Source organism: Thermoanaerobacterium thermosulfurigenes (genome assembly GCF_051201035.1).
Taxonomy (GTDB): domain Bacteria; phylum Bacillota; class Thermoanaerobacteria; order Thermoanaerobacterales; family Thermoanaerobacteraceae; genus Thermoanaerobacterium; species Thermoanaerobacterium thermosulfurigenes.
Genome location: NZ_JBPODR010000007.1, coordinates 57,672 through 113,378, shown reverse-complemented (window position 1 = coordinate 113,378; position 55,707 = coordinate 57,672). Strand labels below are relative to the sequence as shown.

65 protein-coding genes (1 of these 65 cut by a window edge) are annotated in these 55,707 nt (G+C 31.3%); 1 reads left to right on the top strand and 64 read right to left on the bottom strand.

Annotation, left to right across the window (positions count from 1 at the left end):
* The 10 genes from HNR52_RS04380 to surE form a co-directional block, all read right to left on the bottom strand.
* Positions 1-1,151, bottom strand: a 1,151-nt coding sequence (locus tag HNR52_RS04380; RefSeq protein ID WP_435619788.1) for an ISLre2 family transposase, incomplete at its 3' end; no start/stop codon positions are given.
* Between the two features lie 142 nt (positions 1,152-1,293).
* Positions 1,294-2,391, bottom strand: coding sequence for a 30S ribosomal protein S1 (locus HNR52_RS04375; RefSeq protein ID WP_435619787.1), 1,098 nt, complete (start codon positions 2,389-2,391; stop codon positions 1,294-1,296).
* Positions 2,392-2,393: 2 nt separating this feature from the next.
* A complete protein-coding gene (locus HNR52_RS04370; protein WP_013788013.1) occupies positions 2,394-3,245 on the bottom strand; it encodes a 4-hydroxy-3-methylbut-2-enyl diphosphate reductase in 852 nt (283 codons plus the stop codon).
* A 9-nt stretch (positions 3,246-3,254) separates the two neighbouring features.
* Positions 3,255-3,833, bottom strand: coding sequence for a lysophospholipid acyltransferase family protein (locus tag HNR52_RS04365; RefSeq protein WP_013788012.1), 579 nt, complete (start codon positions 3,831-3,833; stop codon positions 3,255-3,257).
* 12 nt (positions 3,834-3,845) lie between these two features.
* Positions 3,846-4,829 carry a (d)CMP kinase gene (gene cmk, locus HNR52_RS04360; protein ID WP_268257781.1) on the bottom strand — a complete coding sequence of 328 codons (984 nt, stop codon included), beginning with the start codon at positions 4,827-4,829 and terminating at the stop codon, positions 3,846-3,848.
* Positions 4,830-4,907: 78 nt separating this feature from the next.
* Positions 4,908-5,372 carry a hypothetical protein gene (locus HNR52_RS04355; protein WP_013788010.1) on the bottom strand — a complete coding sequence of 155 codons (465 nt, stop codon included), beginning with the start codon at positions 5,370-5,372 and terminating at the stop codon, positions 4,908-4,910.
* Positions 5,373-5,442: 70 nt separating this feature from the next.
* Complete coding sequence (locus tag HNR52_RS04350) at positions 5,443-6,660, bottom strand: BaiN/RdsA family NAD(P)/FAD-dependent oxidoreductase (protein WP_435619786.1); 1,218 nt, start codon at positions 6,658-6,660, stop codon at positions 5,443-5,445.
* A gap of 3 nt (positions 6,661-6,663) precedes the next feature.
* Entirely contained in the window at positions 6,664-7,281 is a 618-nt protein-coding gene (locus tag HNR52_RS04345; protein WP_013788008.1) for a histidine phosphatase family protein, read from the bottom strand.
* A 49-nt stretch (positions 7,282-7,330) separates the two neighbouring features.
* Entirely contained in the window at positions 7,331-8,194 is an 864-nt protein-coding gene (locus HNR52_RS04340; protein WP_013788007.1) for a MurR/RpiR family transcriptional regulator, read from the bottom strand.
* Between the two features lie 133 nt (positions 8,195-8,327).
* Positions 8,328-9,080, bottom strand: coding sequence for a 5'/3'-nucleotidase SurE (surE, locus tag HNR52_RS04335; RefSeq protein WP_013788006.1), 753 nt, complete (start codon positions 9,078-9,080; stop codon positions 8,328-8,330).
* Positions 9,081-9,170: 90 nt separating this feature from the next.
* On the opposite strand from surE, the gene HNR52_RS04330 reads away from it, so the two are divergent.
* A complete protein-coding gene (locus HNR52_RS04330; protein ID WP_013788005.1) occupies positions 9,171-9,809 on the top strand; it encodes a hypothetical protein in 639 nt (212 codons plus the stop codon).
* 35 nt (positions 9,810-9,844) lie between these two features.
* Here the strand turns inward: HNR52_RS04330 and safA are convergent, their stop codons facing one another.
* From safA to HNR52_RS04060, 54 genes are all read right to left on the bottom strand, one after another.
* A complete protein-coding gene (gene safA, locus HNR52_RS04325) occupies positions 9,845-10,207 on the bottom strand; it encodes a SafA/ExsA family spore coat assembly protein (protein ID WP_013788004.1) in 363 nt (120 codons plus the stop codon).
* Positions 10,208-10,321: 114 nt separating this feature from the next.
* Positions 10,322-11,716 carry an oxaloacetate decarboxylase subunit alpha gene (locus HNR52_RS04320; RefSeq protein WP_435619785.1) on the bottom strand — a complete coding sequence of 465 codons (1,395 nt, stop codon included), beginning with the start codon at positions 11,714-11,716 and terminating at the stop codon, positions 10,322-10,324.
* 103 nt (positions 11,717-11,819) lie between these two features.
* Entirely contained in the window at positions 11,820-12,686 is an 867-nt protein-coding gene (gene speB, locus HNR52_RS04315; RefSeq protein ID WP_013788002.1) for an agmatinase, read from the bottom strand.
* Positions 12,687-12,689: 3 nt separating this feature from the next.
* Positions 12,690-13,523 (bottom strand): polyamine aminopropyltransferase, encoded by an 834-nt coding sequence (gene speE / locus HNR52_RS04310; protein WP_013788001.1) that lies wholly within the window; start codon positions 13,521-13,523, stop codon positions 12,690-12,692.
* Between the two features lie 17 nt (positions 13,524-13,540).
* Positions 13,541-13,918: a GNAT family N-acetyltransferase gene (locus HNR52_RS04305; RefSeq protein WP_435619784.1), complete on the bottom strand. Its 378-nt coding sequence runs from the start codon at positions 13,916-13,918 to the stop codon at positions 13,541-13,543.
* A 13-nt stretch (positions 13,919-13,931) separates the two neighbouring features.
* A complete protein-coding gene (locus HNR52_RS04300; protein ID WP_435619783.1) occupies positions 13,932-14,639 on the bottom strand; it encodes a pseudouridine synthase in 708 nt (235 codons plus the stop codon).
* A 99-nt stretch (positions 14,640-14,738) separates the two neighbouring features.
* A complete protein-coding gene (locus tag HNR52_RS04295) occupies positions 14,739-16,022 on the bottom strand; it encodes an FAD-dependent oxidoreductase (RefSeq protein ID WP_013787998.1) in 1,284 nt (427 codons plus the stop codon).
* Entirely contained in the window at positions 16,015-16,980 is a 966-nt protein-coding gene (locus HNR52_RS04290; RefSeq protein ID WP_195890952.1) for a sulfide/dihydroorotate dehydrogenase-like FAD/NAD-binding protein, read from the bottom strand. The genes HNR52_RS04295 and HNR52_RS04290 overlap by 8 nt, the downstream gene beginning before the upstream one ends.
* A gap of 91 nt (positions 16,981-17,071) precedes the next feature.
* Positions 17,072-18,217 (bottom strand): D-alanyl-D-alanine carboxypeptidase family protein, encoded by a 1,146-nt coding sequence (locus HNR52_RS04285; protein ID WP_013787996.1) that lies wholly within the window; start codon positions 18,215-18,217, stop codon positions 17,072-17,074.
* Between the two features lie 57 nt (positions 18,218-18,274).
* The gene (gene ytfJ, locus HNR52_RS04280; RefSeq protein ID WP_013787995.1) at positions 18,275-18,721 is read right to left on the bottom strand and encodes a GerW family sporulation protein; all 447 of its coding nucleotides are present in this window, start codon (positions 18,719-18,721) and stop codon (positions 18,275-18,277) included.
* Positions 18,722-18,727: 6 nt separating this feature from the next.
* Entirely contained in the window at positions 18,728-19,435 is a 708-nt protein-coding gene (locus tag HNR52_RS04275) for a DUF2953 domain-containing protein (protein ID WP_435619782.1), read from the bottom strand.
* Positions 19,436-19,482: 47 nt separating this feature from the next.
* A complete protein-coding gene (gene scpB / locus HNR52_RS04270; RefSeq protein WP_013787993.1) occupies positions 19,483-19,989 on the bottom strand; it encodes an SMC-Scp complex subunit ScpB in 507 nt (168 codons plus the stop codon).
* A gap of 4 nt (positions 19,990-19,993) precedes the next feature.
* Positions 19,994-20,704 carry a segregation and condensation protein A gene (locus tag HNR52_RS04265; RefSeq protein WP_013787992.1) on the bottom strand — a complete coding sequence of 237 codons (711 nt, stop codon included), beginning with the start codon at positions 20,702-20,704 and terminating at the stop codon, positions 19,994-19,996.
* Positions 20,704-21,267 carry a site-2 protease family protein gene (locus HNR52_RS04260; RefSeq protein WP_049781481.1) on the bottom strand — a complete coding sequence of 188 codons (564 nt, stop codon included), beginning with the start codon at positions 21,265-21,267 and terminating at the stop codon, positions 20,704-20,706. The genes HNR52_RS04265 and HNR52_RS04260 overlap by 1 nt, the downstream gene beginning before the upstream one ends.
* Positions 21,268-21,314: 47 nt before the next feature.
* A complete protein-coding gene (locus HNR52_RS04255) occupies positions 21,315-22,466 on the bottom strand; it encodes a CCA tRNA nucleotidyltransferase (protein WP_435619781.1) in 1,152 nt (383 codons plus the stop codon).
* A gap of 130 nt (positions 22,467-22,596) precedes the next feature.
* Entirely contained in the window at positions 22,597-22,953 is a 357-nt protein-coding gene (gene spoVAE / locus HNR52_RS04250; RefSeq protein WP_013787989.1) for a stage V sporulation protein AE, read from the bottom strand.
* Positions 22,954-22,968: 15 nt separating this feature from the next.
* Positions 22,969-23,982: a stage V sporulation protein AD gene (gene spoVAD, locus HNR52_RS04245; protein ID WP_435619780.1), complete on the bottom strand. Its 1,014-nt coding sequence runs from the start codon at positions 23,980-23,982 to the stop codon at positions 22,969-22,971.
* A gap of 5 nt (positions 23,983-23,987) precedes the next feature.
* Positions 23,988-24,437: a stage V sporulation protein AC gene (gene spoVAC / locus HNR52_RS04240; RefSeq protein WP_013787987.1), complete on the bottom strand. Its 450-nt coding sequence runs from the start codon at positions 24,435-24,437 to the stop codon at positions 23,988-23,990.
* Positions 24,438-24,493: 56 nt separating this feature from the next.
* On the bottom strand, positions 24,494-24,697 hold the full coding sequence (locus tag HNR52_RS04235; RefSeq protein WP_014758761.1) for a dodecin family protein: 204 nt from the start codon (positions 24,695-24,697) through the stop codon (positions 24,494-24,496).
* 196 nt (positions 24,698-24,893) lie between these two features.
* Positions 24,894-25,637 (bottom strand): RNA polymerase sporulation sigma factor SigF, encoded by a 744-nt coding sequence (gene sigF / locus HNR52_RS04230; RefSeq protein ID WP_013787984.1) that lies wholly within the window; start codon positions 25,635-25,637, stop codon positions 24,894-24,896.
* Between the two features lie 9 nt (positions 25,638-25,646).
* Positions 25,647-26,078 (bottom strand): anti-sigma F factor, encoded by a 432-nt coding sequence (spoIIAB, locus tag HNR52_RS04225; RefSeq protein ID WP_013787983.1) that lies wholly within the window; start codon positions 26,076-26,078, stop codon positions 25,647-25,649.
* A complete protein-coding gene (spoIIAA, locus tag HNR52_RS04220; RefSeq protein WP_013787982.1) occupies positions 26,079-26,423 on the bottom strand; it encodes an anti-sigma F factor antagonist in 345 nt (114 codons plus the stop codon).
* 97 nt (positions 26,424-26,520) lie between these two features.
* Positions 26,521-27,675: a D-alanyl-D-alanine carboxypeptidase family protein gene (locus HNR52_RS04215; RefSeq protein ID WP_013787981.1), complete on the bottom strand. Its 1,155-nt coding sequence runs from the start codon at positions 27,673-27,675 to the stop codon at positions 26,521-26,523.
* Positions 27,676-27,732: 57 nt separating this feature from the next.
* Positions 27,733-28,599: a site-specific tyrosine recombinase gene (locus HNR52_RS04210; protein WP_013787980.1), complete on the bottom strand. Its 867-nt coding sequence runs from the start codon at positions 28,597-28,599 to the stop codon at positions 27,733-27,735.
* A 66-nt stretch (positions 28,600-28,665) separates the two neighbouring features.
* Positions 28,666-29,292, bottom strand: a complete 627-nt coding sequence (gene spoIIM, locus HNR52_RS04205; protein ID WP_013787979.1) for a stage II sporulation protein M — start codon at positions 29,290-29,292, stop codon at positions 28,666-28,668.
* A gap of 68 nt (positions 29,293-29,360) precedes the next feature.
* Positions 29,361-30,527: an endonuclease Q family protein gene (locus tag HNR52_RS04200; RefSeq protein WP_013787978.1), complete on the bottom strand. Its 1,167-nt coding sequence runs from the start codon at positions 30,525-30,527 to the stop codon at positions 29,361-29,363.
* A 13-nt stretch (positions 30,528-30,540) separates the two neighbouring features.
* Positions 30,541-31,065 carry an NUDIX hydrolase gene (locus HNR52_RS04195; protein ID WP_013787977.1) on the bottom strand — a complete coding sequence of 175 codons (525 nt, stop codon included), beginning with the start codon at positions 31,063-31,065 and terminating at the stop codon, positions 30,541-30,543.
* Between the two features lie 172 nt (positions 31,066-31,237).
* On the bottom strand, positions 31,238-32,314 hold the full coding sequence (locus tag HNR52_RS04190) for a DUF3866 family protein (protein ID WP_013787976.1): 1,077 nt from the start codon (positions 32,312-32,314) through the stop codon (positions 31,238-31,240).
* A 2-nt stretch (positions 32,315-32,316) separates the two neighbouring features.
* A complete protein-coding gene (locus HNR52_RS04185; RefSeq protein WP_435619779.1) occupies positions 32,317-33,087 on the bottom strand; it encodes an MraY family glycosyltransferase in 771 nt (256 codons plus the stop codon).
* Between the two features lie 43 nt (positions 33,088-33,130).
* Positions 33,131-33,805: a glycosyltransferase family 2 protein gene (locus HNR52_RS04180; protein ID WP_013787974.1), complete on the bottom strand. Its 675-nt coding sequence runs from the start codon at positions 33,803-33,805 to the stop codon at positions 33,131-33,133.
* Complete coding sequence (locus HNR52_RS04175; protein WP_435619778.1) at positions 33,805-34,731, bottom strand: copper transporter; 927 nt, start codon at positions 34,729-34,731, stop codon at positions 33,805-33,807. Before HNR52_RS04175 ends, HNR52_RS04180 begins: the two co-directional genes overlap by 1 nt.
* A 10-nt stretch (positions 34,732-34,741) precedes the next feature.
* On the bottom strand, positions 34,742-35,863 hold the full coding sequence (steA, locus tag HNR52_RS04170; RefSeq protein WP_435619777.1) for a putative cytokinetic ring protein SteA: 1,122 nt from the start codon (positions 35,861-35,863) through the stop codon (positions 34,742-34,744).
* Positions 35,864-36,208: 345 nt separating this feature from the next.
* Positions 36,209-38,968: a phage tail tape measure protein gene (locus HNR52_RS04165; protein ID WP_435619776.1), complete on the bottom strand. Its 2,760-nt coding sequence runs from the start codon at positions 38,966-38,968 to the stop codon at positions 36,209-36,211.
* 264 nt (positions 38,969-39,232) lie between these two features.
* Entirely contained in the window at positions 39,233-39,520 is a 288-nt protein-coding gene (gene gpG / locus HNR52_RS04160; RefSeq protein WP_435619775.1) for a phage tail assembly chaperone G, read from the bottom strand.
* 63 nt (positions 39,521-39,583) lie between these two features.
* Positions 39,584-40,156: a major tail protein gene (locus HNR52_RS04155; RefSeq protein ID WP_435619774.1), complete on the bottom strand. Its 573-nt coding sequence runs from the start codon at positions 40,154-40,156 to the stop codon at positions 39,584-39,586.
* Between the two features lie 23 nt (positions 40,157-40,179).
* Complete coding sequence (locus HNR52_RS04150) at positions 40,180-40,530, bottom strand: hypothetical protein (protein ID WP_435619773.1); 351 nt, start codon at positions 40,528-40,530, stop codon at positions 40,180-40,182.
* The gene (locus tag HNR52_RS04145) at positions 40,527-40,910 is read right to left on the bottom strand and encodes an HK97-gp10 family putative phage morphogenesis protein (RefSeq protein WP_435619772.1); all 384 of its coding nucleotides are present in this window, start codon (positions 40,908-40,910) and stop codon (positions 40,527-40,529) included. The genes HNR52_RS04150 and HNR52_RS04145 overlap by 4 nt, the downstream gene beginning before the upstream one ends.
* The gene (locus tag HNR52_RS04140) at positions 40,903-41,226 is read right to left on the bottom strand and encodes a phage head closure protein (protein ID WP_435619771.1); all 324 of its coding nucleotides are present in this window, start codon (positions 41,224-41,226) and stop codon (positions 40,903-40,905) included. Before HNR52_RS04140 ends, HNR52_RS04145 begins: the two co-directional genes overlap by 8 nt.
* 11 nt (positions 41,227-41,237) lie before the next feature.
* Positions 41,238-41,525 carry a head-tail connector protein gene (locus HNR52_RS04135; RefSeq protein WP_435619770.1) on the bottom strand — a complete coding sequence of 96 codons (288 nt, stop codon included), beginning with the start codon at positions 41,523-41,525 and terminating at the stop codon, positions 41,238-41,240.
* Positions 41,526-41,580: 55 nt separating this feature from the next.
* On the bottom strand, positions 41,581-42,672 hold the full coding sequence (locus HNR52_RS04130; protein WP_435619769.1) for a phage major capsid protein: 1,092 nt from the start codon (positions 42,670-42,672) through the stop codon (positions 41,581-41,583).
* Positions 42,673-42,720: 48 nt separating this feature from the next.
* Positions 42,721-43,704 (bottom strand): HK97 family phage prohead protease, encoded by a 984-nt coding sequence (locus HNR52_RS04125; RefSeq protein ID WP_435619768.1) that lies wholly within the window; start codon positions 43,702-43,704, stop codon positions 42,721-42,723.
* Positions 43,705-43,706: 2 nt separating this feature from the next.
* The gene (locus HNR52_RS04120) at positions 43,707-44,963 is read right to left on the bottom strand and encodes a phage portal protein (protein ID WP_435619767.1); all 1,257 of its coding nucleotides are present in this window, start codon (positions 44,961-44,963) and stop codon (positions 43,707-43,709) included.
* Between the two features lie 223 nt (positions 44,964-45,186).
* Positions 45,187-46,905 carry a terminase large subunit gene (locus HNR52_RS04115; protein WP_435619766.1) on the bottom strand — a complete coding sequence of 573 codons (1,719 nt, stop codon included), beginning with the start codon at positions 46,903-46,905 and terminating at the stop codon, positions 45,187-45,189.
* A gap of 22 nt (positions 46,906-46,927) precedes the next feature.
* Positions 46,928-47,371 carry a phage terminase small subunit P27 family gene (locus HNR52_RS04110; protein WP_435619765.1) on the bottom strand — a complete coding sequence of 148 codons (444 nt, stop codon included), beginning with the start codon at positions 47,369-47,371 and terminating at the stop codon, positions 46,928-46,930.
* A 182-nt stretch (positions 47,372-47,553) separates the two neighbouring features.
* Complete coding sequence (locus HNR52_RS04105; protein WP_435619764.1) at positions 47,554-47,787, bottom strand: hypothetical protein; 234 nt, start codon at positions 47,785-47,787, stop codon at positions 47,554-47,556.
* Between the two features lie 18 nt (positions 47,788-47,805).
* Entirely contained in the window at positions 47,806-50,544 is a 2,739-nt protein-coding gene (locus HNR52_RS04100) for a phage tail spike protein (RefSeq protein ID WP_435619763.1), read from the bottom strand.
* 3 nt (positions 50,545-50,547) lie between these two features.
* The gene (locus tag HNR52_RS04095) at positions 50,548-50,973 is read right to left on the bottom strand and encodes a DUF8602 domain-containing protein (RefSeq protein ID WP_435619762.1); all 426 of its coding nucleotides are present in this window, start codon (positions 50,971-50,973) and stop codon (positions 50,548-50,550) included.
* Between the two features lie 6 nt (positions 50,974-50,979).
* Complete coding sequence (locus HNR52_RS04090; RefSeq protein WP_435619761.1) at positions 50,980-51,429, bottom strand: hypothetical protein; 450 nt, start codon at positions 51,427-51,429, stop codon at positions 50,980-50,982.
* Between the two features lie 119 nt (positions 51,430-51,548).
* Complete coding sequence (locus HNR52_RS04085; RefSeq protein ID WP_435619760.1) at positions 51,549-51,737, bottom strand: hypothetical protein; 189 nt, start codon at positions 51,735-51,737, stop codon at positions 51,549-51,551.
* Positions 51,738-51,757: 20 nt separating this feature from the next.
* Positions 51,758-51,985, bottom strand: a complete 228-nt coding sequence (locus HNR52_RS04080; RefSeq protein WP_435619759.1) for a hypothetical protein — start codon at positions 51,983-51,985, stop codon at positions 51,758-51,760.
* Between the two features lie 46 nt (positions 51,986-52,031).
* Positions 52,032-52,238 carry a hypothetical protein gene (locus tag HNR52_RS04075; RefSeq protein WP_435619758.1) on the bottom strand — a complete coding sequence of 69 codons (207 nt, stop codon included), beginning with the start codon at positions 52,236-52,238 and terminating at the stop codon, positions 52,032-52,034.
* 1,045 nt (positions 52,239-53,283) lie between these two features.
* Positions 53,284-54,657, bottom strand: a complete 1,374-nt coding sequence (locus HNR52_RS04070; protein ID WP_435619757.1) for a hypothetical protein — start codon at positions 54,655-54,657, stop codon at positions 53,284-53,286.
* The gene (locus HNR52_RS04065; RefSeq protein ID WP_435619756.1) at positions 54,626-55,177 is read right to left on the bottom strand and encodes a hypothetical protein; all 552 of its coding nucleotides are present in this window, start codon (positions 55,175-55,177) and stop codon (positions 54,626-54,628) included. The genes HNR52_RS04070 and HNR52_RS04065 overlap by 32 nt, the downstream gene beginning before the upstream one ends.
* Before the next feature lie 383 nt (positions 55,178-55,560).
* Positions 55,561-55,707, bottom strand: partial view of an RNA dependent RNA polymerase gene (locus tag HNR52_RS04060; protein WP_435619755.1) — the end only. Its footprint extends 2,649 nt past the window's final position; only the last 147 of its 2,796 coding nucleotides appear in the window; the start codon falls outside the window, past its right edge; it ends in the stop codon at positions 55,561-55,563.

The following is a 55,707-nucleotide window of genomic DNA, read 5'->3' as shown; positions in this document are numbered from 1 at the left end:
TCAAATATATTGTTTTCCATTGTTCCTAAATGTTTGTATTCTATTCCTTCTGGGGCTTCTGGTATTTTTATTTCTTCTCTCTTTTGATATGGTTTTATCCCTTCTTTATTGGCTACTAAATAGTTATATAGTTTTTCTAATTTCTTCATTTGCTTTTCATCATCTTTTTGCTCTATCATTAATTTTGCTATGTATTCTAGGCTTTCTTCTGTTTTCCCTTCATCTAGCATTTTTATTAATTTGCGGACATCTTTTTTGTTCTCTACATTCCTTATTACTGCTTGGCTTTTATGAAATGGATCTAATTGAAAATATACTCCTTCTTCTCCCAAGCTTTCTTTAATCCAACTTGCTCCATCCCCATTTATTATCTTTATTTCTATTTCGTCTATGTTGTATTCTTTTGCTATCGTTGCATCTACTAATTCTTTAAATTCTTTGCTGCTTGCAAATCCTGCACATGCTATTTTATTATGTGTTATATATTCATTACTTCCTGGGCTCCTTTTTACCCATCCGTCGTATGCTACTGCTAATTTTATTTCTTTCTTCCCTCTGCTTTTTTTGCCTTTTGGTCTGTCTTTGCCTTGCATTGATAACCATAATCCATCCATTTCTTGAAATAATATTTTTGTTTCTTTTTCTCCTCTTAATTTGTTTTCTTTGAATAGTTTTATATCTTGTTTTTCTAATTCCGCTATTTTCTCTCCAATCTTTTGTATTATATTCCATGCAGTTGCATGGCTTATGCTTTGATTCGTTAATGATTCTATATTTTTCGCTGCTTCTCTATATGACATTTCTGTTACATTTTCTACAACTTTTTCAATAAGATTTGTTGATATATGCCCTATTGTATCCATTTTTAAATACTCATCTAAAAGATAAACATATTCTTTTTTTCCTTCACTATTTATATGTTCATAAATTCTTTTATCAAATTCAACAGTGCCCATAATTGTCTTTATGTTTGTATGCTTTTTACCTTTACACCTATATTCTTTTTTGTCCCTTTTTTCTAGTAACATATCATCTATTTCCATAAGGATTTGAGCCATTATTTTGCAAGCTTCTTCGCAGACTAATTTGTAAATTTTTACTTCTAAATCCTTGAAATTTATTTCATTTTCGTTTAAACTTAATTTGAACATGTAATCACCTCTATAACGCTTTTTTGTTTTTTCTATTTAAACATTATAGCGGATGATTCATGTAAGTGGAAGGTATCTTTTGGATGCCTTCCTTTTTCTATTTTTTACCGCCTACTAAAATTATACACTAAGTACATAACACCTATGAATAATTATTTATGTTTTGTATTCTGTCTTTTATTGTTACATTTAATTCTTCTCTTTCTAAGTCATAAGATTCACTGTTTTTTTCAACTTCCTTCAAGCTTAACTTTTCCTTCTCTGAGTCAAAGCTAATTATTTCGACTGTAATTTCGTCCCCTATTTTATACTCTTTGACATTTTTTATTAAATCATTTTTGTGCGCTAATCCCTCTAACCCTTCGGAAATCTCTACAAAAGCACCAAATGTAGTCACATTTGTTATAATACCCAATATAATATCTCCAACTTTAAACTTCTCATTAATATTCACCCACGGATCTGGAAAAAGCTTTTTCAAACTTAGTGTTATTTTTTCTTGATCTATTTTATCAACATAAACATCTACTCTATCGCCAATATGCAATACATCATTTATATTCACATTTTTACTCCAAGAAATCTCTCTTAATGGAATCAAACCATCAATACCACCTAAATCAACAAAGACACCAAATTTTGTAATTGATTTTACTACACCTTTTATAACTTGGCCTTCCCGTATGTTTTTTAGCAATGTTTCTTTCTTTTTGTTTTTTTCTTCTTCTAAAACGATTCTCCTTGATGCAACTAATTTTTTGCTTGGAATATAATCAATAATTTTTACTTCAATTTTTTCTCCTAAATATGAGTTTAAATCATCCACATAATGCATATCAAGTTGTGATGCTGGTATAAATGCTTTAACTCCTAATACTTCGGCAACAACACCGCCTTTTACTACTTCAATTATTTTTCCATTTAATATATCTCCATTTTTAAATGATGTATTTAATCTTTCTTCAGCTAATTCGGTATCTGCTTTTACTTTTGAAGCTAAAACATCACCATTTTCATCTTCTCTTTTTATTATATATAGATCGATTTCATCTCCTACATTAAAATCATCACTTATTCTTATATTAGGATTAAGTGATAATTGCGATTTAGGTACAAATGCATCAGATTTATATCCGATATCTGCTATAATTCCATCGTTAAGTATTTTAATGATTTTACCTTTTACTATATCACCGGAATGGATCTCATTAAAAGTGTATTCATTCATAAAATCATCCATTTTTATTCTTCCTTTCTTCCACTTGTAATCTTATCAATGACTTCCTGTATTAAATAATCTGGAGTAGATGCACCAGCAGTAATGCCGACTGTTTCAACGTCTTTTAGAGTAATCAAATCAATTTCATCAGCACTCTCAACTTGTATAGTTTTATCACAATTCTTTTCACATATTTTTTTTAATTTTTGCGTATTAGAGCTATTCTTTCCACCTATGACGATCATCATATCTACTTCTTTAGATATTTTTTCAGCAGATGATTGCCTTTTATTAGTAGCGTCGCATATTGTATTATATGATATTAATTCTTTGACTTTAAGATGCAACAAATCCAAGATATCTTCCCACATTTTTTGCGTTATAGTTGTCTGCGCAACAACACAGGTTTTATCTAAAAAAGGCAATGAATTTACATCATCAGTTGATTGGATAACATAAGCTGAATTATTACACCATCCATTTACACCTATAACTTCCGGATGATTTCTATCCCCTATTATAACAATAGAATATCCTTTCTTATAGTATCCATTGACTATTTTTTGGACTCTTTTTACAAAAGGACAAGTCATATCGATTATTTCTACTTTTTTATTTTTTAATTCCTCATAAATTTTTTTCGGTATACCATGCGTCCTAATAAGTATCTTGCTATTTTCATCTAATTCATCGATGTGTTCTATAGTCTTAATTCCTTTGTCTTCAAGGTCTTTTACAACTTGCGGATTATGAATAAGCTCTCCATATGCATAGGTCTTAGAATCATCACTATTATTCACTTGATCATAGGCCATTCTGACTGCCCTTTTTACCCCAAAACAAAATCCTGCATTGTCAGCTATCAATATTTTCATTGTTTCCTCCTAAATTAACTTTGAAATTTCCAGCATAATCTTCTCACCTATGTTTGCCATATCTTGCGATGTTAAATGTACATTTTGATATTCTTCAAAATAAATAGGTTTACCGATCTTTATTGTTACTTTTGAAAAAAGTTTATAAGTTGACTTTATTCCGATCGGCAATACAGGTGCCTTTCCTTTTACTGACAGGAGCGATACACCAGGCTCAGCCTTTTGCAATTGGCCAGTTTTGCTCCTGGTTCCTTCTGGGAATATCCCAATAGCATGTCCTTTTTTTAAATGATTTAGAGCAATTTTTATAGCGGTTAAATCTGATGTGCCTCTTTTCACTGGAAAAGCACCTAAACCTTTATTTAAAATAAATCTAAATAAAGGATTTTTAAAAAGCTCGGCTTTTGCCATAAAAAAAATTCTTCTGGTAAAAACGGCACCAACAATAGGTGGATCTAAAAAGCTAATATGATTAGGACAAATAATTACAGGACCATAGGCAGGAATATTTTCGTAGCCATCTACTTCTATTCTAAAAATTATATTTATAATAAAAAGAACGATGTATTTGGCTATATAATAAAACATGAGATACCCCCTTTACCCATTAGCTATAATATTGTACATTTTGCTTACTACTTCATCAATACTCATGTTTGTAGTGTCAATAACAATAGAATCATCAGCCTTTTTTAATGGTGCAACATCTCTTTCAGTATCATTCTTATCTCTTTTTTTTATATCATTTAATATATCATCATACTTAACAGGTATTTTCTTACTTGTCAGTTCATTGTATCTACGCATTGCCCTAATTTCAGGACTGGCAGTCAAAAAGAATTTAAATTGTGCATCTGGCATCACAACTGTCGCTATATCTCTACCGTCCATTACGACACTACCCTTATCTGATAGCCTTTTTTGCAACTTTACCATTATTTCTCTTACCTCTGGTATCATTGAAATATATGATACTTTTTCAGAAATGGATGGTGTCCTAATCTCGCTTGTAACATCCATACCGTCTAACAGTACCTTATCGTTTTTCAAGTCAATATCAATCTTGGAAGCCAATTCTACTATTTTATTTTTATCTTCTAGGTTGATATTTTCAATTGCCACTTTATACGTCAAAGCTCTATACATAGCCCCTGTATCTATGTAAGTAAAGTTTAGTTTTTTTGCCAATTCCTTAGCAACTGTACTTTTTCCTGCACCAGCCGGGCCATCAATTGCAACCTTAATATTTAATAAGTCCAATCGCAATAATTTAGCATTTTTCATGTATATGTGCTTAACTTCTTTATCATCTTCACAATTAATAAACACTACGACTCTGATACATTTCTCAAGACTTTTCTTTACGTTCATTTCTTGAAAACACATCATTGGAATATTCGAAATTCCATTATGTCTTAATGCTTCTGCGGGGTAAGCTGCATCAATGTCCTTTGTCGCAGTAAAAAATATAGATATAACATCGCTGCTTTTTATTTTATTGATGCGAAAAATTTCATCAATTAAAGAAATTGTGTCATGAAAAATTGCTTCTTTAGTATTTTCAGTTGTTATTGCTCCTCTAATGGCTTTTATAAGACATCAATCTCCTTTCCGTTTTTCTCTCTTTATAAATTATATAGTAAAAATCGTGTTATAACAATATCATCTCAATCTCACTTTGCCAATGACTTCTATATCACCGTTGACTTTTATGACTGCTGTCTTCTGTGGCTCTATTACATTGTCGCTTGAATCAATTACTTTAACATATAATGTTTGATTGTAGTTTGTTCCATCCATTTCAATGAGATCGCCTTGTTTTATGTTGATTTTTAATTTTTTCTCCTTAAAGCTGTACTTTGGATCTCCATTTATCAATATAAAAGCCTTTGGTGCCTTATCCAAATTAATTAATTCCAATTCCAAAGTTCCATCATTTGATAGATATGTGTTTATGTTTATACCTTCTATTTTTTCGGTAGAATTTAAAAAAACCCTAATGTTATCATTTAACATTAATACTTGAGTCACTACCATAGTTAAAAATCCCAATATGACAAAAAAGGCTATCATATTGTCAAAGCTCAAATAATATACGTGCGCTGACTTTTTAACTCTTTTTCCCATAATAATCCTCCTTATGCATTCTTATATATTTTATGCAAAATATATAAAAAAATGCAAAGAAGGTTTATTTTCAGGAATTTATTCCTGCTAAATAACCAGTAGAAAAAGAAATTTGAAGGTTGAAACCGCCAGTCAATGCATCTACATCAATTATTTCACCGGCAAAAAAAAGTCCTTTAATAAGCCTTGATTCCATTGTCTTAGGATTTATTTCTTTAGTGCTTACTCCTCCAGAAGTGATTATGGCCTCATTTATAGATCGCTTAGATTTTATGCGAAACACGAGATCCTTTATAACATTCACTAAAGCACCTCGTTCCGCTTTTGATAATTCTGAAACTCTTTTATCAGGATTTAAAGAGCTTACCCTTATCACATAAGGTATCAATGAACGTGGAAGCAAATCATTCAAAGAATTCTTCAACTCTTTTTTAGAATATTTTTTAAAATCTCTTTGAAGCCTTTCATCCAGCTTCTCATGATTTAAAGCTGGCTTTAAATCAATTTTTATTACAACATCTCCATCTTCAACAGTTTTAAAAAAGCTGCTTAGTGTCAATATTACAGGACCTGATAATCCAAAATGTGTAAACAGCATTTCGCCAAATTCTTCTCTAACTAATTTTCCATTTATACACAATTTGGCATTAATATTTTTAAGTGTTAATCCCATCATTTCACTGACATCTTCAATGGTTATAAGAGGGACTAATGCTGGATGTGGTTCTACTATTTTGTGGCCCAATTTTTTTGCCATATCATACCCATCTCCAGTTGAGCCTGTAGAAGGATAAGATTTTCCACCAGATGCCAGTATTAAACTGTCACAAAATTCTTTTTTGCCATTAACAATTATTCCTTTGACGCATTTACCATCAATCAGTATATCAGTAACTTTGCTATTGAATCTAATTTCAATATGATTTTCTTTAATGAGTCTTAAAAGGACATCCAGTACATCAATTGCTTTATCTGAAACGGGAAATACTCTTCCTCCTCTTTCAACTTTAGTCATTAAACCATTCTTGTTAAAAAAATCAATTAAATCAGCATTAGAAAAGCTATTTAAAGCACTATAAAGGAATTTGCCATTTGTTGGCGTATTTTCAATAATTTCTTTTATTGAAGCTGAATTTGTTATATTACATCTGCCTTTTCCTGTTATCATGAGTTTCTTCCCTGGTCTATCATTTTTTTCAAAAATTACAACTTCATTGCCTTTTAGAGAACTCATTATGGCAGCCATCATTCCTGAAGGGCCACAGCCAATTACAAAGACTTTTTTCAATTATTATCGCTCCCTTAAATGACATGTATCGTTCAGCAGAACTAAAACGCAATTTCCATCATCTTTTACATCTATTATATTTAATGCTGTATTGTCTTGTCTTATTTTAGGATAAAAACTTAAATCCAAATTTAGCATACCTAAAATTAAAGCTTTGATTGTTGTTCCATGTGACACGATTAGTATATTTTTATTTTTATATTGTTCTATGATTTTATTCGTGGCATTCAATATCCTATCTTGCACAGCTTTTAACGTCTCAGCGCCTTCAATTGTAGCTTCTGGCGGATTAGTTTTCCACGTATGATACAATTCCTTATATGATTTTTCTATCTCATCTACCGTAAGCCCTTCCCAAACACCGAACGATATCTCTCTAAGCTCTGGCAATTTTATAACATCTAAGTTAAAGTTTTTTGCAATAAAAGTTGCTGTTTTATATGCTCTGTCTAAATCACTGGAAAAAATCACATCTATTATTTCATTTTTTAATCTTTGAGACAACAAGTAAGCTTGCTTCATTCCTTCATCAGAAAGTTGAGTATCACTTGCACCTTGAATTTTTTTTTGCCTATTCCATAACGTTTCACCATGCCGTACGATAAACAATCTAGTAGACATCAATAAACCTCCTGCAAATCAATTAAGGCCTTATTAGACTCTTATAGAATTAAATATTCTTCGACAAATATATTCCGTATTCATTCCAAATATTTTCTAATTTTTCAAATGTATCTGTTATCTTATCTTTCTCTCTAATACCGACAGAAACGATCAGTGCATTTATAAGACTCAATGGAGCAACTAATGAATCAACAAATGATGCCATATTACTCTTGGCCAAAAGTATTTCATCGGCAATTTCAGTAAGCGGTGATATAAGACTGTCTGTAATGGCAACTATTTTTGCATTTTGAGATTTAGCATATTTCATAACTTCCAATGTCCTTTTTGAATACCTTGGAAATCCTATACCAATTACTAAGTCCTCTGAATTTACTCTAAGCATTTGTTCAAAAACATCAGATATGCCGGGTTTTACTAATATTACATTCTCAAGTATCAAATTTAGATAAAAACCTAAATACTCGGCTATGGCAGTAGAACTTCTAAAACCGATTATGTATATTCTTTTTGCCTTGAAAATATTATCAACCACTTCTTTGAATGAATTTTTATCTATTTCTTCTTTTGTGGCTTTGATATTTTCTATATCAGATTTTAGCACATTGTTCAAAATAGAAACTTCATCTGTTTCATCTGTCATTTCAAGCCTTTGAACAGTAGTAAGTTTGTTTTTTATCAATTCTTGTAAAGCGCTTTGAAGCTCAGGATAGCCATCATAACCTAAAGTATTTGCAAATCTAACTACCGTAGATTCACTTATATTTATGCTATTGCCCAGTTTTGCTGCAGTCATAAAGGCAGCTTTATCATAGTGGTTTATTATATATTCTGCTATAATTTTTTGGCTTTTGCTTAACTGTGCATAATTATCTTGAATCCTTTTAATTATATCAGCATTTTTATCCATAGTTTATACCCTTTCTATGTTTGATTTTAAATTAGTACCACATATAAAATATTCTATACGTAAGCAAAAAATCCTGCAATCGATGAATAAAAAATGCCAATAAATTTAATAATAAATTTCTTGCTTCAAAAATTCAGATAGACATATCCCACTTTTTTAAATTACCAATGAAGCTATACATAGTTAAGTCGAGTTGTATTGGAGTTATAGAGATAAAACCGTTTTTAACAGCGATTATATCACTATCTTCGTCATTGGCATTTTCTAAAACTTTTCCTGCCAGCCAATAATAATCCATACCTCGTGGATCGATTCTTTTTGTAAAATTCTCAGTATAATTTCTATGGCCTAATTTTGTAATTTTTATACCCTTAAACCCACTACCTACATTCGGTATGTTTACATTTAATAAACAATTTTTTGGCAGACCATTTTGTACAACATTATCTATAAGTTTTTTGATATAAAGCATAGCTTTATTTGATAATTTAGCCTCAGCTTCCAGCGATAATGCAATCGAAGGATAACCATTAATAGCTCCTTCCATTGCAGCCGAAACTGTCCCAGAATATAAGACATCTGTACCTAAATTGAAGCCATTATTAATACCAGAAATTATGATATCTGGCTTTTTATCCATAACTACATCTATTCCCAGTTTCACACAGTCTGACGGAGTTCCATTTGCATAAAAAATTTTAATATTATCATCATCTTTGATTTTCTTAATCCTCAAAGGCTTATGCATTGTTATGGCATGTCCCACAGCACTTCTTTCTCTATCAGGTGCAACGACAACAACATTATAATAATCTTTTAAAAAACCAGCCAATTGGTTTATGCCATCAGAAAAGACGCCATCATCGTTTGTCAGCAAAACATTCATACGCATCCTCCTACTATATTATTACATTCATGTACTGAATAATTAATATGATTTTAATATAAAATTAATATATAAGCAAGGAGTGATAATGTGATACAGATTGATGACGCTGGAAGTGGAAGCTTAATCGGTGGGACATGTATTGGTGTTATGAGAGTCGAAACTAATGAATACCATTATGATATAATACCTCTTACATACTATACGGAGGATAACTTTAGCAAAAAATTGTATTTGCATAAAGCCGCTGAAATTTCAATCGGTTTTTTAGACCAAATGAAAGTAGACAAAAATGAGGAAATACATGTCTGCAGAGGTTATATGTTTGACTATTTGAGAGAATATCTAAAAACTAATGGTTATAATTACAAAAGCACAAAAATATTGAATCCACTTCAGGATCGAATAGAGAATACTTTTGAAAACTATGCATTATCTCTTGGTCTTTCAAAGAGATTTCTCAGTTATACAAAATATCCTTTTCATTTTCACAGATTATTAAAGTGGGTTTATGCTGACTATGATAATAGGCGTAAATTGTGTAAAACTGGCTGGAAAAGCTTTATAAAGTATGGATCATTACGGTTTGACGAATCATACTCAGAAATAACTAAAAATAAAAATATTTTTTGCCTTAAATGTGGTGAAAAAATTGATAATGGTCCAGTAAAGATAATCAAATTTAAAAGCAATTTTTTAAACGTTATTTATGTACATGTAAAATGTTGAGATACCATACTTTGGTACCTCAACATTTTTATATTTTACCAGCAGTGATGTGGTATACAAATTTGTTGACCTGGATATATTAAGTTTGGATTTGGTATCTGTGGATTAGCTCTTATTAAGCAGTCTAATGGTATGCCATACATATTAGCTATAGTCCACATTGAATCTCCAGGCCTTACTATATACATTTCTCTGCAATGTCTCTCTGGCGGGCAATATGCTGGTATACAAATTTGTTGTCCCGGATATATTAAATTTGGATTCGGTATCTGTGGATTAGCTCTTATTAAACAGTCTAATGGTATGCCAAACATATTCGCTATGGTCCACATTGAATCTCCAGGCCTTACTGTATATGTCGTTCTACAATGTCCAGGGTAATATTGTGGATCAGACATTGTTAAAACCCCCTTTCATTTTTCTATTACATGTTATGTTTATTTTAAAATTGTGTTACACAACTATTTTTAAGATAAAAAAAACCATAGGCTTTATACCTATAGTTTTTTTGTTTATATTGGGTGAACCCTCTCTTCGATATTCAATAATGTTGAATCAATTTTGTATTTTTTAGCTTGCCTATACTCAAAAAACCTTCTTGCTACTTGAGGAAATAATGCATATGATAAAACATCTTCATCTTGCTCTATAAATTCCTTTATCTCATTTTTAAATTCATCCAATTGAGGACTTAGTAAATCTGCTGGCCTATTTGAGATTATTTCTTCATCGCCAATTATTTTCTCTCGTATAGAATCTGAAATTGGAGCTGGTGGCATCCCGTATAAACCTTTGACATAATCTTTAATTTCTTTAGGAACTATTTTATATCTTTCTCCTGTAATAACATTTAAAACAGCCTGAGTTCCAACCATTTGACTCATTGGAGTAACAAGAGGAGGGTATCCTAAATCTTCTCGTACCCTTGGAACTTCTTTCAAGACATCCTGATATTTGTTTAATGCGTTCTGCTGCTTTAGCTGTGAAACCAAATTCGATAACATTCCCCCTGGTATTTGACTCTCTAATGCTTTAACATCAACAGACATAAGCAAAGACATATCGCTGTCATTTTTGTGATTTTGCTTAACCACATTAAAATACTGAGCTATCTCAGCAAGCAATTTTAAATCTAACCCTGTATCATATTCTGTATCTTTCAATGCAGCCACAATTGATTCTGTAGCTGGCTGTGATGTTCCTAAAGCAAGAGAAGAAATGGCTGTATCAACTCCGTCTACACCAGCTTCTATGGCTTTTAAATAAGTCATTGAAGCCAGTCCTGCTGTATAATGGCTATGCAGTTGAATCGGCGTGTAAAGTGCTCTTTTTAGAGATTTAATCAGATCGTATGCAGCATAAGGTGATAATATTCCAGACATATCCTTAATACATATAGAATCCACACCCATATCTTGAAGAGACTTTGCCACTTTCAAGTAATGATCTGTATTATGTACAGGACTAACTGTATATACAATAGCTGCCTGCACATGAGCACCTGCGCTTTTTGCAGATTTTATTGGCACTTCTAAATTTCTCACATCATTTAATGCATCAAAAACTCTTATTATATCTATACCATTTTCAACAGATTTTATTATAAATTCATTTACAACATCATCAGGATAGTGTTTATATCCAAGTAAATTTTGACCTCTTAACAACATTTGAAGAGGCGTCTTCTTAATCGCCTTCTTTAAAAGTCTTAATCTTTCCCATGGGTCTTCGTTCAAGAATCTCATACATGCATCAAATGTAGCACCGCCCCATGCTTCCAACGAGAAAAAGCCAACTTCATCTAATTTCTCTGCTATAGGAAGCATTTCATCAGTTGTCATCCTAGTTGCCAGCAATGATTGATGTGCATCTCTTAAAACAGTCTCCGTTATTTTTATCTTAGACATTAAAACTCCTCCTTTACTCAATATTATACTCTTGTTAAGTTAATATTTCTATAAAAAAATAAGACCAACTATTAAAAACTGGTCTTATTTTAAAAGAAACTTATCATAAGAATGATAGAATAGACTCTCTGATCAATTTTGCAGCTAAAATCGATGTTATACCTGAATGATCGTAATCAGGCGATACCTCAACCAGATCCATACCTACAACATTTAGATCTTTCAACATGTGTATTGCACTTAGCGCTTCTTTTGAGGTTATACCGCCGGGTTCAGGAGTACCGGTACCAGGTGCAAAAGCGGGATCTAAAACATCTATGTCCCATGTGATATATATAGGCTTTGATTTTATATTATCAAGTATTGATTTCAAAGGTTCAACAACATCATATAAGAACATATTGGTATTTTTGAACGCGAATACAAATTCCTCTTTAACACCTGAGCGTATACCAAAATGATACATATTTTTTTTGTTTACAAATTCAGAGGCTATTCTTAAAACTGTGGCATGGGAATCTCTTTCTCCAAAAAATTCAGTTCTCAAATCTGTATGTGCGTCAAAGTGAAGCACAACTAACTCATTTCCGTACTTTTTAAAAACTTTTTCTAAGATTGGAGCACTTATTAAATGCTCACCACCCAAAAATATCGGCTTTTTCCCAGCATCTATAATATCTTTAGCAGCATCACCAATTATATTTAAACATTTTTCTACATTTCCATAAGGTAATATCAAATCACCATAATCATAATACTTTTTGTCTTTTAAACTTCTATCCAAATATACACTGTACTCTTCTAATCCTAAAGACGCCATCCTTATTGCCTGTGGTCCAAAGCGTGTACCAGGTTTAAAGCTTACAGTGTAATCCATAGGAGCACCTACAATCACAATTTCAGATTTATAATAATCATCGTTGCTTCCTAAAAATTTTCCACCGTTTGATAAATTGTCTTTTATTATCAAAAACTATGCCTCCTCAAAAATTTCTTTTACAAATTTCGGCAATACGAAGCTGGCCTTATGTAACTGTGGCGTATAATATTTTGTGTCAATATTAGGAATATTATTCACATCTACAGCTTCAGGATCATACTTCTTAGAACCCATTGTAAAAGTCCACAAATGCCCCGGATATGTCGGTATAGTACATATATATGGCTTTACTATTGGGTAAATATTTTTAAACATCTTACTTAATTTATTTATTAAGCTACCATAAATAAAAGGTGACTCTGTCTGTGCTACTATAATTCCGTCTTCCTTTAAGCACTCATACACAGATCTATAAAAATCCTCTGTGAATAACCCTACCGCAGGGCCTATAGGATCTGTCGAATCTACAATTACAACATCAAATTCATTCTTGTGCTCACTCACATAATTTATTCCATCGCCAATCATAATCTCTACTTTTTCATCATATAATCCACAGCTAATTGTAGGTAGATATTTTTTCGAATTTTCCACAACACGATCATCAATCTCTGCAAGAACAACTCTTTCCACTGAATCGTGCTTTAAAATTTCTTTTACGGCACCACCATCGCCACCACCTACTATTAAAACGCTTTTAGGATTTTTGTGAGTAAAAAGCGGAACATGCACTATCATCTCGTGATATACAAACTCATCTTTCTCTGTCGTTTGCAAAATTCCATCAAGAATCAATACTCTACCATAAAATTCAGACTCTATTACGTCTAACTTTTGATATTGGGTATTTTCAGAATTCAATGTTCTATTTACTTTTAATGAATAACCTATAGAATCGTTGTGATGTTCAGTAAACCATAGTTCCATTTTTCATTCCTCCTAAATCATTTTTTAAATAATTCTTCTATATCGACATATAGAATGTCTTCTAATCTTTCAAAATGATTTTTAATATAAAAATCATCAAATTTAGAATGTTTTATGCACGCTTTTTTGATTCCAAAATCATATACATTGTTTAAAGCAACTTTTAAAAGCATTGTTCCATAGCCTTTCATCTGATATTCAGGTAAAACAGCGTGTCCTATTATATAAGCCATATCATCATACACTTTTATTGTTATAAAGCCAAAAGGCTTTTCATCTGTTGCTATCATATTAATACATTTGCTTAGATCTACTGAAAAAGACAATTTAAAATAATCAGCAATTTCTTTTATATATTTTAAATCTTCTTCTGATGCAAACTTAATTTTAAACATAAACCATCTCTTCCTATAATTTTTTTAAATATTCTACTTCATCTTTAGATAGATAACGCCATTGTCCAGTTTTTAAATTTCCAATATCTAAATTGCCTATTTTTACTCTTTTTAACTTTAAGACAGGATGTCCAATTAGCTCACACATCTTTCTGATTTGCCTGTTTCGTCCCTCATGGATGACTATTCTTACGGTAGAATTACCATTTGTGACTTTTAATATATCTATCTCGGCTTTGGCAGTTTTATAATTATAAATGTAAAGTCCGTTTCTAAACATATCCAACTTCATTTTGTCTGGCACACCTTTTATTTGCGCAATATATACCTTATTAATTTTATGCCTCGGGTGCATTAGTTTATTTGCCAAATCACCGTCATTCGTAAGCAAAAGCAGTCCTGAAGTGTCATAATCCAATCGACCAATTGGATATATCCTATCATCAATATTAACTAAGTCTATAACTGAAGGTCTGTCAAATTGATCTTTAACCGTCGTAATATATCCTACAGGTTTATTTAGCATGATGTATATATTTTTATTTACTTTTGTGACTACTTTACCGTTGTATTCAACAACGTCCTTATTTGAGTCAACTTTGACACCAAGCTCCCTTATAGTTTTACCATTAACTTTAACTTTTCCATCTAAAATCAACTGCTCACACTTTCTCCTGGAGGCAATTCCGCACTCAGCCAAGTATTTTTGCAATCTTTCCATAACGTTTCACACCCACATTTATTATACACCCAACACACCGCATATAATATAACATTTTTTGATACAAAAGACAATACTTTAGGCAAGCTTTAGACTTGCCTAAACCAATTTTTCATTATATATTCCCATAAGATTATCTCTTTCTATCTTTTCTCTAATCGCATCAGTATTTATAGTATACAACCCTAATGATTTCATTCTCTCAAAATATACCCCGCCTGCAAACGTATATCGATTTTTCAATCCTTCTTTTGTTTCTATACATTCATTTTCATATGCGATAAGGTCTCCAGATGCTAAATTTCTTGGCAATTCTAAAAGCGGCATTCCTAATGACAGCCTAACACTATTGTGCCCTGCCAGACATCCAGTAGTCATGGCTTCTGTATGTCCAGTAAAAAGCCCTGATTTTTCTCCCGCGCAAAGCAAATTGTCAAGACCTTTTACTTTCATTCCATTGTTCCTAGGAGCAATAGAGAGATATCTAATTGAATTGGCCTTTCCTCCAGAATATGGATCTTCATACCTGGCTCTTTCAAGTCCTGGAATTTTTCTTAATTTTTCTAAAGGGTAAAATGGTGTCATCAGCTTAGCATGGCCAGTATCAAGTAATATAACATTCTTTGCATATTCTGGAAGGGCATATTGTTGGCATACTTTTATATTTAGTTTATCCATGTTTACATCTTCTTCAGGAACTGGCAACACAACAACTCCTTCTTTATCAAGTTTCTCTCTGATTTCATCGCTTAATGAATCCTTATTCAACTTACAAGACCCACTAAAGGCACCATAAACTTCATCAGATCTCATTCCTAAAATATCCTCGACACCTGCTCGGTAACTTATGCTTATCCTTGGTCCAAAAGATGGACATCTTAGTATACACATTGAACAACCATTGCCGTATCTTAAACAATTTCCCATAGGCCCTGTTGAGCCGGTAGTCTCTATAAATACATCGCCATATTCAACTGATTCATCGTCTAAAACAATACCTTTGATTTTTGTCTTGTCTTCCATTATTACATCTGCCGCTCTAGATATAAATTTAATTTTAATCCCTTTATTTAATAGCATTTTTCTTATTTCAGGCTCAACCTTAGTTATATCGTACAGATTAGCGTGTTTATGACCTGGAAATTCAATATTTCTATGTCTTGCACACATATCAGTTATTTCAATTAATTCATATCCACCTAAATATTTTATTTCTTCTGCAGCAGTAAACCTGCCATTATTTCGCATTATTCCTCCTACTAAACCACAACCTAACAACATATCTGTTTTTTCAAGCAATACGACTTCAGCACCTGCTTTTTTTGCCGTAAGAGCTGCTGCACATCCTGCCCAACCACCGCCAATAACAACAACCTTAACCATGTAATACTCTCCTTTCAATTGTCTTTCTAACATCTAATTGAACTTTACATGACCTTATTTTTTGCCCATCAATTTGGACTTCACAACTGCCGCAAATACCTTCTCCACAGCATATTGTATTATTGTTTGATACAGCAAAATAAGCTTTGCTATCAAGTAAATCTAAATAATTTAAAATATTTAGATGTTGTTCATCAGAACCTCCACTGTAAATTAATTTAATATCCTTGTCTGCAATTGCATTTTTTAAAACATCTTGCCCATCGTTACTTAAAAGATCTGTCGTAATTATCTTTAAATTAAAGTTATTAATATACTGCCAAATAAAAAACTCTTCAACTTTACCCTTATCAATTATAACAGTTATTTCATTGTTGTTATTGTATAACTTGTTTATGATTATTGCTCCAGGTGCTTGTGCTATACCCCTTAATATTACAAGGCATTTTGAATTTCTAGTACCTTTTATATATTTGTGTCCAAACAATCCATTCCAATATGGGCCTCTCAAAAATACATGTTTACCGCATGAATTGATTAAATTTGTCTTAGGGCCGTTAATTTGCACAGCAATCTTTATAATTCCACTTATTTCATCAGCGTACATTATAGACATTGGTGCGTCGAAAAAAGAAGGACTTGACTCATCTCTTAAGAACACATAAGATCCAGGTTCATTTAAGTCTCTTGCCATTTTATTAGATACAGATAGCGTCAATATTATTAAATTTTTATTTATATTTTGTTTATCAATTATATCTGCCACAATAGTTTCCCTTTTTGCTTTTGCTTTTCTTTTTGACCAAATAAAATCTTGATATACACATACGCCATTCCAATTGCAATCGCAAAATTCTTTCCCTTGCAATTGAGAACAAACAATACATTCGTTTAATTCTGCTAAATAGCAAGGACAGTAATCACTACCAATGTCAATACATTCAAGCCTGTGATTGATCATTTAACCATCTCCTAAAGAAATTTTACATATTTATGTTATTCTCAAATAAAAAAAAAGTTACAAAAAACTCCTGGTACATACCAGGAGTTTAATATTGAAATATGTCAATCCAATTCTTTATGATGGTTTTAAAATTAAACTCGTAATCCCTTTTGTCAATGTTTTTGCCTGCAACAACATCGATAGTCGCAATCTGATTATCATTCAATTTTACAATAGCTACACCCATCTTTTCTCCAATTCCTATTGGTGCTTTTACAGATTTAGGTAGGCTATAATCAATTTTAACGTTTATCTCCTCATCTTTTGAAATTGGCAATATAAAATCACTATTATACACAAGCGGCAGATATTTTTCCTTGCCACTAACAACACTTATGGTCTTTATCATCTGACCTTTCGAAATGATCTTAATTGGAGTATAATTTGCAAAAGAGTAATCTAAAATTTTTTGTGTGTCTTCCCACATTGGACCGCTGTTTAATACTACAGATATTAGCCTTTGACCATTTCTCGATGCCGAAGCTACTAAACATCTGCCAGCCTTATTAGTAAACCCTGTTTTTACTCCATCAGCTCCTTCATATTGCCAAAGCATCTTATTTTTATTTCGCAAATACCTATCGTATTCTTTTCCGTCCCAAGGAATCGTCTTTTCTTTTGTTGATACTATTTCAGCGAATTTATTGTAATTATTAAAAGCGTATCTTGTAATTAAAGCTAAATCATAAGCAGTTGTATAATGGTTGTCTATTCCGATATCAAGGCCTGAAGGTGTAACAAAATTTGTATTATATGCTCCAATTTCTTTAGCTTTTTTATTCATAAGCTCGACAAACTTATCAACACTGCCACTTATATGTTCTGCAATTGCGGTTGCAGCATCATTCCCTGAGTTTAACATCAAACCGTACAATAAATTTATCATTGAAATTTTTTCTCCAGGCGAAAGCCATATTGAAGATCCACCTACACTTGCAGCTTTTTTGCTGACAGTTACAATATCATTTAAATTGCCGTATTCTAAAGCCAACAACAATGTCATGATTTTGGTTGTACTTGCCATAGGAAGTTTTTCACTTATATTTTTTTCAAAAAGAATTCTGCCAGATTTCTGATCCATTACAATTGCAGCTTTTGCAGCAATCTGAGGAGGTTTTAAATTCTCAGCTTCTATGTTTGTAGGGGTCATAAGGAAAGTAAAAATAAGCACTAATACAAGTATTTTCTTCATTACTGTCCTCCTTGAAAGTTAATACCTCACATTATGACCCGCTTGTTACCTAATAAATCAATCTATGTTATTTGTTACAGTTATTGGAGTTGATTTTTTATAAGTCTTGTTTTTATTAAAAACATTTTGAAGCTCCTCCATTAACTTAGGTGCCAAATCAATTATTCTTTCAACCATCGCATTTTGATTTACTGGCAAAAGTCTTATCTGTCCTTGCCCTACAACCATAAATGCAACTGGCTGCAAAGAAACGCCTGCACCACTGCCACCGCCAAATGGCATGTTTGATTGTCCATTATTTTGATTTTGTTCTTTGTCTTTATTTTGCGTCATCTGAAACTCTCCACCACCAGCAGCAAAACCAAACGTTACCCTTGAAATTGGAATGATCACTGTTCCGTCTGGAGCTTCTACCGCATCCCCAACGATTGTATTTACATCTATCATTTCCTTAAGACTTTCCATAGTCGTCTTCATTAATCCTTCAATAGGATGATCGCTCATCCAAAATCACCTCCGTTTAAAATTTTTTAAGAATTTAATACCATTAACTATAATATTACCATATCTAAAATCTAATATGCAATCAAAGTCGCTTTTTAAAATATTTTCTCCAAAATGAGGGTTTATAGATATAGAAGGCTTAGTTAAAAATTTTATGCTGCAATAGACAGGAACAATTAGCGTATAAATTGCAAAATTAATAATTCCATATGCAATGGATGTAAAAGCTGCATCAGTAAATCCCTCATCTACATTTAATCTTAATTTTTTAATTACTATAGATTTTTTAATGCTTTGACTCATTTCATGAATCATAATCTTATTTGAATTAAATAAATCTATTATTCTATGTACATCATGTAAACTTAGCATTTTTCTCTTTTCTGATTTTTTTGGGAATTTTAAAAAAAAGGCTTTATGCACTTCATACTTTATTACCGGTCTATTGTCTTTTAGAGTAAAATTAACAATATCAACGACTACATTCATCAATCTAATTCCCAATATTTTTAATGACAATTCTGCTCTATCATTTTTATCAATTCTTTTATAATTAACGTTTAGGCTGGCAATTTTAGCGAATCGAACAATATATATGTATATATTTAAAATAAAATTTACACCATAATTGTCATAGTGCACTTTAAAAGTCATAGGGTAAATAAAAATAAATATTACTACAAGCAAAATTAATAATATATAAAGAGAAAACATCAATTCACCTTCTCAAATATATTGTTTTCAATAATAAAAATAAAATACTAAGTAATATCGTCTAATGGAGGCAAGTCTTTTAAAGAAGGCAAATTAAAGTACTTCAGAAATTCATCAGTTGTAGAATAAAGTATTGCACGGCCTGGAGCATTTATTCTACCATCTTCTTTAATTAAATTAAATTCTAATAAGGTATTAATTGCTTTCTCGCACTTTACACCTCTTATTTTTTCTATGTCGATTCTTGTAATAGGCTGGTTATAAGCGATTATAGACAAAACTTCTAATGCGGCTTGGGATAATCCTTGCTTTATATCAAGTCCTAATGCCTTTTTTATATATTCTGCATATACTTCATTTGAAGACATCACAATTGAATCATTTATCATCAAGACTTTTACTCCTCTATTTTCTCTTTCATAATCGCTTTTTAATCTATTAAAAGATTCAATAACTTCTTTTGTAGATATATTCAATACATCACTTAAAGTTTTTATCTTTACAGGTCTGCCAGCCGCAAATAGTATAGACTCTATTATGCAATCTATATCCATTATTTCACCTCTTTAGACTTTTTATAATTATGTCTCCAAATGCATTTTTTTGCTCAGCCGCAACTTTATTTAACTTAATCAATTCCAAAAGTGCTACAAACGAAACAATTTTTTCTATCTTTCGTAAATTCTTTAAGAAATCGCCAAATTTAATCACAGGAGTAACTATTAGTTTCTTTAATATCTCCTTTATTTTGTCATCGATTGTAATTTGATCTTTTGCATATTTAATTGGCATAACATTGTCGCTGGACTTTTGAAGAATCTTCACATAAGCTTTTTTTAAGTCGATGGCCGAATAATTAAGGCAAAGCGATTTATCAACATATTTTATTTCAGGCTCGTCTCTAAAAAATTTAGTACCTAATGTATTTAAGTCTTTCAGTCTATTTGCAACACTTTTATATTTTTTATACTCAATCAACTTTTCCACCAATTCTTCTCGAGGATCTGCATCAGCCATTGTCATTTGCTGTCCTTCGACATTTTGCTTTGGTAAAAGCATACTTGACTTTATCTCAAGCAATGTAGCAGCCATTAAAATAAACTCTGTTGCAATATCCAAGTCCATTTCTTGCATAGCTTTTAAATATTCCATGTATTGGTCAAAAACAGATGCAATCGGTATATCTTTTATATCTATTTCGTTTTTTTCTATAAGATGAAATAAAAGATCAAAAGGTCCTTCAAAAGATTCTATTTTAATGTTGTACATTATCCCACTCCAAACGGAAACAAAATTATTTTAGAAATCAGTTTATCTAACCCCATCATTAGCGGAGTCATAAATAAATTAATTATTCCTGTAAATAGAAGCAAAAGCAAAGCAATTTGTCCATATTGTTCATATTGCGAATAAATATATGCTTCTTTCTGAGGAAGAATGCTCCACAAAACCTTTGAACCATCTAATGGTGGAATAGGAATTATATTAAACACAGCAAAAACCAAATTGTATTGATAGAGTATAGTCAAAAAAAGTCCTAATACAGGAATGTTTCCAAAATAAAACAACAGAATTCGCGTTATTATGGCCAAAAAAACGTTAGAAAGTGGTCCAGCCAATGCCACATATAAAACGCCTTTTTTTCTGTCTTTAAAATAATACGGATTTATCGGTACTGGCTTAGCCCACCCAAAGTATATAATAAACAGCATAATTAGCCCTAAAGGATCTATGTGGGCCAGTGGATTTAATGTAAGTCTCCCGCTTTGCCTAGGCGTAGGATCGCCTAATTTATCTGCTACATATCCATGACTAAACTCATGAAAACTCATTGCGATTATCAATGCCGGAATTCTAATTAAATAGCTTAATAATGCATTCAAATCTTTTCACCTCTTTTAACTTTTTCTACATAATGTAATAGAGTTTTAATCTCATCTTCTCGATCTTTTATCTTGCCTAAAATTTTGTCCATCAATATTTTATCTAAAATTTCTTTGTAAATTGGCGACGGTTGAAGTCCTAATCTTTTTATGTCGTCACCATTTATTTCTAATCTTTTTAATTTTGCCAAATCATAATATTTTTCAATGGCTTGTTTTATATTTAAGTCTTCCATAGCATGTACTGCAGATATTGCTTCTATTCTCTTATCTTTTAATGTATTGAAAATAGATACATTTTCATTTAAGTTAGACATATTCATTTTTATATTGAGAATATCAGATAATCCACTTAAATATTCACGTTTTAAATTGTATTTTCTAATTAAACAATCAGCATCTTCGTTTGTAGCATTATAGAAAAGCAACAAAAATCTATACAATAATGTATTGCCTTTTTCAAGACTTGTATTCAAATTTGTTGTATTAATCTTTATACCACAAAATAATTCCTTATCAAGCTGGTAATACTTCATTAACTTTACTATAGGTTCAGGATTCTTCTCTTTTAATATCAAATAAATTTCATTCAAAATTCTATCGGTGGATACATTAAAAATATCACCATCAGATATAGACTTCCTTAACAACCATTCAGTATGTTGTTCTATTTTAAAACCTAATCTTCCACTGTATCTTATTGCCCTAAAAATCCTCGTTGGATCGTCAACAAAACTTTTATCATGTACGACTCTAATTAATTTATTTTTTATGTCGTCTGCACCGTTATATATATCAATGATTTGATTTGTTTTTACATCTAATGCCAGCATATTTATCGTGAAATCTCTTCTTTTAATATCATCAGCAAGACTGGCTCGTTGGACGACTGGCAACATTCCGGGGCGTTCATAATGTTCTTTTCTTGCAGATACAATATCTAACTCAAAATCTCTGGTTTTTATTTTAGCAGTTTCAAATTTGTCATGTACCTCTATATCACCATTTAAAATTTCATTGAGCATAAAAGCAAATTTTATTCCATCGCCTTCTACCGTAATATCAATGTCATCACTTTCTAAATTTAACAATTTGTCTCTTACGTATCCTCCTACAATATACGCATTTACCCCAATTTTCTCCGACATATCTTTTAAAATTAAAAGTATATCTCTATCTATAAGAACTCCCTCTTTCTCACTAATATGCTTTAATTATTATATCATATTTGTACAAAAAAATAAGCATAATCCCATGAATTATGCTTTTCTATAAATATCATTTTTTAGTACGTGGATTAAATATTATAGAAAACAAATAACCAAAAAAAATTGCTGCAGCAATACCACCTGCTGTTGCCGTCAGTCCACCTGTAAAAGCACCAGTGATACCATCTTTTTTTACTGCTTTGATTGTACCTTGTGCTAAAGAATTGCCAAAGCCAAGAAGCGGAACAGTTGCACCAGCACCTCCGAAATCTATTATTTTCTTGTATATTCCTATACCACCTAATATAGCTCCTACTGTAACATACAAAACTAAAATTCTTGCGGGTGTAAGCTTTGTTTTGTCCATTAATATTTGAGCAATCACACAAATTATTCCACCTACAAGAAAAGCACGTAAATAATCCAATTGTATCAACCTCCTCTACGTGTAATTTGAAATTGTAACTGCATGAGCTATACCTGGTATTGACTCACCTTGTTGTGTGCTTGTCGGCGATAGCAAAGCCCCTGTAGCTATAAATAAAACCCTATTGTAAATTCCGCTTTTTATCTGCTGAAGCAACCAACCATTTAAAACTACTGCAGAGCACCCTGCTCCACTTCCCCCCGAATGCACATCTTGTGATTCATCGTATATTTCTATTCCACAATCTTTATATTTATCTTCAATATTCATACCCTCTTTATTAAGCAACTCTATCAGGATGCTTTTCCCAACTCTTGCCATGTCTCCAGTTATTATTAAATCATAATCGTTTATTGTAAAACCTGTATCATTAAAATGTGTCAAAATTGTATCTGCTGCAGCAGGCGCCATAGCAGCACCCATATTGTTTGCATCTTTCATTCCTAAATCAACAACTTTTCCTGTTGTAACGTGCGTTATATATGGACCTGTGCCATTGGATGACAACAATGATGAACCTGATCCTGTCACCGTCCACTGAGATGTAAATGGCCTTTGGACACCTTGCTCTAATGGAAATCTGTATTGTCTTTCAGCAGTAGAAAAATGACTAGATGTTGTAACAATAATATAATCTGCAAATCCTCCATCTATTAACATAGAAGCTATTGACAATCCTTCAGCCATTGTAGAACAAGCTCCATATAATCCAAATGTAGGTACATTAAATTGTCTAGCAGCAAAACTAGAAGTAATTATTTGATTTAAAAGATCTCCACCTATCAAATAATCAATGTCTGAAATATTTAAACTTGCTTTTTTAAGGGCTAAATTTACAGAGTCTTGAAACATTTTGCATTCAGCTTTTTCCCAGCTTTTTTCACCGTAAGTATCATCAGTCAAAATCATATCAAAATAATCTTTTAAAGGTCCTTGTCCTTCTTTTGGTCCAACTATTGTGCCAGATGATATAATAGAAGGTGGATTTGCAAATTTAACGGTTTGCGATCCCATTTTTTTTATTGCCATAGTAATCACCCTTTTAGAAAATAGTATATAAGCCCTACGATAATAGAGGTACCAACTCCGTAAACTATAACTGGACCTGCTATGTTAAACATTCTGGAAGCCACTCCAAAAACAAATCCTTCTCTTTTAAATTCCATAGCTGGTGAAACAATAGAATTAGCAAAACCAGTTATAGGCACAACAGAACCAGCTCCTGCAAATCGTCCAATGTCATCGTAAATACCAATTCCAGTTAAAAATGAGCCTAAAAAAACCATTATGATTGCAACTGGTGTTCCGGCTTGTTCGGCAGTCATTCCTCGATTAATAAACAAATTTAAAAAAAATTGGCCAACATCACATATTAATCCACCTACCACAAAAGCCCATAAAACATTTTTTAAAAGAGTAGGCTTCGGCTCATATTTCTGTGCAATATCCTTGTATTCTTGTTGTTTCTTTATATCCTTTTCCATTTTAATGCCTCCATAAAATCGATATATAGTGGGCACCTATTATGGTTGCCCACTTTTTATCTATCTACTCTAAATGCTATTTGAATATTTGCTTTGTATTCAACAATTTTACCGTCTTTTACGTTAGCAGTTTGATTTAATACTTCTATTCCCGATATATTGTTTACAGTTTTTGCTGCTTCTGCTACCGCGTTTTGTATAGCATCGTCCCAACTTTTAGTAGAATCTCCGACGACATTTAAAATTTTAACTACAGCCATTTTAACTCCTCCTTTAAATAAACAAGTACAGCACTATCAGGTATTTTTTTAGTGCTATATTTTAAAAAGTAAATGACAGATAAAGTAAATATAATTATTGAGAAAATTATAATAAGCTTTCTCATTTGTAACACCTCGATACAGTAATATTATGTGACAATATGTTTTTTTCATACAAAAAGAAGTGCAAATAACTTTACACTTCTTGTAACTGTTCTTTTAGTTTTTTTAAAACTTTCTTTTCAATTCTTGATACTTGCACTTGTGATATGCCTAAGATTTTCGATACCTCTGTCTGTGTCATATCTTTAAAATACCGCAAAACGATTATCTGTCTTTCACGAGAATTTAAGTTTTTTAAAACCATTCTTAAAGCCAACTTATCTTCAATTTCATATTCTTGTTCATCGATTCCTATCTTTTCTATCAAAAGTAAATTATCATCTTCATTGTGCTGAGAATTATCATATAGATATTCAGCAGTGGCAGTAGATTCAAACGCCATCGCAACTTCTTCTGCTGAAACATCAAGCTTTGATGCAATTTCTTGAATTGTCGGTTCTCTATTTAATTCCTTTTCCAATTTGTCTTTCATAAAATAGGCTTTATTTGACAATTCTTTTAATGATCGGCTAACTTTAATAAGTCCATCATCTCTCAAAAACCTTTTTATCTCACCTATTATGATTGGTACTGCATACGTGGATAATTTCACATTATAGGATTCATCAAACTTATTAATGGCTTTTACAAATCCTATACACCCAATCTGATAAAGATCTTCTGCCTCATATCCTCTGTAAGAAAATTTCTTCACTATACTCCAAATAAGGCCGCTATTTTCTTTCAGCAACTTCTCCATTGAAGACTTGTCATTATTTTTAGATTTTCTTATAAGTTCATTTACATCTTCATTCCTTTCATTATCTTTATCAATCATAGCAGCACCTCATTTACCTGAATTGATGTATTTGGTCATTCTAACCTTAGTACCTTTTCCTTTTTCAGATTCAACAACCAATTCATCCATAAAAGTCTGCATAACAGTAAAGCCCATTCCTGATCTATCTTCATCAGGTTTTGTAGTATATAAAGGTTCCATCGCTTTTTCAATGTCCTCTATTCCAACACCATTGTCAATAACTTCGACTGTTAACTTGTTCCCTTCTATCTCTGCTTTTAACATTATATAATCAATTTTACCTTCATAACCGTGAATTATAGAATTTGTAACAGCTTCAGATACTGCTGTCTTGATATCTGCTATTTCCTCTACAGTTGGATCTAATTGAGCTGCAAAAGCAGCAATAACGGTCCGTGCAAAAGACTCATTTTGAGACTTGCTTAAAAATTTCAATTCCATTTTATTTGAATAACTCATTTATATCCCCCTTTGCATGTTTTTAATGGCTTCTTCTATTGTATCATAGCAATTTATTATCCTTAAAATTCCTGACAACTCAATGACTTTTAAAAGTTGAGAATTAGCACCTACAATTGCCAATTTACCATCATTATCTTTAGCCATTTTATACCTTCCAAGAATCATTCCAATGCCGGAACTATCCATAAAATTCAATTTTTCAAAATCCAAAATAATATTTTTAAATCCTTTCTGGTATTCCGTATTTATAGCATCTTTAAAAAGATCCGATGTATGATGATCCAATTCCCCTTTTATCTTTACTATTAAGGTGTCATTTTTTTCTACAAATTTTATTCCCATATTCATCCCTCCATAATATATTATTCTACATCATAGCTCAATTTCCTCCTTATTTGTAATTTTTTTCTATAAAAATTTTTAAAAAAATACTAAAAGCTTATAAGCTTTTAGTATTTTTTACCCACGATTTATAGATTTTTTCAAAAGTATTTATTAAATTTGTTCTTTTAACACTTTTATCAGCTATTAACGATACTGTCTTTATAAGATTATTTCCGTCGTATATTTTCACTGTTCCTATTTCTGAACCTGCTTTCACAGGTGCATCAACATATTTATTTAAGCTTACTATTTGCTTTATATTCTTAGATTCACCTTTTTTCAATAAAATATATTCATCATTTTGGGAAATAGCATTTACGTAATCTTGTTGGCCTTTTAAAACTTTTATATTACCATATACTTTGCCTGCTTCAACAACTTTTTTTGTTTCAAAATTAGCAAAACCATAATCTAATAATTTTGAAGCTTCTTTGAAACGAGTAGCGGAATCTGGTGCTCCGAATACCACTGCTATAAACCTTGTATCGCCTCTTTTGGCAGTCGCAGATAAACAGTACAATGCTTCTGAAGTAGATCCTGTTTTTATTCCATCTGCGCCTTGATAATTCCAGAGAAGCTTATTAGTATTAGCCAAGCTGAATTTACCATTTCTAACAGAATCAATTTTATCAGTTAAATATTTAAATACATTTTTATGTTTAACAAGTTCTCTGGATATTAGCGCCATATCATAAACCGAGGTATAGTGTCCATCTTCAGGTAACCCCGAAGCATTCTTAAAATTTGTATTTTTGGCACCTAGTTCTTTGGCTCTTTTGTTCATTTCTTCTACAAATTTTTCTTCACTACCTGAAATATATTCAGCCAACGCGACTGAAGCATCATTTGCAGAATTCATTGCGACAGATTTCAACAGATCATCTACAGTCATTTCTTCGCCAACCTCTAAATAAATTTGTGTACCACCCATATCATAAGCATGTTCGCTTGTCACAACTTTGTCAGTAGTCTTAATTTTACCAGAATCCAATGCTTCAATAACTAAAAGCATGGTCATTACTTTCGTAACACTGGCAGGAGGTAGCTCTTCATGGCTATTTTTTTCATATAGAACTTTACCTGTATTAGCGTCCATAAGAATTGCAGATTTTGACTTGAGATTAAAATTATCAGCATATGCAAAATTTTCTAATAGCACTGAACATATAAGCACAAATATCAATGTAAATAATAATGTTTTTTTCAACATTTTATCCCTCCTCTTAAAATTATTTTTTCTAATGGAGGGATTATTATTCCTAAATTTTTAAGCTCTTGGATGCGATCTTTTGTACACTTCTTTTATTTTCGATTTTGAAATTAATGAAATCAAATCACCTTGATTAAAAGATTTGTATCCAAGAATTTCCTGTACACTTCTTATATCAGCTCCATTTTCCAACATGTGCTTTGCAAAAGATTTTCTCAATATACTTGGTGTTATGTCAAATCCTGGATTTACTATATTAGTGTATTCTTTAATGATTTTCCAACATCCCTGGCGAGTTAACGGTTCACCTCTCAAATTTAAAAACAGGAATTCATCCTGATCTATTTTTCTTCTTACAGAGATGTAGTTTTGAAGCGCATTTAAAGCTGAATCCCCAATTGGTATAAATCTTTCTTTTGAGCTTTTGCAATAAATATAACCATAATTGAGATTGACGTCTTTTATATGCAGAGATATCAGCTCTGACACTTTGAGGCCGGTTGCATACAAGACCTCCAATATCGCTTTATCTCTCAATCCTTTTTCACTATTCTCAAATTCATGAGATAAAAGCTTGTCAACCTGTTCCACTGATAATGTTAGAGGAACCTTTTTCTCTATTTTTGGTGCATCTAAAGTATACGCTGGTTCTTTATCAATAAACTTGTTCATAAATAAGTATTGATAAAAAGATTTTATGGATGATAAATGACGAGAAATAGTTGATTGTGACATATTTTTATGTTTTAAAAAATTTAAATAGCTAATAATTGTTATTTTATTAACATCATAATATTCGATATTGTTTTCCTTTAAGTACCCTATAAACTGCGTTATATCTCTTTTATAAGATTCAACCGTATTATCGCTTAGCTTTTTCTCATTTTTCAAAAAGTCAATAAAAGCTTGTACAATGCTTCCCATCTGCATTACCCCTATTATTTTAGTTATATCTTTATATTCAACATATTTTTTATTTTTCCTTCTTGCTTATTGTATAATATTTTTTAAAAAATAAAGTATTTTAGGTGTAAGATATGCTTCAAATACCCCGCTAAGTATCATCAGCGAAAATGCAAAATAAACCAATAAAGTATATGTTACAAATTGAGAAAATAAATCATTAATATTGAATCTTCGGTTTTTTAATATATACATCGAAAAATTGATAGCCGTTGCTGAAATAAAAAATAATGAAATTAAAGCAAGAATATTCTGAGGCAATATAGCAACCAACGTAAAGAGAATTCCTTTGTATTTCAATTGGTTTATCAGAAAACCAACTGAAAAACCTAATAAAAATCCTCTTATGCCAATAACAATAAATATAAATGGAATTCCAATAATTGTTGCTCCAAGAAGCCACAATACAAACGTCGTTTCAAAATTATTTAAAACAGATTGTTTAAATATTTCAATTGGAACTATTTTCATCTGGCTAATTATTACGTAAAAATTTTTAATGTATTTCATCATATTTTCTTTTTGTACATCATTTAATGTATTTATTGTAAAAGAACCAGATGCTATACCAATCATAAATGACATTAAAATTATTATATATAATATCGAATTGTCTCGAATGTGTTTAGATGTCTTTTCTTTTAAATATTTCAAGGCAACGTCCTCCTCCTGCCTCAAATTATATTTTAATTTATGCCATGGAGAAAGACATTATGACTGCCTCAAATTATTTTCCCGTAGATACCGCCGCCTCCTGTTTCAATTTTTAGATTGCCATATCTTGCATCTAAAATATTTTTTGCTATTTTTTCGCCAACTGAATTTTTTAATTGTTCAAAAGGCGCTTCATGTGTGACGTATATTTCGCTTCCAACTTCTCTCATAAGCTTCCTAATTGTTTTTGGACCGATGCCAGGCAAAAATTCCAATGGAATCTGATATACATATTCAGCTCTAAATGGCGGGTGTAGCATCTCTTGATCTTTTATCTCATATATTCTGTCTAAAACCCCAAATACTATGTTCTTGCTATTGCAATAAGCACACTTATGCGCTGGCGGATCTACATTAGCAACTTTATTGCAATCAAGACAAAATGTTCTATGATATTTGCCTAATGCAGGATTTAGTCCATAATTTCTTATGACTCCTTTCATGGATTTTAATGCAGCTTTTAAGCTTGTAAAATCAGGTTTAGGCAAATCAAATACGTTAAATTCTCTACCAATTTTTTGTAGCGAATGAGCATCAGAATTGCTTAAAAAAGTTTTGCCTCTTAATTCACTTATCATATCTGCCAAAAAAGTATCAGAGCTTAATCCAAGTTCTACCGCATTGACATTTTCAAAATATTCATTAAATATATAATTTAACCTATCTGCAGTATTTCCATAATAACTTTTATATGGCGTAAATATGTGAGCAGGTACAACAAATCCATCTAAGTCTTCTACAATCTTCAATATTTCCACGCTATTTAAGCTGCATCTTTGTGTACTTAAATTTACATTATTAACATGTTTAGATAAGGCTTCAGAAAACTTCCTCATGGATTTTATATCTTTCAAAAAACACAATAAGTGTGGTGAACCGCGCAATTCACCACCCACCTCTATCTCACTTACTAACAGCAATAATACCTTTTGCTTAAATAAAATTCCTCCACCTTCAAGTTCTTCATACAATCCATATTCAGTTTTAAGCAGTTGCTCTATTTCATCTAAAATTTCTGGAGCAGCACAATCAACAATTCCTACAATATCTATGCCTTTCTCAATACATTTATTTAATATATTTTCGACTGTTAGATTTGGTGAAGCGGTGATCTTAACAGGTCTGCCATTCCTCGTCCTTCCTATGTGAACGTGTAAATCTACATTATAGTACATCTTAAACCCCTTTTCACCTTATATAATACAATAACGCAATAAGTGTTTTTGCATCTTCAATCAATCCTTTTTGCATCATATCCCTTATCTCATCGACTGTATACTCATGAACGTTCAAAAATTCATCTGGATCTGTATTTGATGTGCCTTTTTCTAAATCGTCCGCAAAAAATAAATGTAAAATTTCTGTAGAAAAACCAGGAGATGGATAAAATGTAAACAAGTGTTTAAGCTCTTTCGCTATATACCCTGTTTCCTCCATTAGCTCTCTTTTTGCACACTCTATAGGCTCCTCTCCCACATTTAATTTTCCTGCAGGTATCTCCAATAGCATCTTCTCTGCAGGTTTTCTGTACTGTTCAACCATGACTATTTTTCCGCTTTTGTTTATTGCTAATATTGAAACACCACCATTGTGTTCAACAATTTCTCTTGTTGTTATCTTTCCGTTTGGCAAAACAACATCATCTACTCTCAAGTTTATTATCTTGCCAGAAAATATGATATTTGAATTCTTTGTTACTTCGGTTAGCTCCATTTTATACAATCCTTTCTGATTAGTATATTTTTTACTTAACTTGCATAAGATAACATCAAAGGAGATGAGTATAATGATTATATACGAAAACAAAATTTATTTTAAGGGTAAATTTTGTGAACTCTTAAAGCTTTTAAATGAACTTTCTTCTAAGTACAAAACGTTTTATGAGTTAATCAACAATCAAAAGATCCGAACAATAAACTGCTGCAGCAATACAAGCATCAAAAAATTCGCTTTCTTCATCAAGTCCTCTTCCCATAGTAGTGAATTTAATATCTTTTACATTGTGCAATAGCTTTCTATATTTTTCAACATCAACAAAGTATTTATTCATTTTATCAAATGCGTTATTTCCCAATTGCTTTTTGAGAAGCATCTCTTTCTCATGTTTCAGTTTTGGGACTACAATAGTGCATGTACTATTTACAAGTTCTGCTACTGTAACAGTATGATGGCTTATACCGTTGTGTCTTTCTCTTGCATCATTAAAACTAATTCTAGGTATCAATATAGGATTGCCCTTTATTTTGTTTATTGCATCTATAATTGAAGCTTGATCTATGCCTGAAAATCCGTATTTTGTTCCTGTCCCAACTATGCCTGGTCCCATAGCCACAATTGCGATATCGCTTTTGGCTACTTCCTTTGCACATATCAATGCCGAATAAATATTAACAGACTCAAAATCCCCTCCAAAAGCATGTCCAATAGTAATTGTGGTATCGATAAAATTATTCTCTTTTAGATAATGGACAGTATTGCTGAAAGATATAGGAAGACAAGCAGAATCAGTCATTATATATGAAATTTTAACCGATGGTTTTAATTTCTTTAGCATTATTGCAGTAGGAGCCAACATGCTGTGGAGTTCAGCTACTATCACAGGCATGCTGTTCAACCCTTTAAAATTATTAAAAATATCATGGTATGGACTATCTAGTTCTTCTACCGAAAGCACATTAATTTGCATAGGAGAATAGCGCATTTTCATTATATGCCCTATGTTCTTATATTCAAATGAATCATATCTTGTATTCAATATGACAAAGTCATATCCACCCGTACCCAATTGCAAGTTTTTAGCCGTTTGATTTACATAAACCACATCATCCACGTTTATTATACCTGTAATTTTATTATAATTTACCGCCTTTGAAACAATTCCTTCTATGTCAATTTCTACAAAGCATATATCGGCCTTTTCTGATATAATCTTTTTTACAATCCCTTTTTTAATTGAAATCACAACTAATCACGTCCTCTGCCAATCATGTCTAAATAATTCAAAAACTTATTTTTTTCTATTATTTTAGACAATGAATATTTTTCAGTAATAATATGAATTAAAATTAAAAATGCCAAAATAATTAACTTTATATTAAAATTAAACAACAAAACACTTGATATTCCTAACGTAAGACCAAGAATATTAGAACCAGTATCACCTAACATAATTTTTGCTTTTAAATCCAGTGGCACAAAAGCAATTACAGCACCCAAAACAATCAGTAAGATTAAAAAGTTTCCAGTACCTGCTAACAAGAAAATTATGGCTATAAAAAAGAACGCTTTGCAAGCTCTTCCAGGTCTTAAATCAAGCAAATTCAAAAAATTAGTAAATAAAGATATCAATATTGTGTTGACTATTATATCAACTAATCTATTGCTGATATTTATGCTTATATAAAACGATACTATAACGCCTATTACCGCTTTTAAACCTCCTGTTGTCAATTTCATGTTCAGAAGTGATTTAATATGACCTTTTAATCCTCTGACACTTCTATCACCTAATATATCATCGATTAAACCTACATAAGACATCAATATAATGGAAACCAAAAAAATCGGTGTCATTTCATCAGAAATCCCAAGAAACTTGGAAACAATCGCTGCAATAAAAATAGTTGGAACAAAAGCTATTCCACCACATACTGGAATCAAAACATTTTTATAATTAGGCTTTAGGCACACATCTTTGTCTAATATCTGAATTATAAATTTTTGAATTACTATCATCAACAAAAAAGATATGATAAAAATCATTAATGATGACACTTTATCACCGGTCCTTAAATATCGCTTTTATTAATAAAACTTTAAGTATATCCAAAAACTGTCTACCTCTATGAATAAAACCTTTAATATCTCTTAATGTAACAGAGTGAGTCATATCAACATCTACTTCTTTAATCTTATATCCTAAATTAAATATGTCGATTGTCATACCAACTTCTATACCATAACCACCATAAATTTTTTTTATTTTGTCAAGCACTTCCTTTTTAAAAACCCTTTGACCAGAGAGTGTAGAATCAAAATCATGACCAGTAAGCAGTTTTACACCGTATTTTGCTAATTTCTTTACAAGTCCAAAACCTGATTTAACATTGACTTTAGGAAATCTGGCTACAGTAACATCGGCATCATTATTTAAAACAGGTTTTATTAATTTAATTACCTCTCGAGAAGTCAAACCTACATCTGCGTCAATAAAAGCAATAACATCATTTTTAACGTATTTCAAGCCTTCTTTTAAGGCTCTTCCTTTACCAGAATTATTTTTTAGGTTCACCAATTTTGCTCCTGCTTTTTTAGCTTTATCTGCTGTGTCATCTGTAGAGCCATCATTTATAACAATGATCTCATCAATTTCCTCTATATTCTCCATACCTTTTATTGTATCAACGATTCTCTTGCCTTCATTGTATGCCGGTATTAAAACACTTACAGCCATCATTTCACCTCGTTTGAATTTGCCTTATTTTGATTTTGATTCTGTTGGTATTCTATAAAAGAATCGGGCATAATCGATGTATCTCCAGCTTTTATTCCATAATTGCCATCTTTGCCTTGCATCACCATTATCAAGGAAGTTTGTCCTATAATCGTATCTATGTTATCAACGGTTGACAAGTGTTGTTTTCTATACGCATCCATATAAGAATACTTTACATCGCTTTGTTCAACTCCGACAATCGGCACATTTAAAATTTTCGATTGCCTTATTATTGGGATATCTACTATATTTAAATTGTTATTTTTAAGATTGCTGCCACCTGCTAAAACGATAAAATCTGTATTTCCAGGTGTACCAGTAAAATCAATGTACCCCTTATCTTTTAAATAAGTTATCAATTCTCCATCTTGCCCAGTAACAAGAACCTCAGTCAGTTTTTCAGATAAAGATTCAATGAGATGATTGCTATCAATATTGCCATATTTAGACAAATTAGTTATTAAATCGTCTTTCTCTGACTGATCTAAATTATTCAAATCATCTTTAAATATTGTAACAGATGATATTGTTGCACCTGCTTTCATCAAAGCATTTCTTAAACCTGGATAGATAAAATCATTGTTTGTTTCAATTATTGCAACTTTTACACCATTTAAGCGTCCTTTTACAAGCTCAGGAAAAACAATTTTCCCGTATTGGTTCATATAGTCAAGTTGCTTATTTAAACTTTGTACATTGTCCTTTAAATTAGAATTTTCAGTTTGGATATCTTTAAATTTTTGCTCTAGCTGATTTATTATTGTTTCTTGCTGTTCAGAAAAAACTTTTTGTCCATCCAGCATGAAGCCTATAAATATGCCAATTCCCAATGCCATAAAAATTGCTGCTATCGTCAATACATAATATCTAATATTTACGTTCATAGATCTCCTCCTAAAATCCTATTAAAAGCCTTATCCTTAGCTGCAAAAGTTTTAAAAGCTGTTGCATAGGTGGTGAAAAATAAGCTATTACACTAAGTGGAACCATTGCAGCAAATATAATACTAAAAACATATGAAAGCCTAAAATTTTCCCTGTATAGTTTATTAACACCTTTAGCATCAATAAGCTTAGATCCAATCTTTAATCTTACAAGAAATGTGCTGGACATTCCCTTCCTTCCTTTTTCTAGAAAATCAATCATACTGGAATGAGTACCAACAGCTACTATTAAATCTGCGCCTTTTTCATATGCTAGAAGCATAGCAATGTCTTCGCTTGTACCTGGCGCTTTAAATATATATGCATCAAGTCCTAATGATTTAACTCTCTCTAACCCAGGAGACTTGCCATTTGGATAGGCATGAACTACTATCTCTTTTGCTTTTTTCAAAGCCTTATCGCTTACGCTATCCATGTCTCCAATTATGATATCAGGTGTTAAACCAAATTCAAGTATTGCATCTGCACCACCATCTACTCCTATCAATATAGGCTTCACATCTGTTATATACTGCCTAATAGTATATAAGTCTTCCTTGTAGTCTTTTCCTCTTACAACAACCAATGCTTGTCTATCCTTAAGCTTTGTCTTCACATCAGGTATTTCAATATCACCCAAAATAAATGACTTTTCTTTTTTAGCATATTCAAGTGTATTCTCAATGAATTTATCCAACTCTACTTCCAGATTTTCCTTACATTCTTCCATTTTGTAATTAATGACATCGTGTGTAAGCAATTTTCCTCTTTTTATCAATTTGCCATCTTTATATATTTCATTATCGATTATAGTAATCTTATCATTCTCTTTAAGCAAATCAAATATATCTTCGCCAACTTCATCTATAATAGGGATACCAGCTTTATCAATAATAGATGGGCCTAAATTAGGATACCTACCGCTTATCGATTTATTAGCATTTATCACAGCCAAAATCTTCTTTTCTATCAAAGATTCGGCACCAATCTCATCGATATCAACATGATCTATCACAGCGATTTCTCCGGGGCCTATGCGCTTTGCAAGATTTTTCGTCCTTTTGTCCATTTTAACTGTACCAGTAATTTGCATGGTAAAACCTCCATACATCTTTTCTTTGTTTATTATAGCACAATTTTCTACAAGGTAAAACAAAAAATACGGTGAGCTATTCACCGCATTTTTTAATTCGCCTTTAAACTTAATCTTAACTTGTCAGCAATAAGCGCGATAAACTCTGAATTGGTGTCAAAATTTTCAGAAAAATCGCTAATTTATCAAACACTTAATTGTGATCTTAACCACATAATACCTTCTATTAGTTGCTTTTTTAAATTAATATCATCATAACTCTTTTTATGTATAATGTCAATGTTTTTTAAAAATTTTTTTTTAATAAAATGTAAATTTTAAAGGTGAGAGAAAATAATCTCACCTTTAAATTATTTGATTATTGTATGCTAACGCCATTCGTGGTAATTTCTTCAATGCATCGATAACATCATTACCATTAGTAACATTTGGAAATTCGAGTTTGCTGATATTATAATGATAATGATGTGTTGTATTATTCGTAGTATTCTGCACAGGAATTGGCACGCTTGATGTAGAAGCATTAAACGTTACTGCCATATCAGTTGACAAACCTTTCACTGCACTAATTAAGACGGATTTATTCCTATTTATGCCATCGGCTAAACCTGCCATAAAATCAGGCATCCACGTTTCATAGTTACGTAATTCGCCGATGTCTGGTCTTGAAAAATGCAAATAACTTGCAATTGTATGTGCAATACTTTTAACTTCATTTAAAACCGCATAAGCAGCATTTCTTATGCCACTCGCTAAACCATTGATGAAATCCATACCCCATCTAATTGCTTGAGAAGGCAATGAGCGAATATAATCTATAGCAGAATTCAAACCATTCACAATAGCATTTCTGATATTTCCTATCGTGCTAATTATACCGTTTTTCATCATTTCAAACATTTGAACGCCTAAATGATACAATGTTGAAGGTAAACTTCTAATCCAATCAATTATAGCATTCCACGCATTAATAACACCATTTTTAATATTATTCATGACGCTGATGATTGCTGTCATCAAACTATTCCATGCATTTAAAACTGTTGTTTTGATTATATTGACAATATTTTCAATCGATGTTTTTAAATTATTCCATGTGTTTACAACTGTTGTCTTAATTTCGTTAACTATATTAGATACTGTCGATTTCAATTCATTCCATCTCTGTATCTCATATTGAACAATTTCATTGACGACATTTGATAAAGCATTTTTGAGTTCATTCCATTTATCAGATATATATTTTCCTACTTCTTGTGCTATTTTCTTGACTTCATCCCAATGCGTGATGAGTAGTATAATACCTGCTATAATAGCAGTTACCGCTATCATCCAAGGATTTGCCATCATCGTTGTAAATACAACTTTCAATACGTTACCTAAACCCAATGCTGCGGTTTTCATCACGTTAAATCCGCTAACCAATGCTTGTCCGAGCGTTGATATGCCACCTTTTAAAGCATCAAATGTTAATTGTGCACCCACTTTTAATTGTACCAGATTAGGCGTTATTTTCTCAACTATTCCTGCTACTCCGCCCAACTTCCCAAATGCTTCTGATATACCGCCTACTGCTTTTGCTACGCCTGATCCAACTTCCATAAATTTACTTATTGTCGATAAAATTGGACCAAGTCCCGCCAATACGCCTGCTAAAATTAGAATAAATTTTTGCGTTTCAGGTGATAATTTTGCAAACCAGTTGATAACATTAACTAAAGAATTTGCTAACGATGTTATAGTTGGTACTAATTTATTGATTGCATTAAATAACTGATTTCCAAGTGGCTCTAATGCTAAAGTTAATTTATTCTTTAGTAATTCAAATTTTTCTGCAAAATCTTCTGTATCTTCTGCGGCTTTATTGATAGTTTCAGGACTTGATTTTAAAGTATTTAAGAATGCATCCATATCAAGTTTTCCTTCTCTGACTGCTTTTGCAATTGCGACACCTGTTTTAGTACCGAAATTTTCTACTGCTATTTGTGTTGCTTGCATATCGTTTGGTGCTTTCTTTATTTTCTCGAATAATGTTGCAATAGCAGTATCAGCATCTTTTATGCCATTTTTCGCCATGTTTGCAATTGCTTTATTAAGTCCTGTAAATACCTGTTCAGTATTTACGCCTGCTTTTGATAATTGACCTATCAAAGCAGTTGCACTATCGAACGATAGACCCATATTTTCCAATACAGGTGCGGAATTTTGGAGTGTCGTTAATAAATCGTTAACGCTGATTCCTGTACTTTGCGATACTTTGAATACGAAATCAAGCGACGTACCATAATTTTTAGCATCTATTCCAAATGCTTCAAAAGCGTGTGATGTTTGCTCTATTGTACTTTGCAAATCAACACCTGTTTCGTGTGATAATAATATCATCTTTTCAGATAATTCTTGCAATGGCTTGCCTGTAAGACCCAGTCGTGTATTCAAATTACTTATTGCCGTACTTGCTTCATCCATTGAAGTAGGTACGCTTCCATAAACTGCTTCAAAATCTTTTTGCAAATCATCTAACGCTTTTCCTGTTGCACCTGTAGCAATTCTAATCTTATCATTTGCATCATCAAACGACATACCAAGTTTGACTAAACCAGTCACTGCGCCCGCTATCGGTAACGTAATATATTCAGACATAGATTTGCCTACTTTTCCTAAACTTTCGCCCATGTCCTTCATTTTCTTTGATACATTTTCCATTTTCTCACTAAAGTTTAACCAAATATTATTTTGTTTTTGAATTGCGTCGTTTGTTTCTTTTAATTGATTTTCCATTTTTGCTAATTCAGCACGTGCATTATTCAATTTAATTACTAAATTCTGCGTTGCAGTTGCATCTTCGCCTTTGTCTTGCACGCTTTTTTGATATGCTTGTGTAAGTGTTTCTATTTTTTGTTTCTGCAAATCGATTTGTTGAGATAACCCATCATATTTAACCTTCAAAGCATCCAATCCCTTTTGGTTATCGCTAAATTGAGCCAACTGTGCTTTCATATCAGATTGAACAACACGCAACGACCTCGAAATATTGGAAATTCCTTGCTGAAATCCTGTAGAGTCCATCGAAATTTTGACCGATAAATTACCCAATTCTTCTGCCATCTATTTCACCTCTTTTAAAAGATAAGGTCGGTTAAAACGACCTCATCATAGTTAATAAAAGTAAAAAAAATAAAAACTATAAAATAGTATTATCAATCGTTGTTTTATTCTGCTTTTCTTCTTTATTTGCTTTATATGAAATTATGTCTAAATACCAAAAAATATCCATCTCATCTATGTCTTGCATATTCCAACCATTCTCAAAGAGTGATAAATATAATTCTTTTATAAAATCGAGCGGAGATATTCTTTCATCTCCGCCTGTTACTTTTTTTTCGGCATTTTATCTAATTTAGCGTTTAATGTTCCTGTTAATGAATTCATACACGCTGTCAAAGTTGGTACTAACTCATTAGCATCAAGATTATCATATACATCATCAATAGTGAATTGATTGTTAAACAATTCGACAATGAAATTTACAAGTTTATCCAAATCATCAACCTTCATGGCGTTAAAGTCGATTTCTTCTGTAAGTTGAATAGCATTTCTTAAACTTCTCGCTTTCACGTTTTGCATAACATAAGTTCTATCTCCCAGTTTTAATTCCATAAATTTACCTCCAATTCAATTTTTTTATAATTTAAAAGGCACTCAATTAAGAGTGCCCAATTGCTACGTTGTTGGTTTATACACTGCTGTGAACCAACCAGCATCTCCGCCTGTGTATCCCTCATCTTCATCGGCTGAATACTTCCACAGATGGTCGGAATATCTCGCATAAAATGTTCCTTTCAAAGCAGGATTAGCAAATTTTACTTTGTCCTGCATTGTTGAATAACTTTCTTCTATGTCTTGAAATTTTCCTTTTAATAACCACACATAGCGATATTTACCATTTGACTTCATCGACTTAAAGCCAATTGCGACGTATGGTGCAATATCTTTGCTATTATAATTTATTATACCTTTAGTTGTGTCGAATTGATGCCCTAGCAAATCTGCTTGCACTTGAAGTGGTACATCTGTCAAATCGAGTTCAACGTCTATTTCTGCTAAATTAGAAAATGAAGTAATTGCTGTATTATCAGCGTATAAAATGTCAGTATTGATTTTAGGCGTTATTTTTATATCTGTTACAGGTGCTATTGGTTTTACTGCATCATACGTTAGAGGATTTTCACTCGTTAATTTTGCGTAAACTAAATTTTCTACTCCAATTATTGAAGAATTTTCTATTGTTGCCATATTAAACATCTCCTTTTTTATTTTTAGAATTCTTTTACAAAGCGTATTGCTTTATGATATATTTTTGTATCGCTTTCGTACAAATCAGCACTTGAAGTTCTTCTATATCCTGCCAATATCATAGTTTTCATGAGTTCATAGACGATATTTGTATAATTTTCTTTACTCCAAACGTCGATTTGAATATAATACCCTGTTAATACTTCTTGATTATCTGCGTATAATTCGCCTTGCTCGTTATAGACAAAATAAGTAATAGCAGGATATTGTCCTGATATGTTATTCATAAATGATATTCTACCGTTCACAAGATTGACAAGTGTTTGATTAGATTGGAGAGTTATTAGAATTTCATTACTAATATTTGTAATCATTCTTGTAGCCCTTCTTTCAGTGTCTTTGCAATTTCTTCTTGTACTGCTTCAATGTTTTCCTCATACGCAGGTTGAAGAAATGGTCTTGCTTGCATTTTCGATGTGCCCCATTCTACAAACTTTGCTCTCCAACTCAACTCTTTGTCAACGCCAACTTCAATGTATTTAACGTCATCTTTTGTCTTGACGTTTGATACATCAATGTGATCTCGAATATGTTCCTCGTTATATTTTGATACGTGTACTTTCTGTTTTGCACTTTCTTTGATTATTTCTCCTGCATTTTTTAATGCTTGATTTTCAAGACGTGATACGTTAATTCCTTTTTGTTCCAAATTTTTAAGTATTTCATCAAGCCCTGTTATCTCGCTATTATCCATTTGTAATCACCTCACAAACGAGGTCTATATATTGATGTTGATTATTAAAATCGATAATTGATTTAATATCATAAATTTGATTATTGTATTGCACTTTCATATCATTAGTGATGCCTTTTCTATATCTGATAGTAAACTTAACATCATTTTCTGCTTGTATAGCGGCTGCTTGATAGTATTCTTTTCCTTGCGTTGGCGTTACTTTTGCCCAGCAATCGGCAAATACAACTGTTTCTTGTTTTTGAAATCCATCACTGTCAGTTGTGACTGTTGTTTTTAAAATTTGAATTTTATTTTTCAAATCTCCTGCTTGCATAGTATCACCTCTTAATAGCAATATTTCAATTGCATTATCATAGATGATACTATATCACGTATTTTTTCACTTGTGTTGCTTGTCGTCAATTCTCTATTCTCGTACCAATCAGATACAAGAATAGCAATAATTAATTTTGCTAATTCTACTTGATTTGTATTTGTTTCATCGATAACTACACCCGCATTTTCCAAGTAGGTTAATGCATTGTTTATTAATAGTTGAATAATGTCATCTTCTTCAGTATAGCCATCATCGATGCGTAAATACTTTTTGATTAAATTAATATCAACTGTCATATTTTATCCCCTCCAAATTATATAAAAGAGGGGATAAACCCCTCTAATTTATCAATTAAAGTTCGACGTAGAAGCATGCTCTTGCGTCTGCTGCTTGTATATCGAATCTTTCTATTACTCTTATGAGCGTTTGATTATAAGCAAAACCTGCTTCAGTTGATGTCGCAATTGCAATCTGTTGTCTGTCAAAGAATTTCGCTAAAGCAAACAAATTAACAACGTAAAATGGTATCTTACCACTTGTTACAGGTGTTACGACATCGTTGCCAAGCGCAACTACTTCAGCACCTTTGAATGTCTTTGCACCCTGATTTGCTATTGAATCGCTCATAAGTGGTCTACCCATGCTGTCAGTCAATTCGTCGAGATAGTCATAACCATCGACGTTTGTCAATATGATAGTTTGTGGTCTCAAAGCGGGTACTATGCTATTTAATATCTTTATAAGTCCTTTATAATCGCTTGCTGTCTTTGTTACTGCATTTGCTTTTACTATATTGACTATTTGTTCGTTCTCTGTATTTACTGCACATTCTGCAAAATCTGGTGCTACAACTGCATTATAAAAATTTACACCTGCATCCGCTAAAACGCTATTATCGACTGGGATTATTTTGCCATAATCCTTGACTGCAAATTCAATTGGAATAGTAGTTATCATTTCGCTGACTAAAGCAGTATCAACTGCAAGATTCGCTAATTTTCTTGTTGTTGAACCCTGTGATATAGGCATTTTACCGCTATTTGACGAAACTGGTATTACATGAGCATATTTTTTGAGTGAAGGATAATTGCTCTGTAATACTTGTACTTGATTAACGAATTCTTGTGGCATAATTGCGCCTGAATTGCTAACATTAACACTTGCCCTCTCCTCTGGTGTCATGTCCTGCTTTAACAAATATTTTGATATTGCTCTAAATTCATCAACTTTAATTTCTTTCTTTTCCACAATATTCAACTTCCTTTCATCTATATTTTCTTTTTCAGAATTTTCTAATTCTTCTTGAATTTTGATTTTGTCTTGAAGTTTTCTTACTTCTTCCATCTTTGCGTTTGCTTCATCAACTTTGTTTTCATTGAGCAAACCTCTTACTTCCTCTTTCATCAAATTTAATTGTTGTTTCATCTCATCTGATATTTTCATAGATATTACCTCCTTGAATTTTTTGTTAATATTAATAAAACTTGTGTTTTACACAAGTTCTAATTCAATCTGTAATTTACGTTTTAATAATTCTTTTTCTTTTTGTTTTTCTATTTCTTCTTTCATATTTTGCGCTTTACGTTGCGCTAATACTGCTTCTGTTTGCGTATAAGCAGGATATGTAACTAAACTTACATCATATAGTTTAGCAATATCGAATACAGTACGTGTCATTACACCTGTTTTGTCGTCATATTGCCACTCATCGCCATTATCTGCTACAACAAAAGCGAATGAACATTGATTAATATTGCCTGCCTTCATATTCTCAATTAGGTCGTTAGCATAACTTGTATTTGAAGGTATAACTTCAAAGTACAAGCCAATATCGTCAACTTTTAATGTCAATGTTCCGCTTGTTGTTCTACCTAAAACTAAATTTTCATCGTGATTGATAAGTGCGACAACGTCTGACATATCAGTACTATCGAAACAATGTCTATCAAGTGTTTCAAAGAATCCCAAATCGACGCTTTGTTGATTGAATTTCGCAGCATATCCAACTATTTTTGTTTGTTGTGTAGTATCATCTACTTGTACTGCTCTTACTTCTGCATTGAGATGAAATGTTCTTGTTTCTTTATCGTTTATTGTTGCACTTCTTTTCAGTGTTGGCGGTTCTATGTTTGCATCTTTCAAGTGTTGTGCTACATGATTATATACACCTTGAATATCGTGTACGGGAATATTTGTGCCATTCATTGCACCGTTGAGGAATGCAATAGCATTTCTACAAGCAGTTATATTTGCTTCTTTTGCGTTTCCATCTGCATCAACCATGTGATGTATGAATTTCCATGCGCTTTTTGCATCGGGAAATCCGTCTTTATCGTTGTCTGGTGCGGTTTCATCATACCAAGCGTACGCTTTGAGAAAATTCTTAATATCATTTGATTTTAGATTTGCCTTCATAGCGTTTCCATCCCACGCCACATCGACAACATCTGTTTTCTCGTACGGTATTACTGCCATCGTCAATTACCTCCTTTCTGCTGTTGTTGAGCATTTATATCTTTAGGCATGTATGCCATACCTACGTTTTGAAGTGGTTGATAGTTGCCATTACAGATGAGGACATCTGACCCTTCTTTAAATGGCAATTCTTCCATTTGACGTGCTTCAGCAGGTGTTAGAAATCCATTTTGAATCGCTTGAGAATAAGCATCATAACGAGTTTTCAAATCACTTCTCAATATAGCGTCTACATTAAATTTAAAATACAATCCTGCTTGAATTTCCTGTTGAGTGAGTAATTTATACGTTAGTTCTTGTTCATACATGGTTAAAATTGGCATAAGCGTATCTCTATAGAATTGTTCTTCTTGCATTGATACGTTATTGAATGTTCCATTACTCAAATCATTTAACATGTGTAAAGGAATACCAAATGCTGCGGTAATTTGTTGTATTGTTAATTTATTAAGTTCAAAGAATTGAGCATCTGCCATATTGGTATTTATTGGCTGAAATGAAAATCCCAGTGGCACAGGCAATATTTTACCTGCGTTTTGAATTCCACTTGCCATGTTTTGGAATCTTTCTTGCATAAGTTTGATTTTATCGTCTGACAAATCACCTGTAAATTGAAGTAATCCTTTACTAAATAAGCCATTTTTAAAATAGTTATTCAAATATCTTTCGCTGGATTGAGCATTTTCGATAATGGTTAATAGATAATCTTTAATACTCATTCCAGTTATGCCATCTCTCGTTAATCCTTTGAAGTGTAATATCTCATTTTCTGTTAATTTATATTGTTGACCTACATTTGAGGTATATACATAATAAATAGCATTATCGTTGCCGATTATGCCTGCATTATCAATCCATATTGTCACTTTATTCATGTCAAGAGGATATAAAGCATTTATTTTTCCATTTGCTGGATTGGTATCTATATATACGATAGCATGTCCAAATTCGTTACGCCAATATTCCACAGTTTTCCAAAAATCAACTGCGGACATATATGGATTTGGACGTAATTTGAGTAGCGAATATAAGTAATGATTGGATAATTTCTGTATGCCTTGGTCTGTATCTTGATACAATTTCAAAGGCAATTTCGCTACAGTATCGCAGAGTATTCGCATACAAGTATAGTAAGTCGCTTCGTGGAGTTTATCAGGACTTATATCTGATGTATCAACCAATCCTAAGAATTGACTAATAAGCGGATCACTTAATGAATAATCTCTCTTTTCTTGATATGACCTTTTAAATATGCCCATTTAATCACCTCCTCGTGAAATATATACCCAAAGCGAGTAAAATTAACCCCAATACGTATATACCAATAATAATATTCAATAAAAAAGTGGCAATAACAATCAATGTTAAACCACTCAATATTAATATATCTTCGATATGATTTTTGATTTTCTTTTTCATATTTCACCTTCTCCCATTTCATTATGTCGTTAGACATAAAGGATATGTTTTGAAATCATCCCCTTACCAACCGAGTTTCTTTAAGTAATCTTCATTAACAAAATCATTTATATTAACGATATTCTTATCCAACATCGCCATTTTATGTGCATCAATGATTGCATCAATTGGGTCAATACGCTTCACTCTATAATCTTTATCTATTTTACACTCGCCAAAGGAATTAAAAGTTAATTTTGCATTTGCAATAGACCACGTCAATAGCCCATTTTTTCGATTATAGATGATATTTCCCGCATCGACCTCTAATTTAAAATCAATTGTTGCTTCATTTAAACTCTTTGCACTCTGCACAATTTCAACTGTATCTACTCCAAAACTTTCCAAGTCGTTGAGAAATGAACTTGCATTGTGTGGGTCATAACATATCATCTTGATTTTTAAGTCATATTTACTAATTAAATCCTTTAAATACGCTATAATATATTGATAATCTGTTTTTACACCCTGCAATGTTTCAGTTGCAGTGAGTAAACCTTCGTTTAGCCACACATCGTAAGGTGCTTTATCCGTCTTAATGTGTTCTTCAAGACGTCTCGCAGGAATAAATGAGTGTGAATGAATAAAATACTTTCTTTGACCGTCCAAATCAAGAGGAAATTCTAAAGCAATAGAGGTTAAATCACCACCTGATGACAAATCAAGCCCAACATAGCATTCTCTACCTCGCATATCTTCTAAATCAATATCACTACCGCATTGTTTCCAATTTTCTATGTTGATATAGCCATTTTCTGTACTCTTTACCCAGATATTTAAAGTTTTTGTCATAAAATTTCTTAATTCCTCTCCGCCCATTTCTTTTGCTACACTTGCTTTTGTCTTGATATTATCAATACCTTCTTGTGTAGAGCATACAAGCGGATTCGCTTTTATCCAATTTTTCTCATCCCAAATGTCATCATCTTTATCGAGTTGTGCTATATATACAAATTGCTTATCGTTTTCAAAGACACCTTCAAGTAAATTTACACAATAATCATATAATTCTTTGCAAGGTGAATTGATATTAAATCCTGCCGTTGTAATAACTGAAATTAAACTTTGAGGCAATTTAACTGTGCCATCCTCTAAAAGTTTATACATCTGATTATTAGGATGTTGGTGGTACTCATCGATAATCGCCACGTATGGTCTGAACCCATCTATCGTCTTTGTATCTCTTCCTAATGCTCTTATGATACTATGTGTAGGCAATACTTCTATTGTATTTTCGTATAGTTTAAGTTTATAAAATTGTCGCAAATCGCTATCAGCATTAATGAACTTAACAATTTCGTTTAACACTATCTTTGCTTGATCCGATTTTGTCGCCGCAGTGTAGATTTGACCATACTTATACCCATCAAACGTACTCGAATACAAAGCAATAACACCATTCAGCATTGATTTGCCATTTTGACGTGCTAATTGAATATATGAATTTCTAAATCGTCTATATCCACTATCTTTATGAACCCATCCGAACAATGAACCCAATATAAATGCTTGAAAATCGTATAATTTAAGCGGTTTTACTTCCATTCCTTCCGCAATTTTGAGTTTTTCTGCAAAATTTAACACACGATTTGCTTTTTCAAGGTCAAAAATGTAAGGAAATTCCTCTGTATTTTGCTTTTCAAGGTCTTTGAGGTGTCTTTGACATGCTAATTTAACGTATTTTCCCGCTATAATTTCGCCATTTAGCACTTTTTCTGCATATTCTGTGACTCTATCGTTCATTTAGACACCTCCTTTTTAACATTTATTGTAAAAATTCTTCAAATTTGTTGACTGGTCTGTCGTCTTTTGGCTTCTGAACTACAATTTTTGTTCTGTCAGTTATGCTCAAACCTAATTTTGAAGCACCATTTTGACATTGTTTGAATAATTTATCTTGTACATTTATCAATTTGAAGTATTTTTCACTTCCAATTTCTTCATTTTCTAATTCTTTTGATACAATTTCATAGTTTTTTTGAGCGATAACATATCTTGCAAGTGTTTCAGCATCTATATTTGAAAAAATTCCTATTTCTGCCAATTGATTTGCTAATGAAATATACTTTTCTTGCAAATCGTTAGGCAAAAATGAAGGAATTTCGATATTTTCAGCAATTGGTGCTTCTATTTGTGTGTTTTTACGTTCTTCAAGTTCTTTTTTGGTTAAATGTTTTTTTAACGTGTCTACATTTCGTCGTGTTTTCATATTGATACCCCCTAAAAAGTTGAAATTTGAGGTAAAAATTAACTTGATTTTGATTAAATTTACATTTTTTTACTGTTATAAAACCCTTTAAAAATCAATATAACGGGATTTTTTGCCGAAAAACAGCCCATCGCGCGACTCCAAATAAGCGGAAAAAGTAAATGATACACCCTAGGGGTATATTATATTAATTGTAATTTATTACCAATATCATTATTACCAATAATTTCCTTTAACATATCTTTCTCAACTTGCATATCAGCAAAGTATTCCATTATCTTTATATTCTTTTTTGTTTCTTTTAACCAATATCTGTAAAAACACTTGAGGAATATCTTTTCTTCAAGCGTCATCTTATCTACATTCCCACTTGTTCTATCTAAAATTTGATTTACAATCTCAATGTTTCTATCCATCTTTTATCACCTCTTTTCTTAAGCACTCATGAACGCTTGTATAAACAAACTCGCATTTATTCTACCTAACGTGTTGCTTGATATTTCTATTGTATGCCATCCGTTGGCACTAACTGGAATAGTAATATCTTGCTGATTATTATTAATACCTGACATAATTATATTTCCATCTAATTTAATCGTAACATTTGTTGGACTAGTACTTGTATAAATACCATAAATCATAGCATGACTATGTGATGGAATACTAACAGTATGCGTGTGGTCAAAATAGTGCACATGTTGTGGTACAGCATGACTGTGCATATTTGTTGAATGTGTATGAGGTCCGCTATTTGTTGTTGTTATTGTTGCACCAACTTGTCCATATCCAGTAGCATATTGAGTGCCATTTATAGTTACCGTGTGATTATGTCCACTAAATGTATAAGAATGGTTATGATCACCATCGCTATTAATTGTAACATATTCATCGCTTGTAGTAGTATCCATCCATCCCAATCCGCCATCTTGGGTATTTGCAACAGTAGTCATGTAACTACTTGGAGGTGTTGTTACACTTCCTCCGCCACCACTTGCTGCACCTTGTTCATATGCTCTAAACGGTTCTAATGAAATATTTAATTTGCATTTCCTTACGCTTATTGTTTCTGGAGGTAAATAAAATTTCATTTGCATTGGATGGCTACTGTCTAAATTATCAACTATGCTATCTTGCCACGTTTGTAATATTCCATCTTGGTCTAATATTGTTGCTGTTCCTGTGCTATTAACTATTTTAAGTCCATACTTTTGATTAGTTGTATCGTATTCTCCTAATTGTACTCTTGCTATTGAATTATTATCTTTAACTGTCAACAAATTACCACTTATATTAAATGTACCTGTATTATCAGTTATAATAAGGTTATTTCCTAATAATATTTTTCCAATCAATCTTTCAGCATACACACCAGTAGCATCTAATACTGTTTTAAACGTATTTCCTCCATCATTAGTAAAACCAATAACTCCATTAGTCATCCTTATATATTTATTTGGGTCAGTAGGATTTTTTATAGTAATGCCTCGTCCATCTATTGTAACTGAATTATTAACACCTGATTCAATCGCTCTTTTGGTTGTATCCCATACGTTGTTCAATATTGTAGTAACGTCATCAACTGTTGCTACTGTATCGTTCCATTTGTATTTATTCATATCAACTTGAGTTGAAGTCGATACTAATTTATACAGCGTTTTTAAAAATTTATCTTCGTCTGTTTTTATTTCTTTTGTATTTGATATTGTAATAGTTACTGTACCATCTTCATAATTGAAATCCATTTCTATTATTTGTGCTTGAACATTTATATTTAATCGTTCATATCTTATGTTTATAATATCTCCCAATACTAATTTATCCCAATTTCTTTGTTCTTCTACAATATCAAGGAAATTTACTATATCGACTTTTATGATTGGTATAGAAATTTTCAATTTTTCAAACAATTTTATAGCATCATTATACAATTGTTTCTCATCTGTATAGTTGTTGTCATTCCATATTTTTTCAATAACAAACTGATTTAATTCTTTTATTTCATCTGCTGTAAAATTATTTTCTAATTTCAAAGTATTTCTCAAATTATCTATTTGAGATTGAACGTTTTGAATATTCGTATTATCTTGATTTATTGTTGTTTGAGCAGTATTTAACTGATTCATTAAATTATTTCTTTGTACTATTAAACTACTTGCATCTTGACCTGTTGTTTGTGCCACATCTATTTGATCTAATATCGTATCAAGTTGTACTTGAATTTGATAATAATTTTCTTCATCGTTTGCTAATTGCGTTTGTAAACTATTTAATTGACTTAATAAATTTGTAAAAGTACCTTTATTATTATTAATCAAATCTTGATAATCTAATAAAGCATTACATAAAGCATCGCTCATGTAATAACTATGTTGTAATACATTTTTATTACTATCTCTTTCAAAAGGATACATAAAATAAGAATAATCTTCTATATAATCAGTTCCAGTTGGATTAACCCTTTGTATACTCAATCCATCTTTACCAAATACTTTTAAACGTGTAACCACACTTTCATCGTTATCCTCTTGATTTAACGATTTTAAATATTTTTTATATGATACTGTTAAACCACGATTAACACCAAAATTATCTGGGTTATAAAAGTTAATTACTCTATTTTCAGTATCAAATATAACCAATGCGCCAAATGTTTCTGCTATTTGAAATATAAAATTCAACACTGTAATGTTTGATACATCAAAACTTCTATATTTTAAATCAAAATTAGCATCTATATACCCAGTTGTCCACAATGTAGATGATAATACATCTGTTAATACTTGACTCGCTTTATAATTGTCGTTTTTGTACGCAAATATATTTTTATCATTTAACTCATATGCTAAACTAAAAGCGTGTACATTAATTACTTCTTTTTCATCATCTACACCTTTTACCACTTCATCGATGATAAACCATTCAGTAGAATTACCAATAATTAACTTTATTAAATATCTTTTTTGTATCATATCAAGATGTGGGTTAGTAACTAATTTACTCCTTATATCTACCTGTGTTGGTAAATCAAAAGTTAATTCATCTATATTGCCTAATTTGAATTTAGTATTGATATTATATGCCTCATTTAATTTAGCGATAATTGTTCTATTTGGTTTACATAAAAATAACTGCGGTCTTTGAGGTTTTAAAGTATAATCTATATCACCTAACATCGACTATTTCACCTTCTTTATTTTATCCATAATTTCCCAATACGCATCTGGATTTTCTCTTAATAACCCATGTAAATATTCATGTGCAGAATTTGATAATGTAATCAAATTATTTTCATTCAATCTTAAATCCCAATTCTGCTTTATCGGCACAATATGATGCACTACATCAGCAAATACAATTCTATTTTCAATAACAAGAGAATATAAACATAACCCATGATATTTCTGCATGATATATTTTTTCATTATCTGCCAATCATCGCTAACATAGAATTTCTGCTCTTTTATATCAGTTCTATTTTGTTTATATTCACGATGTCTTGCTTTTTGCTTTTCTTCATATTCTCTCTGATGTTCTTCGCAATACGTATGCCCAATTTCAACTAACTTATTACATCCCTGTTTAGCACATAGTTTTTTCATCATTGTTTATCATCTCTTTTTTGTTTGCATATCGTCATCGTCATCAGATTCACTAAAAATATCATTTCCATATCCAACTGCCGATAATATCATCTTTTGATTTTCTTTTAGTTCATCTAATTCTTTTTTAAGCCCTTTGTAAATTCTATACTCGAGATGATCCAATTCCTTTTGCATATCGTTCCAATAAATTAACCTAAATTCAATATTACTCTTTAATTTATTACTTATTTTTTCATTTTCAACTGCCACAACTTGCTTTTCTGTTTCTACTGCTTGTACTGCATTTTCTATTTCTGTTGCTTTCGCTACATTCGTTGCTTTCTCAACTTTCATTTGCTTATCCTCCTCATTTTTCTTTTTTCTACCACTTTTTTTAGTTTCTTTAACTTCTTCTGATTTTTCTAATTTTTCTTTTAATTTTTCTAACTGGCTCATGTTTTGTTCATTCATTTCCATATTCAACACTCCTTTATTTATTCTTTTTTCCCATGCGAAATTGATATAAAGGACAATCCTTTATTGGACATTTTTCAACTTCGCTATACTGATTATTACTGCACTGTAGACACTTTTTTCTAATTGCTTCCAGCGGTGTCATGACAAATCACCTTTGCTTTTTGTAGATATTCATTCAAAGCCCAAAAATATAAATCGATTTTTAGCATCTCATTTTCTTTTTTATTCTCATCTTCAATTTTTGCTAATCTACGCATAGCACGTATTATTCCTTTGTTTAACAGTTCGATGTTATCTGTAACTTCCATTTCAATCCATCCTTTCGTATTTACTGTTTGAATAAATATTTATTTATCCAGTAGTCCGCAACATCATTCATTTCAGCCAAAAATTGTGATGTAGCGATTAGGTATAATTTCAATTTTGCCATCTCTTGTGCGTAAGCAATTCTATCTTCTTCTCTCATGAGTTCCTCGCTTCCGCCTGATAAGATGTACATATCATCGAGATTTTTAATTACTTCTTCCACGCCCTCGAATATTTCATTTATTTCCATATTCATTCATCCTTTCAAATAAATTATGAGGGGATATTTTATCCCCTCACTCATCAAATTCGTTAAGCATTAATTGGACATGTCTTAACTTATCGATAAGAATTTCTTTTTCTTTTCTAAAATATTCAGTCAATTTAACCGCATCATTGCCTTCAATTTCTTCAAGATTTACTTGATTATGCTTATTTACATATTTTTCTAATATTTCATCAATTTTGCTTTCGATTTGCTTTAATTCTTCGATTGTATTCAATCAAATCATCCTTTCATTCGTTTTTAAATCAGTAGTTCTCAAAAATGAGATAAACAGAGTTACATTTTGTATCTCTCATTAACAAACTTATATTTTGTAAATTTGTTTATATAAACATAGCAACACAGGCGATGTAGCACTGCATTGCTACGTTTGTTTTAAAAAGCAATTCAGGGATAGATTTATCTATTTATCCCATAGCAGAAATACTCATCTGCATAGCCATTTTATCATTTTTAAAATCGGAGGAAGGGAGAATCGAACTCCGCTAAAATGGCAAAAGCACCATGAGTAAAGAAGATAGTTGTACTAGCGATATAATGGAAGCAAAGCATACTAACACTTTGCCCCATTTCATTTTGGCGTTAGCCAAATGAATATATGTTAATTATATCAGTTACTCTCAAAATTAGGGCTACTCAAATTGCTTGAAATATCAACGTTTTTGAGTATTTTTAGATATTTTTTCCGTCAGTAGTGTACGTTTTGACTACTCAAATTTTCATCAACACGTCTGTAGAAAATAGAATAAATTAAAAATTTATCTTAAATTTCTATTAACATAGAAAATTTATATCTGATATTTAAAAACCTTGATTTTTAGTTATTTCATCGATATTGAATTTTTAGTAAAGTGCCTCAAATATAGTAATATCAATGCTTTGAAGGCAATTCTTTAAAAAGTAAAAATGCAACATCTCTATATAGAGAAAATGGCGAGTTTACCTCTAACCCAGTATTCATGCGTATTTCGAGGATCGAGTTTTAAATGATATATATGAGATATAAGCATATATTTTGAAAAAATGGCGAGTTTAAATATTATGCTATTTCTCACTGCGATTTGAAATCAGTTTAAAAAATGCTTAAAGATAAATAACGATAATAAATATCTACAATGTCAATTGTAGAATTAGATATATAGAAAATCTATATATCCTATTTTTTCAATACGGACGTGAAGTTGCAATTTTCAGTACTAATCAGTACTGATCATTCCGATTAATACTGAAAGTACCAAAACAATAATCCGAATCTTTAAAAATTAACTAATGCTTTCAAGTATTTTTTTTATTATGTCATATGCACTTTCTTCAGTTTGTTTATTACCTTCTTTTTCTTCTTTTTTTCTTTCGTAATATTCTTCTTCAGTTTCCCATGGCAATATATCTTCATCGACTTGACAATCTTCTTCTTTTGTGTTATCATATTCATAGTCGAGATTCACTTCATTATTATTTGAAGTGATTTTTTCTTGTTCTATATCGTTATTTTTTTGACAATCGGTTAATACTTCTTTATTTATTTCAAAAGTATCATTATTATTTTCAAAATTATTTAATAATTCATTATCTTTATTATCTTTTAAACTACTTTCAATACGAGAAGAAAATATTGGAGTTGATACAGTTTCTACATCATCGAATCTTTCATCATATTCATCTTCATTTTCTTCTTCTTTTCCCATTTCAAAGTCACGATAGTGACTATATTCTTCATTATTACTATTTTTATGTTCAACATTATTAATAATACTATTTTCCCCTATGAATTGTTCATTATTATTTAACAATTCAGAAATGTAATTATCTTTAGAAGTATTATTACTCAAATTAAAATTAATTTTATTTTCCTGCAAATCAAAATTAACCAATTTTGATTTATTTTGATAAGAATTATTTATAAGATTGTTTATAAGATTATTATTAGTGTCGCTTTTTCTACTTTTCAGTGTTCCTTTTCCAACTTTTAAGTGTTCCTTTTCCAACTTTTCAGTGTTACTTTTCCAACTTTCACTAAATTTTACCAATTTAATTATGTTTGGTTTTTCAAATATAATATATTGATTTTTTCTTTTATTTACCATTTTCTTTTTAATATATCCATATTTTTCTAATTCATCTAATCCAGCCCAAATTAGTTTTCTGCTAACATCTAAATCTTTTTTTATTTCGGTTACGTAAAATTGCCAATAATTGGGTTTAGATAACATATAAAATAATATGCCTTTTGCGTTGAGTGATAATCTATCATCAAAAATAAATCCTTTGTCAAGTTGTGTAAAATTCTTAATTTTAGTAATTCTATATATATTTATGTCTTTATTTTCAACATTAATTTCAATATCTGGATTTTCTTTGATGATATATCTAACGTAATTTACTTGCTTAATCTTATCTCTTTCTTTTAATTTAATTAAATATCCTTTATTTTCCAATTCTTTTATTCCTGACTTGATAGCCCAAGTTTTATCACATGTTATGCTTTCTATTTCTTCGATTGAAAACTTATAATAGTCAGGCATTGACAAGAAATAAATCATCAAGCCCAACTCTTTTGGTTTTAAATGTTTTATCAAACCATTGTCAACTTGTGTAAAATTTTCTTTATTTTTGTTCGTTCTGTATATTGTTTTCATCGTTTTTTACCTCCTTAAAATTTAATTCAAATCCATAAGGCAGTTCGTAAACTGTAAAATCATAGCAATTAATATTACCTCTTTTTATTTTTTTACGTGTCAAATACTTATTCGATATTAATTCTTCTATCGCTTTATTGACTCTTTGTGGTGATATTTGCATATCTTTTGCCATTGTTGAAATGTAAAATTGCCAATTGTTGGATTTTGTGAGCATATAGAATAAAACACCTTTTGATAACAAAGATAGATTAGGGTCAAGTAATGAATAGTTATCGATATTTGTAAATTTATTTCCCATTTCCCACTTGATTTTGTCTTTCTCAAAAAATGAATTCCTAACTAATTCAATATCGTTTATATTATTATTACAATGTTTTTGGTAAAATTTAGGATTTGTTTTTTTTAATAAACTATGTAACATAGCAAATCCTGCTTCATCTGCATTAAGATATTTGAAAACATCTTTATTTATGCCTATATAGTCACCTTCTATATTATGATTAACCCTGTAAATCATCTAAACCATCTCCTTATTTTTTTCAAGGCACTTCATAATATGAATACCCTTTCAAATTTGTCGATAGCAAAACTATTGACAAAATCGAAATTTGGTGATAAACTTACATTGTGGTGTATTGTGCCTTTCGATTTCGTCGATAATATTCTATTATACCACATTTTTTGAAGTTGTCAAATCGTGGTATGGCGTCTATATTTGCCCTACAATTGAAGTTTAAAATTGAGGTAATATATTTAGTACCCCCTTTAAATAAACTTGCAATACAAGGCAAATATAGGCGTATTTTATATCAAAGATTAGGTTTGGTACTATATATAGTGTATTATTAATCATTTATACACTATATATAGTATTTATTTTTGAATAAAACTAAAATTTTATTAATCAATTTCTTTATCGAAATCTGCTATCATATTTAGTTTAATTTTTGCGCTCTTTTGATTGACTTTTACAATTTCAACTTTGAATTGAGTATCATAATAATCTTTAAGACAAGTATTAATATCGATATGCGTTTGATTCTGTGG

Excerpts from the sequence above, each read along its gene's own strand:
- HNR52_RS04085 (WP_435619760.1), bottom strand. The coding sequence starts at position 51,737 with ATGGAAGTTACAGATAACATCGAACTGTTAAACAAAGGAATAATACGT.
- ytfJ (WP_013787995.1), bottom strand. The coding sequence starts at position 18,721 with ATGAGCGATCATCCTATTGAAGGATTAATGAAGACGACTATGGAAAGT.
- HNR52_RS04150 (WP_435619773.1), bottom strand. The coding sequence starts at position 40,530 with ATGATTACAAATATTAGTAATGAAATTCTAATAACTCTCCAATCTAAT.
- HNR52_RS04285 (WP_013787996.1), bottom strand. The coding sequence starts at position 18,217 with ATGAAGAAAATACTTGTATTAGTGCTTATTTTTACTTTCCTTATGACC.
- HNR52_RS04305 (WP_435619784.1), bottom strand. The coding sequence starts at position 13,918 with ATGTTTAAAATTAAGTTTGCATCAGAAGAAGATTTAAAATATATAAAA.
- HNR52_RS04275 (WP_435619782.1), bottom strand. The coding sequence starts at position 19,435 with ATGTTTTCTCTTTATATATTATTAATTTTGCTTGTAGTAATATTTATT.
- HNR52_RS04095 (WP_435619762.1), bottom strand. The coding sequence starts at position 50,973 with ATGATGAAAAAACTATGTGCTAAACAGGGATGTAATAAGTTAGTTGAA.
- HNR52_RS04195 (WP_013787977.1), bottom strand. The coding sequence starts at position 31,065 with ATGGAGCTAACCGAAGTAACAAAGAATTCAAATATCATATTTTCTGGC.
- HNR52_RS04165 (WP_435619776.1), bottom strand. The coding sequence starts at position 38,968 with ATGGCAGAAGAATTGGGTAATTTATCGGTCAAAATTTCGATGGACTCT.
- spoVAC (WP_013787987.1), bottom strand. The coding sequence starts at position 24,437 with ATGGAAAAGGATATAAAGAAACAACAAGAATACAAGGATATTGCACAG.
- scpB (WP_013787993.1), bottom strand. The coding sequence starts at position 19,989 with ATGGATATAGATTGCATAATAGAGTCTATACTATTTGCGGCTGGCAGA.
- sigF (WP_013787984.1), bottom strand. The coding sequence starts at position 25,637 with ATGATTGATAAAGATAATGAAAGGAATGAAGATGTAAATGAACTTATA.
- HNR52_RS04255 (WP_435619781.1), bottom strand. The coding sequence starts at position 22,466 with ATGTCGGAGAAAATTGGGGTAAATGCGTATATTGTAGGAGGATACGTA.
- HNR52_RS04265 (WP_013787992.1), bottom strand. The coding sequence starts at position 20,704 with ATGTACAACATTAAAATAGAATCTTTTGAAGGACCTTTTGATCTTTTA.
- HNR52_RS04235 (WP_014758761.1), bottom strand. The coding sequence starts at position 24,697 with ATGGCTGTAGTTAAAATTTTAAATGTCGTCGGAGATTCTACTAAAAGT.
- HNR52_RS04105 (WP_435619764.1), bottom strand. The coding sequence starts at position 47,787 with ATGGATAGAAACATTGAGATTGTAAATCAAATTTTAGATAGAACAAGT.
- HNR52_RS04375 (WP_435619787.1), bottom strand. The coding sequence starts at position 2,391 with ATGGATGATTTTATGAATGAATACACTTTTAATGAGATCCATTCCGGT.
- HNR52_RS04295 (WP_013787998.1), bottom strand. The coding sequence starts at position 16,022 with ATGGTTAAGGTTGTTGTTATTGGCGGTGGTTGGGCAGGATGTGCAGCA.
- HNR52_RS04070 (WP_435619757.1), bottom strand. The coding sequence starts at position 54,657 with ATGAAAACAATATACAGAACGAACAAAAATAAAGAAAATTTTACACAA.
- HNR52_RS04355 (WP_013788010.1), bottom strand. The coding sequence starts at position 5,372 with ATGGGAAAAAGAGTTAAAAAGTCAGCGCACGTATATTATTTGAGCTTT.
- HNR52_RS04370 (WP_013788013.1), bottom strand. The coding sequence starts at position 3,245 with ATGAAAATATTGATAGCTGACAATGCAGGATTTTGTTTTGGGGTAAAA.
- HNR52_RS04130 (WP_435619769.1), bottom strand. The coding sequence starts at position 42,672 with ATGAAAATATCAGATGAGATGAAACAACAATTAAATTTGATGAAAGAG.
- HNR52_RS04115 (WP_435619766.1), bottom strand. The coding sequence starts at position 46,905 with ATGAACGATAGAGTCACAGAATATGCAGAAAAAGTGCTAAATGGCGAA.
- HNR52_RS04110 (WP_435619765.1), bottom strand. The coding sequence starts at position 47,371 with ATGAAAACACGACGAAATGTAGACACGTTAAAAAAACATTTAACCAAA.
- HNR52_RS04260 (WP_049781481.1), bottom strand. The coding sequence starts at position 21,267 with ATGAGTTTTCATGAGTTTAGTCATGGATATGTAGCAGATAAATTAGGC.
- spoIIAB (WP_013787983.1), bottom strand. The coding sequence starts at position 26,078 with ATGAGTTATTCAAATAAAATGGAATTGAAATTTTTAAGCAAGTCTCAA.
- HNR52_RS04300 (WP_435619783.1), bottom strand. The coding sequence starts at position 14,639 with ATGGAAAGATTGCAAAAATACTTGGCTGAGTGCGGAATTGCCTCCAGG.
- HNR52_RS04135 (WP_435619770.1), bottom strand. The coding sequence starts at position 41,525 with ATGACAGTTGATATTAATTTAATCAAAAAGTATTTACGCATCGATGAT.
- HNR52_RS04210 (WP_013787980.1), bottom strand. The coding sequence starts at position 28,599 with ATGGGAAGCATTGTACAAGCTTTTATTGACTTTTTGAAAAATGAGAAA.
- HNR52_RS04090 (WP_435619761.1), bottom strand. The coding sequence starts at position 51,429 with ATGGAAATGAATGAACAAAACATGAGCCAGTTAGAAAAATTAAAAGAA.
- safA (WP_013788004.1), bottom strand. The coding sequence starts at position 10,207 with ATGTCTGATCCACAATATTACCCTGGACATTGTAGAACGACATATACA.
- HNR52_RS04320 (WP_435619785.1), bottom strand. The coding sequence starts at position 11,716 with ATGTCTAAGATAAAAATAACGGAGACTGTTTTAAGAGATGCACATCAA.
- HNR52_RS04185 (WP_435619779.1), bottom strand. The coding sequence starts at position 33,087 with ATGATAGTAATTCAAAAATTTATAATTCAGATATTAGACAAAGATGTG.
- HNR52_RS04140 (WP_435619771.1), bottom strand. The coding sequence starts at position 41,226 with ATGCAAGCAGGAGATTTGAAAAATAAAATTCAAATTTTAAAAACAACA.
- surE (WP_013788006.1), bottom strand. The coding sequence starts at position 9,080 with ATGAATGTTTTGCTGACAAACGATGATGGCGTCTTTTCTGATGGCATA.
- HNR52_RS04080 (WP_435619759.1), bottom strand. The coding sequence starts at position 51,985 with ATGGAAATAAATGAAATATTCGAGGGCGTGGAAGAAGTAATTAAAAAT.
- gpG (WP_435619775.1), bottom strand. The coding sequence starts at position 39,520 with ATGGAATTAAAACTGGGAGATAGAACTTATGTTATGCAAAACGTGAAA.
- HNR52_RS04215 (WP_013787981.1), bottom strand. The coding sequence starts at position 27,675 with ATGTTGAAAAAAACATTATTATTTACATTGATATTTGTGCTTATATGT.
- HNR52_RS04065 (WP_435619756.1), bottom strand. The coding sequence starts at position 55,177 with ATGATTTACAGGGTTAATCATAATATAGAAGGTGACTATATAGGCATA.
- HNR52_RS04340 (WP_013788007.1), bottom strand. The coding sequence starts at position 8,194 with ATGGATAAAAATGCTGATATAATTAAAAGGATTCAAGATAATTATGCA.
- HNR52_RS04100 (WP_435619763.1), bottom strand. The coding sequence starts at position 50,544 with ATGTTAGGTGATATAGATTATACTTTAAAACCTCAAAGACCGCAGTTA.
- spoVAD (WP_435619780.1), bottom strand. The coding sequence starts at position 23,982 with ATGGCAATAAAAAAAATGGGATCGCAAACCGTTAAATTTGCAAATCCA.
- speE (WP_013788001.1), bottom strand. The coding sequence starts at position 13,523 with ATGGAACTATGGTTTACTGAACATCACAACGATTCTATAGGTTATTCA.
- spoIIAA (WP_013787982.1), bottom strand. The coding sequence starts at position 26,423 with ATGGGAATAAAATTTGTAGAAAAAAATGACACCTTAATAGTAAAGATA.
- HNR52_RS04180 (WP_013787974.1), bottom strand. The coding sequence starts at position 33,805 with ATGGCTGTAAGTGTTTTAATACCGGCATACAATGAAGGCAAGAGAATC.
- HNR52_RS04145 (WP_435619772.1), bottom strand. The coding sequence starts at position 40,910 with ATGGATAATAGCGAGATAACAGGGCTTGATGAAATACTTAAAAATTTG.
- HNR52_RS04200 (WP_013787978.1), bottom strand. The coding sequence starts at position 30,527 with ATGTACTATAATGTAGATTTACACGTTCACATAGGAAGGACGAGGAAT.
- HNR52_RS04155 (WP_435619774.1), bottom strand. The coding sequence starts at position 40,156 with ATGGCAACAATAGAAAATTCTTCAATAATTGGAGTAGAAAATTTAGTT.
- HNR52_RS04125 (WP_435619768.1), bottom strand. The coding sequence starts at position 43,704 with ATGGCAGTAATACCGTACGAGAAAACAGATGTTGTCGATGTGGCGTGG.
- HNR52_RS04345 (WP_013788008.1), bottom strand. The coding sequence starts at position 7,281 with ATGTCTACTAGATTGTTTATCGTACGGCATGGTGAAACGTTATGGAAT.
- steA (WP_435619777.1), bottom strand. The coding sequence starts at position 35,863 with ATGCAAATTACTGGTACAGTTAAAATGGACAAAAGGACGAAAAATCTT.
- HNR52_RS04365 (WP_013788012.1), bottom strand. The coding sequence starts at position 3,833 with ATGTTTTATTATATAGCCAAATACATCGTTCTTTTTATTATAAATATA.
- HNR52_RS04120 (WP_435619767.1), bottom strand. The coding sequence starts at position 44,963 with ATGGGCATATTTAAAAGGTCATATCAAGAAAAGAGAGATTATTCATTA.
- HNR52_RS04175 (WP_435619778.1), bottom strand. The coding sequence starts at position 34,731 with ATGAACGTAAATATTAGATATTATGTATTGACGATAGCAGCAATTTTT.